We start from the raw sequence: 57,671 nt of genomic DNA on the forward strand, positions 1-57,671 counted from the left end.
ACGTGGCCACCGTGGTCGGGTGGATCCCGAGGTCCGCGCCCACCTGGGTGTTCGACAGCCCGTCAGCGCATGCGAGGACGATCCGGCACCGCAGCGCCAGAGCCTGCGCGGACGTTGCCCGCCGCGACCAGCGCACCAACGTCTCACGCTCGTCATCCGTCAGAACCACTTCGACCGTCGGCCGACCCATGCGCGCCATGAGCCCAGCATACTTCTACGGCTTTCCTAAGACTCGGGACACGAGGTTGTTGACGAGGATGTCGACCGCGGGCACGGCCTCCAGCACGGCGGCGGCGCCCCGCTCCGTCGCCAGGTCGCCCACGGCGCCAGTGACGTCGCCACCGCCCGAATCGGCCCGCACGGTGCGGACGGCCTCGGCGACGCGCTCCTCGCCGCGCCCGTTCACGGCGACGCGGGCGCCCGCGCGGGCGAGTCCCGTGGCGATGGCCTGGCCGATGCCCTGCGTGGAGCCGGTGACCAGGGCGGTGCGGCCGGAGAGATCGATCTGCATGAGGATTCCCCTCGTCGAGGTGGGGGAGTCGCCGTCGGTGTCCCAGTCCCGAAGACTCCGAGTCGCGAAGACTCCGAGTCCCGGAGCGCCCGGCCCGTCCGGCAAGGGCGGAGGGGCCGGGCGCTCCGGGCGGCCACGGCGGTCGCCTACGGGGCTTCAGGCTCCGTTACGGTCATCTCCCGTTCGTTGCCGGTCAGTTGAGGGTGTCAGGGTCCGGGCCGGTGCGCAGACCCCGGTCCAGACGAGCGAGGGCGTTCATGTCGGCGTCGGTGAGCTGGAAGCCGAAGACGTCGAGGTTCTGCCGGATGCGGTCGGGGGTGACGGACTTCGGGATCACGATGTTGCCGGTCTGCAGGTGCCAGCGCAGGACGACCTGCGCCGGGGTTACGCCATACGCCTCGGCGATTCCCACGATCGCCGCGTCACCGAGGACGGCTCCCTGGGCCAGCGGGCTCCAGGCCTCGGTGGCGATGCCGTGCTCGGCGTGGAAGGCGCGCAGCGCGGTCTGCTGGAGGCCGGGGTGCAGCTCCACCTGGTTGACCGCCGGGGTGACACCGGTGTGTTCCATGAGCCGCCGAAGGTGCGGGACCTGGAAGTTCGAGACGCCGATGGCGCGGGCACGCCCGTCGGCGAGGATCTTCTCCAACGCCTTGTAGGTCTCCACGTACAGGTCACGGGCCGGGGTCGGCCAGTGGACGAGGTAGAGGTCGACGTGGTCGAGGCCGAGCTTGTCCAGGGAGGCGTCGAAGGCGTGCAGGGTGCGGCCGCGGCCCTGGTCCGCGTTCCACAGCTTGGTCGTGACGAACAGCTCCTCGCGGGGGAGGCCGGCGGCCGCGATGGCCTTGCCGACGCCGCGCTCGTTGCCGTAGACCGCGGCGGTGTCGATGCTGCGGTAACCGGCCTCCAAGGCGTGGGTGACGGCGGCGGTGGTCTCCTCGTCGGGGACCTGGAAGACGCCGAAGCCCAGCTGCGGCATGGTCACGCCGTTGTTGAGCGTCACGTTCGGAACGGAAGTCATGAAGGGGCCTTTCTCGGGTGTTTCTGGTGGTGCGTTTTCGTGAGGTGTTCTGTCGGTGTGCTTCTGGTCGGTGTGTGTCTGGTGGTGTGTCGCGGGAGTCAGGAGCGGGCGGCGCCCGACACGGCGCCCGCGGGGGCCGCCCCACCGGCCCCGGCGCCGGACGCGACAGCCTCGCCAGGCTCCGCGGTCACGGCATTCCGGGCGGTCCCGGCAGTCCCCGCGGTGGTGGCGGCGCCCGCGGCGGTCCGCAGTTCCAGGCGGTGCGATACGACGGCCAGTGCCAGCGCGGCGGCGGCCAGGACGGCCCCTACGGCGTTGGGCGCGGCGTAGCCGAAGCCCGCCGAGATCACCAGGCCGCCGAGCCAGGCGGACAGGGCGTTGCCCAGGTTGAAGGCGCCGATGTTGGCCGCCGAGGCCAGTGTCGGCGCGCCGTGGGCGTGGTCCAGGACTCGCTTCTGCAGGGGCGGGACGGTGGCGAAGCCGAGGGCGCCGATGAGGAAGACGGCCACGACGGACGCGGTCTTGCCGGAGGCCAGGAAGGTGAACAGCAGCAGGACCAGTGCCAAGCCGCCCAGGGAGGTGTAGAGCAGGGGCATGAGCCTGCGGTCCGCGAAACGGCCGCCGACGAGGTTGCCCGTCACCATGCCCAGCCCGAACACGACCAGCAGCCAGGTGACGGAGGATTCCGCGAAGCCGCTGACCTGCGTCATCATCGGCGCGATGTAGGTGATCGCGGCGAACACGCCGCCGAAGCCGAGCACCGTCATGACCATGGCCAGAATGACCTGGGCGTTCCTGAACGCGGCGACCTCGTGCCGCAGCTGGACCCCGTCCGGCTTGGGGACGTCCGGTACGAGTCTGGCGACGCCGGCCAGTCCGAGCACGCCGAGGGCGGCGACGATGAGGAAGGTCACGCGCCAGCCGGCGCTCTGGCCGACGAGGGTGCCCAGCGGTACACCCACGACGTTGGCCACGGTCAGGCCGGTGAACATCATGGAGATGGCGCCGGCCTTCTTCTCCGGTGCCACCAGCTCGGCGGCGACGACGGAACCGATGCCGAAGAAGGCGCCGTGGGCCAGTGAGGCCACCACTCGGCCGATCAGCATGACGGCGAAGACGGGGGCGAGCGCGGAGATCAGGTTGCCGAGGATGAACAGGCCCATGAGCAGCATGAGCATGTTCTTGCGGGTGATCCTGGTGCCGAGGACGGTCATGATCGGTGCGCCGACCATGACCCCGAGGGCGTAGCCGGTGACCAGGAAACCGGCCGTCGGCACGGACACGCCGAGGTCCGCGCCGACCTGGGGCAGCAACCCCATGATGACGAATTCCGTGGTGCCGATTCCGAAGGCCCCCATGGCCAGGGCCAGGAGTGCGAGCGGCATGACGAGGGTCCTTTGCGTAGGTGAGGGGGAGGTGAGCTGGGGTGAGGGCGATGGGCGTGATCACGGCGTGGATTGCGCCAGCGCCTTACGTGCGTCGACAATAGTTGCATGCGACGGTTAATGGCAAGCGCGGGTATGATGAAGCCCGTGATGCGGCGGCAGGCGGCCCCTGCCGGCCGGTCCCACCGCTCGTACGAGCCGACCGAGGGAGTCGCCCCATGACCGCCACCGATCCGGCGCTGACCGCGCTGGCGCACAACTGGTCGGCGCTCTCGCTGCTGCACGGGCGGATCGAGGGCAGCGTCGAACGCGCGCTCCAGACCGCACACCGGTTGAGCGCACGCGAGTACTCGCTGCTGGACGTGCTGAGCCGCCAGCACGACGGCGAGGGCGGGCACCTGCAGATGCGGCAGGTCGCGGACTCGGTCGTCCTCAGCCAGAGCGCCACCACGCGGCTGGTGACCCGGCTGGAGGACCGCGGGCTGCTCTCGCGCTACCTGTGCCCCACCGACCGCCGCGGCATCTACACCGACGTCACCGACGCCGGCCTGCGCCTGCTGGAAGAGGCCAGGCCCACTCACGGCACGGCCCTGCGCAAGGCCCTCGACCGGGCCGCCGCCGATCCCGTGCTCGCGCCCTTGGTCCATGTCGTCCAGCCGTCACCACAGGCCGCTGACCTGCCGGTATGACCTACCCGTATGGCCTGCCGGTATGACATGCGGGTGTGAGCAGGCCAATGGCCTGCCGTCGCAGGCGAGGGGACGGCCGGCGCGCTCGGCGTTTCCTCTCATTGCCAAGTCCCGCGCCGCGAAACAATCATGGCCGCCATGGACCGACCGAGTCAGATCATCGAGTGCGGAGACCTCGTCCTGCGGCGCTGGCGGGGGCAGCGCGATGCCGCCCAGGCGTTCAAGTTGATCGAGGAGTCCGTGGACCACCTGCTCCCGTGGATGCCCTGGGTCGCCCGGCACAGTGAGGAGAGCACCCGGGACTTCCTGGCGAAGTCCGAGTCGAAGTGGGCGAGCGGCGAGACGTACAACTACGCCCTCGACCAGGGCGGCACGCTACGTCGGCATGTGCCAGGCCCACCGAGCGGCCGAGCCCCCGGGGTGGAGGCTGGGCTACTGACTCCACCCCGCCGCCGTCGGCCGGGGCATCGCCACGCGGGCGACGGGGGCCCTGGTGAACGAGCTGTTCGCCCTGCCGGACGTGGAGTTACGTGGAGATCACGCACGATCTGGCCAACACCAGCAGTGGTGCCGTGGCGCGCCGACTGGGGTTCACGGAGATCCGGCGCGAGCGGACACCACCGCCCGCAGCCCCCTCCGGCTGCGGCATCGACGTGGTCTGGCGGCTGAACCGACCCACACCGCCTCGCTCCGTGAGTACAGAGCCGGCGGGAGTGCCGTATGTCTCCTTGTCGTGCGGCTTCTTCGACACCCACCTGGCCGGCTGACCGGCCGCTGCGGGCCGCCCTCCGGCCGACGGCACCGGAGGGCCGACGGCATCGGAGGGCCGACGGCACCGGAGGGCCGCGGCGTCCGGTGCGCGGCGGGGTTCAGGCCGAGCGGGGGCAGATGGGCAGTGACCGGTCCGGTCCGGACCACCCGGAGCGCGCCTCGGTCAAGTCCGGGCGCGGAGCCTTTCGGCCGTCATCCCTTCGGCGCCCCGGGCGCGTTCCACAGTTCGGAGAGTTCCCCCCAGTGCGGCGCGGGGCCGGGCAGGACGCCGGGCTCGGTGGCGGCCTGGGTGCGGAGGCCGGCGAGGACCAGGTCCAGGTAACGCAGGTGCAGCGCGGTGGCGCGCTCGCCGGTGACGGGGATCCGCACGCTGAGGTGTTCGAGCAGCAGCGGTACGTCGGCGGACGTGAAATCGGTGCGCAGCACCCCGGCCCGGTGTGCGCTGCCCACCAGCTCCTCGAGCGCGGCACGCAACCGGTCCCGGGCAGCCGCGATCTCCTCCGTGGCCGGCAGCCGGCCGCCGACCAGGGGGAGGAGCGGGCCGGCACCACCCTGGGCCGACAACGCGTCCCGCAGGAAGCGGACGAAAGCCGCCCAGGGGCCCGGCTCCTCCGCGAGGGCCGTCCGCGCCTGGGCGACAAGCTGTTCCATCCCAGCGATCCGCATCCGCTGCGCCAGCAGCTCCTTGCTGGGGTAGCGGCGGTAGAGACTTCCCATGCCTATGCCGGCCCGCCGGGCGATCTCCGACACGGGGGCGTCCCAGCCGCGCTCGGCGAAGACCTCGCGTGCCGCTCGGAAGAGGCGGGCGTCGTTGCGGTCCGCCTCCCGCTGCCGGCCGCGCGGTTTGCCCGCGTGCGTGTCACCCATGACGCAGCATTCTCCCTTACGGGCGCGCCACGCCGTGCCCGCCGTCGACGGTGACGACCGAGCCGGTGATGAAGGCGGCGTCCTCCCCGACGAGCATCGCGATCGCCCGGGCCACGTCCTCCGGTTCCGCGACCCGCCCGAGCGGGGTGCCCTCCGCCAGCCGCCGCTGGAACTGGAGCGGCATGCCGGCGCTGGCCTCGGTGCGGACGAAGCCGGGCGCCACGACGTTGACGTTGACGCCGAGCGGGCCGGCCTCGTACGCGACGAAGCGGGCGAAGGTGTTCAGCGCCGCCTTGGCGGTGCCGTGCGCGGCCATGCCCACGGTGGGCGGCCCGTCGGCCACGGCACTGGACACGTACACGATCCGGCCCCCGCCCTGCGCCTCCATGATCGGCAGCGCCCGCTGGGTCAGGGTGTAGGCGGACGCCAGCTCGTCCGTCACCTTCGCGTGGAAGTCGTCCCAGGTGAGCCTGGAGATCGGGGTCGGTGTGAAGCGAGCACCGGCATTGCAGACGAGGACGTCCAGACGCCCGTCGACCGTGGCGCGCTCCAGCAGTTCCGCTGCCTGCCGGGGGTCGTGCACATCGGCCTGCACGGCCAGGGCTTCGCCGCCGTCGGCCTCGATCCGCTTGACCACCTGGTCGGCCGCCTCCCGGTTCGAGTGGTAGTTCACGGCCACGCGGTAACCGCGGACCGCCAGCTCACGAGAGGTGGCCGCGCCGATGCCCCGGCTGCCGCCGGTGACCAGCGCGGTCGGCTTGGTCGTCGCCTTCATGTGTGTCTCCTCCGTGCCGGTGAGCGGGTACGCCGTGCGGACCTTATCGGAGCGGAGCGCTCCGTTCAAAAGTGCCAGTCGTCCTGTACAACCAATGCCCGTGCGCCGTGGTCTGACGGAAGAGGCGCATGGAGCGCCTGTCCCCTGAGGAGGAACAGAACTTGCCTCACCCCCGTCCTGCCGCGCGACGGCTCGCCCTCGCCGTCACCGCCGTTCTCGCCGCCACCCTGGGCGCCACCAGCTTGACCGCCCCCGCGACCGCCGCCCCCGCGACCGCTACCCCTGCGGCCGCCGTTTCGGGGAGCGCCGCTTCGGGTGCCGAGGGCACCACGGCGGCCGGTGCGGCCGCGCAGTCCAACGTGGCTTTCCCGTCCCTCGTGGACATCGCCGGTGCCACCGCGACAGGCCTTCTGACCTGGGACAAGATGTCCCGTACCTACTCCTGGACGCGAACCTCGGACGGTTCCTCCACCAAGCTGCCGGGTATCGGTAACACGCTCGCCACCGGATCGGGTGACCTCGTGGCCCTTCAGGAGCCCGGCAAGGCCCTGCTCAGGGACATGTCCACCGGCCGGAACGTGCTGGAGGTCGACCTCGCGTCGCTCCCCGGCCACCAGTACGCGGGAGCCGCAGGCAATGCACTCTTCGTCGTCCTGGGCAACGCGGCCACAGGCCAGTCTCTCGAGATGCGTACCGAGGCCGGCGGCGCAACCGCGGTGACCGGGCTCCCGTCCGACGCCCGGGACATCACCGTCAAGGCGGGCACCCCCGTCCAGGCCCTGGTCACCTTCAGCACCGGTACTTCGGCCAGGCACTGGGGCTTCCTCGACCTCGCCACCGGCACGGTGACCGAAACCTACGACGTCCCCGCCGCCGCCGTGCACGGGGACGTCGCGGTGTCCGGAACACACCTCGCCTGGGTCGAGTACGACGATCCGCACCGTCCGGGGATCGCCGTCCGCACCCGCGGTACCGACACGATCCGGAGGTTCTCCGTGGGCGTGCCGTACACGAGCGACATCAAGGTCGGCCTGGTGGGCGACTGGCTGACGTACGGCGAAGGCCTGGACATCGGAACCGGCTCCCCTGACCCGCTGGACGCGTGGACCGCGTACAACCTGGCGGACGGGAGCACGCACAAGCTGCTCGACCACATGGTCTCGGCCGCCACCGCGCCCGACGGCACACAGTACGTCCGCGGCGGCACCGTCGCCCAGGGCGAGGGTGTCTACCGCGTCGCCCCGGGTACGAACGGAGTCCCGGCAGCGCGCATGGTGGCGAGCACCGGCGAGCCGACCAAACTCACTCTGGTCGGCCACGACATCCCCGCCGTGATCGACCTGGACCGCAACCGCGGCAGGGTGAAGATGAGTTGGCGGCTGTCCCGCAAGAACGCGGAGGTGACGGTCACCCTTCGTCACGTCCGGACGGGGAAGACCGATCGCACGTACCTCTCCTACCCGGATACGCCGGGCTTCGAGTTCGAGTGGGCGGGCGAGCTCGGCAACCGGTCCAGTGGGGGCAACGGCGACTACACGTGGGAGCTCAGCGCGCGGCCGACCAACGGCATCGGCCCGACCCTGACCGCCTCCGGCAAGTTCAAGGTCGTCCGCAAGCCCGCTCCGCACGACTACAACGACAACGGCTCCCCGGACGTCCTCGCGCGGGACTCCTCCGGTCGGCTGTGGCGCTCCGACACCTACTACGATCCGGACGTCGACGTCAGCGGCCACCTGTCGGAGCCGGAACACAAGCTGGTCGGCGGCGGCTGGAACGCCTACGACCAGATCGAGGCCGCCGGGAACGTCGGCGGCTCGACCGCCGGGGACCTCGTCGCCCGGGACACCCACGGCGTCCTGTGGCTCTACCTCGGCAAGGGCGACGGCACTTTCGCCGCCCGCACCAGGATCGGCGCCGGCTGGGGCGTCTACAACAAGATCACCGGGGGTGGAGACCTCGACAACGACGGCAAGGCCGCCCTCCTCGCCACCGACACCAGCGGCGCCCTGTGGTGGTACCGGGGCACCGGCAAGGCGGCCGCGCCCTACGCGGCACGCGTCAAGGTCGGTTCCGCCGGCTGGAACACCTACAACCAGATCACCGCCGTGGGCAACGTCGGCGGCTCGACCGCCGGGGACCTCGTCGCCCGGGACACCCACGGCGTCCTGTGGCTCTACCTCGGCAAGGGCGACGGCACCTTCGCCGCCCGCACCAGGATCGGCGGCGGCTGGGGAGCCTACGGCCAGATCGTCGGCATCGGCGACGGTGACCGGGACGGACGCCCCGACCTGTTCACGTACGGTCCCGGAAGCGAGACCTACTTCTACCCGGGCACCGGCGACTCGCACGCTCCCTTCCGAGCGCGCAGGCTCACCGGCCTGTTCTTCGCGGAACCGGGCTACAACTCCGTCGTGTGAGCGCGAGGGCGGCCGGGCGTGGAGCGGCACCATGCCCGGCCGCGCCGGGGGACTGTCAGTGGGGGCGCTTAGTCTTTCGTCGTGGCCGCGGTGCAGCGGGCCGGTCCGAACTCCCGGGAGTTTCGCGGTGCCTTGCGGGCCATCAGGGCGAGCACGGCGGGTGAGACGAGCGAGGGGCGGGACACCATGGGGTGGGTGGCGGCGGGCGACGACTACGAAATCGCCCTCGACCAAGGGCGGGTGGTGGCGCGGGCCGTGTCCGAGCCGTCCTCGGCGGCGGGGTCGCAGAGCCTGCCGGCGGAGCTACGGGACCGTCCCGAGGTGATCGAGCTGGAGCGGCTCGCCCAGTGGCTGGACCGGCACGCGGCCGACTGCGTGGCGCAGGTCGACACCTGGGTGGTGTCGTCCTTGCCGGTGCCGACCGTTCTGCTGGCTCGGGTGTGGCCCGACGAGGCATGGCGGTCGGCGCTGCGTGACCTCGTCGTGGTCGGCGGGCGTCCGGACGACGTCGGCTTCCTGCGGGACGCCGACGTCTCCGGCCACCTGCGGCTGCTGGCCCCGGACGGCGGGACCGTCGTCGTCCGCGCCCGCACCGTGACCATGCCGCACCCCATCCTCCTTTCCGACCTGGAGACCCTGCGGGCACGCGCCGGCGAACTGGGCGCCGTCCAGGGCGTCGAGCAGCTGGACCGTGCCGTGTGGCACAAGCCTGACGGGCTCGACCCCGAAGCCCGTGGCGTCACCGAGTTCGCGGGCGCCGAGTACAGCTCCTGGTTCCGCCTCTCCGCCCGTGCCACCGCCCTCGGTTACAAGGTCGCCGGGCAGTACGCCACCGACCGGATACGGGAGGCGGGGCGGGTCGTCACCGCGTCGGTCGCGATCGGCGACCCCTACACCGAGGAGCAGGCGTGGACCGGCGGCCTGGCCTGGGGCACTCGTCACGAGGACCGGATGCCGTTGGCCGACGTCGGCCCGGTGGCCTGGTCCGAGGGCATGCGCATGGCCGCCGCCCTGCACGCCGGGGGCCGTAGCGCGCCCGTGGACGACGACTCGGTGTGAACGGCGCGGCACCACGGCGCTCCCACGGACGTAACCCACCGTAGGCACGGCACGTACAGCACGCTCGGCACACACAACACGTACAGCACGCACGGAAGGCGCGTACCCATGAACGGCTCAGTCACCGAGGACGGAGCGACGGCGGAGGCGGCAGCACAGGCGCAGGCGGAGGAGCTGCTGCGGGCCGGTGCCGTACTGCCATCCGGAGCCGCCACCGCGGGCGCCCGCGCCGTGCCGATGCTCACCCAGGCCTTCCGTCATCCCGCCCTGGACGACCGGATCGTCGTACGCCTGGTCGCCGCGGAGCCCGCCGAGGACCCCGGCACCGGATTCCTCGGCCTGGAACCCGAAGGCGAGGCGGTCGAGGTCGGTCTCGGGCGGCCCCGCGCCCTCGGCTTCCCGGAATGGGTGCTGGTGCACCACCCCTCGGACGGGCACCTGGCGATGTCCGTCACCGAGGAGATGGACCGGATCGCACGGACCGCGCAGTCCAGGCCGAAGAAGGCACGCGCAGCCTACGAGGCGATCGGCGAACGCCTCGCCGGTGCGGTACCGCACTTCCTGCCGACCTTCTACGAGCAGGCGGGCCGGGTCTTCCTCGCCGCCGACGAGACGACGTACGCGTCCCTGATGTTCGTCAACGCCCGCAAGGCCGAGACGGCGTACGCGCTGCCGTTCGACGAGGAGCGCATGGACGCGGTCTTCCTGGAGTTCTCCCTGGCCGAGGCCGTGCCGACGAAGATGCTTTCCAGCTATGCCAAGGGCCTGTCGTCCCGGGTCCCGCCACAGACGGCGTTCCGGCACCTGCGCCGGCTCTTCGTCCGGCTCGCGCAACACGGGCTGGCTCCGTCGAGTCCGGGCGCGGGTGACCTGCGCCGGTTGGCGAAGGAGACCGCGGGCAAGGACGCCCTCGCCGAGGAGATCGCCCATCTGCGCGAGATGCTGGTACAGCCCGGCACACAGAAGGCGCCGCCCGGCTGGTGGAAGGCCCACCGGCGGGCGTTGCTGGAGCTGACCCGCGAGGAGCCCGCTTTCCGCGGGGTTTTGCTGGGGCTGATGCCCTCGGGCTGGGAGAGGGAGGAACTGCCCCAGTGGCTGGACTTGTTGGAGAGGTCCGGTGCCGCCGCCGGGCTGTGCGACACCGCGCTGCCCGCCGACGTGCGTCCGCCCGACGGCGCCTCCGGCTGGGTCCGCAGACTCCTGCCGCTGGTGGGGTCGCACACGCCGGCCGAGGTGCATCCCCTCATCGAGCGCATGGCCGGCGCACTGCGCACCGAACTCCGCCCCGAGCCGGGCGACGATCCGCACTCCGAACCGGGCGACGATCCGCGCTCCGAACCGGGCGTGGAGCCGGGTCCCGAACGGGGCGGGGGGTCGGGCGTCGATCCGAGCCCCGGGCCCTCCCCCTGCGCGGACCCTCTGCCGGCCGTCCATGACGTGAACCTCCTCGACCAGTTGCTGGCCCTCGGCATACCGGTGGCGGACCCCCCGCCCCGGCACTCCCTCTCCCTGGACCGGTGGGCCGTCGACGAGAACCGGCGCGACCTCCGCGCGCTGGAGACCGACCCCCGCTTCCGGCGGGCGTTCCGGCGCAGTTGCCCCGGGTACCGGGGGAAGGACGACGTACGGACCCTCACGGCGTTGGCCGAATCCCCCGGCGGACGCCCGATGCTCGCCGAATGGACGGGCGAGGTCGCCCGCAAGTACCTGCCCGTGGAACTCGCCGGGTTCGCCGCCCCGTACGACCGGCCGCTCGACCCGCTCGACTGGCTGCCGGGCGAAACCCTGGCGCTCGCCGAGGACGCGGTGCGCGAGGCACTGAGCACCGGCCTGGCCCCGGCGCTCACCCGCGCCCTGCGGTCGGGCATCATCGACGAACTGGGCTGGCCCGCCTGGGAGGAAGCCGTCGCGGCAGCCGGTGCGCCGTACCCGGCAGGCCGCATCCACGTCAGCGACGCCTGGCCCCACCTCGTCGTCCTGGCCGGCAAACAGGCCCGCGTGATCGACGCGCAGGGCACCGTGCACACGCACGAACTGCGTCTGCCGCCCGAGGTGACGGACCAGCCCTCGGTCTGGGGTCTGCGAGCCGTCGGCTGCCGCTACGTCGACGGGGAGCTGTTCGTCTGGTGGAGCCCGCCCTGGCCCGCCGACAAGCAGGGCTACTGGGAGCGCAGCGCCCCGGTGCCGTTCCCGGCCGATCCTGAAGCCGTCCGCTGCGACTCCATGCGGGAGTACGGCCGGCACCTGCCCTCCGTCGCCCTTCCGCTTCCCGAGGGCGGGGTCACCACCGGGGCGGGGGTGCTGCGCCCGGGGGACACCGTCGTTCCCGAGCAACGGCACGTGGTCAGCGACGGGACGACCTACTGGGTGCGGGCCGGCGAGTGGTACACGTACGACCCGCTCACGGGCACGCGCGGCGAACCGGGCATGCCGGACTGGTTCGCCGAGGGCCTGCGCGACGCACCGCCGCACAGCACCCTCGCGAGGAACAGCCGGCTGCTGCCCGCTCCGCACGCCGAGCCCGGCCCGCTGTGCGCGCCGGTCGGCGGCCTGATCGGCTGGCGGGTGGTGGAACAGCCCGACGGCTCCCTGCACGGCGAGGACCTGGCCGGACGCTCGGTCGTCGTGCGCCAGACGGGATCCCACCGGGTCACCCGGGAACTGTGGCACGCGCTGGAGTTCCCCGGTTCCGACCGGCCGCTGGCGGTGGTCCAGGACGGCGCCCCCATCAGCCTGTTCGACGCGGACGGCACGCTGATGGCCCAGTTCCCGGAGGGCACCCCCGCCTCGACGGAGCAGAGCCGCAGGGCAGGCTTCTCCGCGGGCACCGCGCTGCTGCCGCCCCTGCGCTACTGGCACCTGCTCCAGCCGCGCGACCCGCAGGGCTCCGCGGCGCTCCGCCGGCTCGACGAGGGCACGGCGGCGGCACTCCTGGCGGCAGCCGTGGCGGAACCGCGACCGGACGAAGCCGGGCTGGGCGACGACGCGGACCCGCGGGCGGCCGGGACGCCGGTCGGAACCGGCGGCCCCGGCCACCTGTCCGACCTGATCCGTACGTTGCTCCCGCAGGTCACCCATGAGGCACTGCGCGCGGGCATCGCCGGGGTCGTGCGGCTCGCCGCCGACTGGCAGCGCACCCTGGACGCGGTGCTCGCCCGCCTGGACACGGCTGTGGGCGGCGCCGGGGGGCAGGCCGGAACGGAAGGGGAACAGGCGGCCCCGGAGCGGACCCCGGGGGAGGAGAACGCCGGGCAGGAGCAGCCCCCCGGCCCCGCCGCCGGCCTCGGCGCCACCTCCGGCTCCGGCCCTGCCGCGTCCGCCGGTGCCACCTCCGACTCCAGCCCCACCGCCGACCCCGGAGCCAACTCCTCCCCCAGCCCCAGCCCCAGCCCCACCGCCACCGCCACCCTCGGCCCAAGCCCGAGTCCCCGCCCCGCCCCACCCGCAGCCCCCGCTCCGGGCGACGCCACGCTCGCCGCCGCGCTGGACGGCCTCGGGCTGCTGGGCACGTTCATGGGCCGCGGCGTCTACTACAACCTGCACCACCACCTCGTAGACGCCATGCGGCTGGTCGGCCGGTCACGGCGCGGCCACGGCGAGCCGGTCCCGCCCGGTCACGTGCACGTCTCCTTGCCCAGGTCGGAGCCGTTGGACCACCTGAACTGGTGGGGCCTGGCCACACTCCCCGCCACCCTCGCGCTGCGGGCCGCCTCGGCGGCCACCTCGGACAGCGACCGGACCGTGCTGGACGCCTACCTGGCGGAACTGGACGCCCAGAACCTCTCCGCACCCGACCCCCGCCAGTGGCGCCGCGCCCGGCTGCGCCTGGCCGACGACCTGTTCGAGGGCCCCGACGCCCTGCCGGCCGTCCCGTCCACGACAGCCCTGCTCGACCTGGAGGACGGCGCGTTCCTCCTCTTCCCCGGCCGGCGGTACAGCTTCCCCGACCGGCCGCCGCTGCCCGCGACGGAGGGCAGGGAGTTCGACGTGATCCACCACGATCCGCGGGGCCTGTTCCACGTGCCCGCTCCCTACACCCTCGTGCACACCGGACCGTTCAGCGCCGGACCGGCGCGTGCGCCCGGCTGGCTCGCGGCCTTCCGGGCCGAACTCGCCGAACGCGGCCCGGCGCCGTGGCGCCCGGAGGCCGCAGAGGAGTTCGCCCGGCTCACCGGCGTCACGCCGACCATGGGCCGGCTGGTGGCCGCCGGACTGCCCATGATCGACGACGAGCGCGAGCCCGTACCCACCGCCACTGTGAAGGTCATCGGCGTGAAGGCGGCCGACGCGCAGATCGCCAAGAACCTCCTGAAGGCCGTCGACGGCGACGCGCGCCGGGCGGTCGTGGCGGCACTCCTGCCCGCCGACCCCTCCCGGCTGTGGACGCACGGCCCCGACACGACCGCCGCGGCCGAGGTCTGGAACGAGCGGGTGGGCCGGCGCAGCCCCCTGCCCGAGGACGTGCTCCACGACACGGTCCGCACCGTGTCCCCCTCGTGGTGGGAGCCGTACGAGGCGCTGCACGGCTTCCTCCACCCGGAGCGCGAACCGAAGCTGACCCACGACCTGCAATGGGGCATGACCGGTTACGGCGCTCCGTCGGCCCGCGGCCGCGGCTTCGACTCCGACGCGCTCAAGGGCGCGGTGGCCCTGTCCGCCTGGCTCGCCCACCGCCTCCCCTCCGGGGACCCGCTGCGCGCCACCCTCCCCGGGGTACTGGCCGCGGTACGCGAGCGACTGGCCCACCCGGGCCTGCTCATCCGGATGCACAGGTGGAACGGCCTGGACGACCTCCGCCGCAACCTCGGCGAGCCCACGGAGACCGGCGAGAACTTCGAACGCTACGGCGCGGTCGTCCTGAGCACCCGGGTCCTGAACACGGAGACCCGGCCGGTGCACCCCGCCGTCCGTCCGGTGCTGCTCGACGAGTCCGGCGGCGACCCGCACCTGCCGCTCCTGTTCCCCGAGGAGGGCCCGACCGCCGAACAGACCGCTCTGCGCCTCGCCCATGACGAGCGGTTCGCCCTCCTGCTCGCCGACCCCGGCGAACCGGCGGCGGGCGGGCGCGACGAGGAGGGCCTGTGGTGGCCGCAGAACCCCGCCCTGTCCGTACCCGACCTGGTCACCGACGCGGCCGGACGGTACGGCATCAGTGAGGACGCGGCCGTTCTCCACCTGATGCTGCTCGCCATGCCGGACCCGACCGACCAGAACACCGCCCGCTGGACCGGATGGGCGAAGCAGCGAGGCGGGGCGGCCCGGCTCCGCGCCGCCCGCGCCGAACTCGGCGCGACCGACCTCGTGGTGCAGGGCACCCGCACCAGAGCCGGACGGTCCCTGTTCCTGCCCGGTGCCTGGCAGGCCCTCGCCAAGCCCCACACACCGCTGGAACGGTGGAAACTGCCGCTGTACGACCTCCTCCACGGGGAGCAGGCCGCGCTCGGCGTCGTCGTCCCCACCCAGCCCGTCGCGGACCTCTACCGGCAGGCCTGGCAGCGGGTCCTGGACGGGGACGGACCCCGTCTGGAGGAGATCGCCGTACCGCGCCCGCGCAGCCGCCGCTGAGCCGGGGGCGGGGCGGGGCGGCCGTCGTCCCACGAACGGCCACCTCGCCGGTCCGCCCGCCCGCCACCCCGCAGGTCCGCCCGCCCGCCCGGCCGCCGGCTCGCCGGCCGGACCTGCGGGCGGACCTGCGGGCGGGCGCGTCAGTTGAACGCGAACTGCTGACCGGGGGCCGTCGCGTCGCAGTCCCTCAGTTCGAGCCGGGTCCCGTTCACGGGAGTGGCGCCGGGGTCGGACAGGCAGCGGCCGGAGGCCACGTTCCTGACCGTGCCGTCGGCCTGCTGCTGCCAGCGCTGGGCCGGTGCGGCATCGCAGTCACCCAGTTCGATCCCGGTCCCGTTCGCCGTGCCCGAACCCTGCGGCGTCATGCACCGGCCGAGAGTGCGGAGCGAGCCGTCGCCGAGATTGCGCGTCCACTGCTGGTCACGGGCGGCGGCGCCGCCCAGCGGCAGAGTGCGGCAGTCCCAGACCTGGACGGCCGCGTGGTTGCCGCCGACGTCGTCGCCCGAGACGTCCACACACTTGCCCCCGTGGTGCAGCGGGGTCGTGGTGATGAACCGCTGCGACGCCTCGCCCCGGCACGCGGCGAGACGGAGCGCGGGCCGACGGTCATGGCCCGGCACGGTCAGGCAGCGCCCTGTGCCGACGTTGCGGACACCGCCGTCCGGCTGCGGTTTCCACTGCTGGCCGGCCGCGCCGGTGCAGTCGGCCAGTACGACGTCCTCGGCGTCCCCCGTCGCCAGGCAGCGGCCCAGCGCGGTGAACGCGGCGGTGCCGAAGTCCGACGCCACCCAGTGCTCGTCGGCCGCCATCGTGTGGCAGGTGCCCGCTCCGACCGGCGTGCCCGCCACGGCGTCGTCACGGCCCGCGGCCGCCAGGCACCGGCCCTCCGGTGTCATGATCGGTGCGCCTGTGCCCGGGCCGGTGGAATCGGCCTGGTAGTGCTGCGCGGCGATGTCTGCCTGGACGAGGGCGTCGGCGGCGGCGCCGGAGTACCCGGCCGTCATCACACCCTCGAAGAAGGAACCGATCCCGCGATTGCTGTTGTCACCGCCGGTGCCGAGCACGATGGAGCCCTCCAACCGCATCGGTGTGTACCGTGCCGAGGGCAGGGGGCCTTCGTACCAGGTGGACAGGGAGCCGCGCTGTGCGTCGGCGCCCTTCAGGGCGAACCGGTCGGTGCCGTTGTTCTTCAGCAGGGCGGTGACGAACTTGCCGGCGTCGCCCTGGTTGCCGCGGTAGGTGCCGGTGCCGCCCTGAAAGACCCCGTTCTCCAGGTCCGCCTGCACCCATGGTCCGGTGCCGGTGGCGCCGGCGCCGTTCATGTACGAGATGTTGACCGCGTCCATGTGGCCTTCACCGGTGTCCTCCGGCCTGGTCTCCACGTTGCCGAAGTCCGAGCAGCAGTCGTCGTTGACGTTGGTTCCGCTGGCGACCTCGTACATCGACTCCGGCTGCGCCCCGCGAGCCGTTCCGGTCGTGACGACGCTGGAGCGCCGGTAGCCGGTCTTCTTGGGCTGGTAGAGGCCGTAGGCCCGGTGGCCGGCGATCGAGACGGGCAGGGCGTCGGCCACCGCGCCGGAGTTCTGCGGCCCTGCCGTGCCGGGGCCCGCGACGGTCAGGTCGTTGTGGCGCGCGGTCTGGTCGTAGACGATGCTCACCGTGCAGGTGGTGCCGGCGCAGAAGGCGTCCTGGGTCGCGGCGTCGGCGTAACCCCCGCGGCTGAGCAGGCCGACGTCGTGTGTGGCGTCGTTGTCGGAGCGCTGGACCTGGTAAAGGGGACCGTCGTAGCCGCGCAACAGCGCGCGAGTGGTGCTGAACGCGGCGACGCAGGGTGTCTTCGCGTCGGCGTAGATGTCGCACGGCCCGCCGTGACCGCGGCCGCGGGCAGGGTCCGCGCCGGCCCGGCCGGCGGCCGGCACCGTCGATGCCGCCGCCAGGATCAGAAGGATCGCGAAGAGCAGGACCGGGACCGGCCGGCGTGCTCGTGAACGGGCTGGAGGAGCGGCCATGGTCGTGTCCGATCTGTGTCGTTGACTGTCTCGTCGACTGCGTTGTCGACGAGGTGGAACGGGCGAGGTGGAACGGACGAGGTGGAACGGCCGACGGGCCGGCAGCCGACGCGGCCGTCCCGGACGTGACACGCGCCCAGGTACGGCCGCCGTGTCCCGACCCCGCGCCCCCCGGGGGTGTCAGCGGGCGCGGGGCCGAGCGAGGATCTCCCGCAGTCGCGCCAGCGGGATCTTCGGCTCGCGCTCGGTGGCGGCTCAGGTGTGTGACCGGTCGGCGGCGGCTGAGGTCTGCCGCCGGTCGGCGGCGGAGCGCAGGTCCACGACGGTGGCGGCGAACGCCAGCGGTCCGGGCAGCAGAGGCAGCAGCAGCGGTATCGCCCAGGCGAGCAGGGCGGCGAGCAGTGCGGCGCCGCCCAGCAGGAGCGTGCCGCGCGGGTCGGCGGCCGAGCGGACCAGGGCCTCGCGCGCGGACAGGCCGTGCGGGGCTTCGAGGGCGGTGGCCCGCAGCCCCACGACCGCCACACCCAGGGCGAGCAGCGGCAGAGCGGGTGCCATGACGCCGGCTCCGGGCAGCGCGCTGTGCACCAGGGCGGCGTCGAGGAGCAGCACCAGGACGAGCAGGGGCGGGAGCAGACCGGCGGTCAGCGAGCCCGCGGACAGATGTGTGCGCAGGTGACGGAGGTAGGCGCCGAGCGTGGCCTGCACACCGGTGTCGATGGTTTTCCTGAGGGTCGCCGAGGCCGCCGAGAACGCGGCCGGGACGGTGACCACGGGGAGACAGGCGAGCGTGGTCAGCAGGCCGACCAGCAGCATGTCGGCGAAGAGGGAGAAGCCAGGGCCGAACACCTCTTTGGGCTCTCGGCGGTCGGTGGGCGCGGGTGTGTGGGTCACGGCGGCTCAGCCCTTCAGCCCGGAGGTGGCCATGCCCTGTACCAGGTAGCGCTGGAAGACGAAGAAGAACAGCACGATCGGCAGCACCGAGATCACGGACATCGCGAACATCGGTCCGTACGCGGAGGTGCTGGACTGGTCGACGAAGCTGCGCAGGGCCAGCGTGATGGTGAACTTCTCCGGGGCGAACAGGTAGATCATCTGCGTGAAGAAGTCGTTCCAGGTCCAGATGAACGTGAAGATGGCCGTGGTGATCAGCGCGGGCCGGCTCAGCGGCAGCGTGATCGCCCAGTACGTGCGGAACGCGCCGCAGCCGTCGATGCGCGCCGACTCCTCCAGCTCACGCGGCAGCCCGCGCATGAACTGCACGATGAGGAAGACGAAGAACGCCTCCGTGGCGAGGAACTTGGGCAGGATCAGCGGCCAGTACGTGTCCACCAGGCCCAGCCGGTTGAAGATGATGTACTGCGGGATCAGCACCACGTGGTGGGGCAGCATCAGCGTCGCCACCATGAAGGCGAACATCCCCTTGCGCATGCGGAAGCGCAGCCGGGCGAAGGCGTAGGCGGCCAGCGAGCAGGACAGGACGTTGCCGACGACGGCGCCCGCGGCGATGAGGAAGGTGTTGCCCAGCAGCCGGCTGACGGACACGCCGGACACCCCGTCCAGGGCGGTCGTGTAGTTGGACCACTGGAGGTGGCCGGGCCACAGGTCGAGGCTGGTCACCACCTCGTCGGCGGGCTTGACCGAGGTGGCGAGCAGCCAGGCCAGGGGGTACAGCAGGACGAGCAGGGCCACCGCCGCGATCGTGTGCGGCACCCAGCGCTTGCCGGAGAGGTTCATCGTCCCTCCTCGTCCGCGTAGAAGACCCAGGACCGGGAAGTCCTGAACAGGATCAGGGTGATGACACCGACGGCGATCAGCAGCAGCCACGCCATCGCCGCGGCGTAGCCCATGTGCGAGGCGGTGAAACCGCGTTCGTAGAGGTACAGCGTGTAGAAGAGGGTCGAGTCGGCCGGGCCGCCGTCGCCGCCGCTGATGGCGAAGGCGGGTGTGAACACCTGGAAGGACTGGATCATCTCCAGGACCAGGTTGAAGAAGACGACCGGGGACAGCATCGGCACGGTGACGGAGACGAACTGCCGCCACCGGCCCGCGCCGTCCAGCGCCGCCGCCTCGTAGAGTTCGGGCGAGATCTGCTGCAGCCCCGCCAGGAAGATCACCATGGGGGCGCCGAACTGCCACACCGTCAGCAGGACGACCACGTACACCGCGAGGTGGGGATCGCCGATCCAGCCGCCGGCGTGGATGCCGACCGCGTCCAGGACGTGCGGGACGGAACCGCCGTCGTTGAACAGCGCCCGCCACACCAGGGCGATCGACATGCTGGCCCCGAGCAGGGAGGGCGCGTAGAAGGCGGAGCGGTAGAAGGCGCGGCCGCGGCCGAGGTTCTTCAGCAGCATCGCCACCGCGAGGGCGAACGCCAGCTTCAGCGGTACGGCGATCACCACGTAGAGGAGTGTGGTGCCGACCGAGCGCCAGTAGCGCGGGTCCTCGGTGAGCATCTCGGTGTAGTTGCGCAGGCCCACCCAGTGCGGGGGGTCGAACAGGTTGTAGTCGGTGAACGACAGGTACAGCGACACCGCCATCGGCACCAGTGTCAGGACGACCGCGCCGATCATCCACGGGGACAGGAACACGTAGGCGGGCCACTGCTGTTCACGCCGTCGGCGGCGGCGCCCGGCGGGTGGGTGCGATGCGGTCGTCCCTCGGGGGCGCACCGGCGCCCCGGTCGTCGTCGTACTCATGACCGCAGCTCCCGGTCGGCCTCGTCGATGAGTTCGCGCGCCGCCTGCCGGGGGGTGGTCAGGCCGAACATCACGCGCTGGTAGGCGCGCCCGAAGGCGATCTGGATCGGGACGTCACCGCGCGGCGGTGCGGTCGGCGGCGCGTCCAGCCCGTACTTCTCCATCTTCTGGGCGTACTCGTAGATCTCCAGCTCCGGCCCCTTGAGGGTCTTGGCGATCCGGGCGGCGACGACCCGGTTGGGCGGGGTGGACCGGGTGAAGCCGAGGATGTCGCCGGCCCGTGTGTCGTTGAGCAGGAAGTCCACCAGCGCGATCGCCTCCTTGGGATGTCTCGTGTGGGCCCCGACGCCCAGGAGCATCGATGGTTTGAAGTACGCGCCCTGCCGCCCGCCGGTCGTGGGCACCGGCGCGAAGTGGACGTTGTCGCCGAGCAGCGCCGGATATCCGGGGAACGGCGCGTCCCAGGTGAAGTCGGCGGCCGCGAGACGGCGGCCCATGGGACTGGTCTCGGTGGTCTTGGCCTGTGCCGAGTCCTCGGCTTGGGCGATGGCGCCCTCCCTGCGGAGTGTGTCGCAGAACGTCCAGAACCCGGCGAGGTCGTCCTCGGTGAACCCGAGGTGGGTCTGGTCGGCGTAGAGACGGCCGCCGCGGCTGCGCAGCCAGTCCTCGAAGACGTCCTCGTTGCCGCCGCCGTCGTTGGCGCCCGTGAAGGGGCGCCCGTCGGGAGACGTGAGCCTCAGCGCGGCGATCCTCCTGTTGGCCTGCGCCCAGTCCTGCCAGGTCCAGCCCGGCCCGGGGGTGGGGACGCCCGCCTTGCGGTAGACGGAGGCGTCGTAGGCGTAGCCGGTGATGCCGCGCCCCATCGGCACTGCGTACTGCTCGCCCCGGTAGCTGCCGGTGCGCACGAGCCCCGGGTCCATCTCGGAGGTCCGGATCGCGCCCTTCTCGACGGCCTCGCCCAACGACAGCAGCGCTCCGCCGCCCGCGTACTGGGAGATCTGCCGGTAGTCGAGCTGGGCGACATCGGGGATGCCGCCGCCCGCCGCCTGGGTGGCCAGCTTCTGCTTGTAGGCCCCGAACTCCGCGTTCGAGGTGCGGACCGTGATCCCGGGGTGCTCCTTCTCGAAGAGCCGCACGGCCTTGTCGGTACGTGCGGCCCGGTCGTCGTTGCCCCACCAGGAGAACGTGAGGGTGACGCCGCCGCCGGTACTGCCGCTCGCGGTGGAACAACTGGAGAGGGTGGCCGTCAGCGCGGTACTGAGGCCGAGGGCGGCCGAGGCCAGGACGGCCCGGCGGCGCAGGAGTGGGCGCTCACCGCTTCGGGGCTCGGGCATGGGGGCCTTCCGGATGGGGGAGGGGGCGGTGCGGAGTACTGCCTGGCTGGGTGTGCCGTCAGATGCCGGGGTAGACGTCGAGCCGGCCGCACATGCCGAAGCGACCGCGGGCCGCGGGCCCGGTCGCGGCGACCGTGCCCCGGGTCAGATGGCTCGCGTCTCCCGCGCACAGCGCGTCGAGCTGGGCGGCGGTGGCCGCCGCGGCGGCGTGCGCACCGTCGCGCCAGCGCTCCCGCCATTCCGCCAGGCGGGGCCGCACCAGCGCGGCGGCGGCCCGCTGGAAGGCCGCGAGCGGCCCGGGGTCCCCCGCCTCCGTGGCCGTGCGCAGCTCCAGGAACCGGCGGGTCGCCAAGTCCCTCCGTGCGCGGACGACTTGCTCCTGCCGCTCCTCGGGTACGTCGGTGGGAACACGCACCGCGTCGGCGTACGTCCCGGCGTCCGCGAGGAGGTCCTGGGGCAGGGTCAGCACGGCGTCCCCCGCCTCCGGCAGGCCGCTGTTCTGCATCACGACGGTGATCTCCAGGCCCCCGTCGTTCGTCAGGCGGTGGATCGTGCCGGGGGTGAACCAGGCGACGGTGCCCGGCTCCAGGGGCGTCTCCCGGTAGCCGGAGGTGGTCAGCGTCTGGACCGTTCCCCGGCCCGCCGTCACCACGTACCCCTCGCCGCAGGTCAGGTGCAGGTGCGGGGTGCCGCCTCCAGGGCGGCCGTCGACGGTGGGCCAGTCGTACACCCGGAGCCTGGACACACCGACGGCCGCCGGGAAACCGTCGTACGCCGCGCTCACCACGCGTGTCCCCGCAGGTGTGCGGTGACCCGGTCGCGGTCCCAGGCGCCGTCGGCGACGGTCACCCGGTAGCTGCGGGCGAGGGTGTCGCCCGGGGGGAGGACGAGTTCGTCGTGGAAGGCCCAGGAGGGGGCGACCGCGGCGAACGGGTCACTGCGCACGAACCAGTGCGCGGGATGCGTCCCCTTCGCGCCCGTGTGGTCGTTGCCCGGTGCGTGTTCGAAGATCACGGTGGCATGGCCGTCGCGGCCGTCGTGCTCGCCGGCATAGGCGAGCCAGTCGGCCTGGGCGCCCATGAGGTCGCCGCCGTCGGCCTCGGCGGTGAAGGTGCGCCCGTCGCGGAAGGCCCGCGGTCCGCGCCAGAACAGGCCCGTGTAGCCGGCCGCCGGCCGGCCGTGCGTGGTGGGGCTGCCGAAGCGCAGCGGCTCGGCACGCCGGTTGGTGACGGCCGACGTCCAGGTCAGCGACCAGCTTCCCGCCTCGGCGTCGACGGCGGACGCCTCGACGCGCCGCTCCTCCTCGGCCCACAGCTCACCGTCGTACGGGTGCCAGGTCAGGCGTTCGGCGATGACGGCGCTGTCGCCCGTGGCTGAGACCTCCTCGAAGGCCGTGTGCGCCATCGAGCCGACCCTCTCGGGGAGGGCGAGATACCCCTCGCCGTGGACATATGTGTTGCCTCCCCACAGGTTCTGGCCCGACAGGTGGGAGGCGGTCAGCTGGAGTCCCTTGTGCCACCGGTGGTCGTTGGGGCGGTAGTCGGTGACCACGGCGCCGGAGAGGGTGCGGATCGGGTGCAGGTAGGGCTTGGGCGCTTCCCACGGCGCTTCGGGGCGGTACACGTAGGTGAACAGCTCGGTGCCGGTGGCCCGGTGGGTCACGGTGATGCGATCGCCGTGGGTGTGGGTCAGGGTGAGCGTCATGCGGGTGTCTTCTCCTCGCGGGAAGCGGTGGGCGCCCAGCCGGGGGCACCGCCGTGCAACTGTGTGTAGTAGGGGTCGCCGGGGCCGATGCCGCCCGCGCGGACGGTCGCGTCGGTGAACGCGGACTTGTACAGGGCGGTGACGAACTCGAGCGTCTGCCGGCCGCCGCTGCCGCTGGTGGGGTGGCGCCGGCCGGCCCGGATGTCGGCGACGAGCGCGCGCAGTTGGGCCAGGTGCGAACTGGGCACGTCGGCGCCGAAGTCGCGCCAGGCGGCCACGGTCTCCTCGGGGACGCCGGGAGCGGGGGTGATGCGCCAGTCGGCGTTGCGGTAGCCGTACAGGTGGGTCACCTCGATGGTCGCTCGCTCGCAGTCGATGCGGATCCGGCTGACCTCGTCGGGACTCAGCACACTGTTGACCACCGTGGCCAGGGCACCGCCGGCGAACCGGACCTGTGCGGTGGAGACGTCCTCGGTCTCCACGTCGTGCACGAGACGGGCTGCCATGGCGCGCACCTCGGTCCACGGGCCCATCAGGTCCAGCAGCAGGTCCGTCTGGTGGATGCCGTGCCCCATGGCGGGCCCACCGCCCTCGGTCGCCCAGCGGCCCCGCCAGGGAACGGCGTAGTAGGCGGCGTCGCGGTACCAGGTGGTCTGGCAGTGCGCGACCAGCGGCCGGCCGAACGCGCCCTCGCGCAGCAGGCGCCGCACGTGGCGCGCGCCCGAGCCGAAGCGGTGCTGGAAGACGATCGAGGCGTACGGGTCCGTGTCACCGCCCTTCTCCGCGGCCTCGATCGCGTCGTAGTCGGCCAGCGAGGGGCACGGCGGCTTCTCGCACCACACCCAGGCACCGGCCCGCAGCGCGGTCACGGCCTGCTCCCGGTGCACGGCGGGCGGCGTGCACAGCACCACGAGGTCGGGGCGTACGTCCGCCAGCATGACGTCGAGGTCCGTCGACCGGTACGGGATCGCGAAGTCGTCGGCGAAGGCACGCACCGCGTCGGCGTCGGCGTCGACCGCCGCGACCACCTCCGTCTCGTTCCGTGCGGCTGTCGTCAGCAGGGCGGGCAGATGAGCGGAGCGCGCGATCCCTCCGGTGCCGACCACTGCGGTGCGCAGGGGGATGGGCGAACGATGCGCAGACATGCGGTCCCTCTCGTGAGACGGTCAGCGGTCCATCCGGTGAAGGAAGCGACGGATCGGCAAGCGCTTGCTATCGGTTCCAACGTTGTAACAGCGGGGCATCCACAGGGTCAACCCCTCGTCAGGTAACGTCTGCGGAGCCCATGGTGGCGGCCAGGAGTGCCGACACCCCATGATCTGTGGGCAAGATGAGCGAAGGGGTACGGACGGTGGCAGCGGTGACGCTCAAGGACGTGGCGGAGCGCGCGGGGGTGTCGATCAAGACCGTTTCCAACGTTGTACGCGACGCCCCCAAGGTCTCCCCGGCGACGCGGGAGCGGGTGATGCGCGCGGTGCGCGAACTCGGCTACCGGCCCAATCCGTCGGCACGCCGGCTGCGTACGGGGCGCAGCGGCCTGATCGCGCTCGCCGTACCGGAGCTGACCATCCCCTACTTCGCGGAACTCGCCCATCACATCCGTACGGAAGCCACCGCACTGGGCCTGACCGTCCTCATCGAGGAGACCCTCAAGGACCCGGCGGAGGAACTGCGCCTGGCCACGGGCGTCGGCGCCTCACTGCTGGACGGCGTGATCCTCTCGCCGCTGCACGTCACCACCACCGAACTGGCGCCGGTCGCCGACGCGTTCCCCCTGGTCCTGCTCGGCGAGCGCAGCTACGAACGGGACCACGTCGTGTCCGACCACGTCCTCATCGACAACGTCGCCGCGGCCCGTGACGCCACCGCGCACCTGGCCGGCCTGGGACGCACCCGCCTCGCCGCCATCGGCGCGGACCGCAAGGGTTCGGCCACCAGCCGCCAGCGCCTGGAGGGCTTCCAACTGGCCCTGCACGCGGCCGGGCTGCCCTTCGACCCCCGACTCGCCCCGCCCGTCGCGGAGTTCGACCGCGGCGACGGCCTCCTGGCGATGAGGTCCCTGCTCGAACTGCCCGCCGGGCTGCGCCCCGACGCCGTCTTCTGCTTCAGCGACCTGCTGGCCATCGGCGCCCAGCGGGCCGTGCACGAGGCGGGCCTGAGCATCCCCGGTGACATCGCGCTGGCGGGCATCGACGGCTCGCAGGAGGGGCTGTACAGCACGCCGTCCCTCACGACCGTGGTCCCCGACAAGGCCGCCATCGCCTCCCTGGCAGTGCGGTGCCTCGCGGCCCGCATCCGCTCGCAGGAGCCCCTGCCGTTCGAGGTGCACGTCGCGCCGCACCGGCTGGAGGTGCGGGAGTCCACGGTCGAGCAGCGGCGGCCGTTGTCCCCGTGAGGGACGCCCACGGCAGGTCGGTGGCGCCGGGTGGGAATCCAGGAAGGCTCGCGCGCAGGGTCTCGGTAGTGCGGAACGCGGCGATCGACTGTACGGACGCCTGCGGGCCGGCCCGGTTCTGGAGCGGGGTGACCGGCAGCCCACCGCATCCGGGGGGACGAACCGGACGTTCCGCCAGGCGCGGGTGCTGCCGGCGGAAGGGCCGGCGCTGGTACTTCAGCCAGGTGTCTCGCCGACCCCGACGGCAACGAGTTCCGCACGCTGCGCGGCGCGGCCGAGCGGGCCGCTACGGGGCCCTGACGCTCCGTGACGGCCCGCTCCGACGTACGCCGTCCGCTCCGCGCGCCTGGTGTCAGCAGTTGGTGACCGACCGGACGGGGGCCCAGTCGCCGTGCGTGTCGTGGTCGCCCGGTCCCTTGTCCTGGAACACGAACTCCGCGTGCTTGCCGAACATGACGGCCCGCATCCAGGATTCGGTCTGGTCCGGCGGTCCGGAGAGCGGCTGTCCGGCCCTCGCGAGTCGTATCTGCCAGACCCCTCCGGCGATCCAGGCCCCGCCCGCCAGGGCGAGTGCCGCGACGGCACAGCGGGTGACTCCCCGAAGCGGGTGCAGGGCAGGTGGTTCCATGGCGGCTTTCACCCGGTCGTCCTGCACGACGCGGACAAGGGCGCCCCCTCCCGCCCGGCCTGCCGGCTCTCACCGGTCGGCTACCGCGCTCCCACGATGCGGTCCACCGCGGCCCTCACCAGTTGCTCACGTTCCGTCCGCGTGAAGACGTCCGGCAGGGTGAGCTCCTCGACGATCAGCCAATTCAGCGTCAGGATCAGCAACTTGACGGCCGTGGCGTCGCCGGGGAGGCCGGAGGCCTCGTGGTAGGCGACGTTGGCGTCGACGTCGGCGCGGACCCGCTCCGTGAGGATCTTGCGCAGTCCGGGGCGGCGGGTGGCCTCCAGGCGCAGTTCCAGCAGTGCGAGGTAACCGGTGCGGAAGGAGGCGATGCGGTCGACGAGTTCGCGCATCAGTTGCGTGTAGGTCTCCCGGTCGCGGCCGGCCGTCCGCTGGCGCGAGAGCGTGCTCTCGTCGGGCTGGAGCCGTTCGTAGACCCTGGCGCCGACCTGGGTGAACAGGTCGTCGCGGTTGGTGAAGTAATTGGACGCCGTGCCCACGGGAACGGCGGCCTCGCCGTCCACGGCCCGGAACGTCAGCCCGCGTGCGCCTTCCCGGGCCAGCACCTCGATCGCCGCGTCGACGAGGGCCGCGCGCCGCTCGTCGTTCCGTCTCGCCATTGCCATCACTCCTGGTGCAGTACTACGGCCGAACCACTTCAAGCAGAGTATTACGCGCGCACGCCCCCGGCCCCTCGCCGGGACGGCACCCCGGCCCGTTGTGGGGACGGCACTCGATCCTTCGCCGGGACGGCACCCCGGCCCGTCGCCGGGACGGCACCCGGCCCTCGCCGAGACGGCCCGCGCCGTCTCACGGAGCGGTCGATCAGGCACGGTGCCGTACCGAGCCGTTGACAAAGCCGATACCGAGTAGAAATCTGACACGGCGCTGCAAAAGACAGACGAATTCACTCAAGTTCTGCACGACGGCTGGCTCGACGTCATCACGGCGTCGTCCGGGCCCGCCGCACACCCGCGTCGTCCACCGGACAACGGACCCACTGGTCCCGCCCGCGGGCGCCCGGGGACGGGAACGAGAGGGCTTCATGAGACGGAGACACGGACCCCACGGCCGACGGCTGTCCGCCGGGCTGTTGACGGCGGGTCTGCTCGCGCTCGGGCTGCTGCCCGCGACGGCCCGTGCCGCCGAGGCAGCCCATGGCGCGGAGGCGGCCCATGCCGCCGAGGCGGCGAACCTGGCGCTGGGCAGGCCGGTGACGGCGAGCGGAGCACACGGCTCCTACCCGGCGGCCGGCGTCACCGACGGCAGCCAGGCGTCGTACTGGGAAGGCCCCGCGGGCTCGTTCCCGCAGTGGGTGCAGATCGACCTCGGCAGCACGGCGGACATCCACGAGGTGGTCCTGAAGCTGCCCGCCTCGTGGGAGTCGCGCACCGAGACGGTGAGCGTCCAGACCGGCACCGACGGCCAGGCCTTCGACACCGTGGTTCCGCAGGCGCCCGAGGGCTTCTCGCCCTCGTCCGGCAACACCGTGACGCTCGCGGTCACGGCCGAGGCGCGCTACGTGCGCGTGCGGGTGACCGGCAACACGGGCTGGAACGCGGCCCAGCTGTCCGAGGTGGAGGTGCGCGGCGAGGCCGGCGGGGAAAACCCCGGGAACCCGCCCGCGGGCACCAACCTCGCCCTGCGCAAGCCGATCGAGGCGTCCTCGGCCACCCAGAACTACCTCGCGGGCAACGCCGACGACGGCAGTACCGCCACCTACTGGGAGGCGAGCGGCCAGACCTCGACGCTGACCGTGAAGCTCGGCGCCGACGCCGATCTGACCGGCGTCGTCGTCAAGCTGAACCCCGACCCCGCCTGGAGCGCCCGCACCCAGAGCATCCAGGTGCTGGGGCGGGCGGCCGGGGAGTCCGGGTTCACCTCGCTGAAGGACCGGGCCGACCACACCTTCAGCCCGTCGCAGAACGAGAACACGGTGACCATCCCGGTCGCGGGCCGCGCCGCGGACGTACGCCTGCAGTTCTTCGGCAACACCGGGGCCGGCGGCGCCCAGGTCGCCGAGTTCGAGGTCATCGGCGCGGCGGCGCCCGCCCCCGACCTGACCGTCACCGAACTCACCTGGTCGCCCCGGTCCCCGTCCGAGGCGGACCCGGTCACCGTGGAGGCGACGGTCCGCAACACCGGAACGGCCGCCGCGCCCCCGACCACGGTCGACGTCAGCATCGAGGGCGCGGTCGCCGGCAGCGGCGCGGTCGGCGCGCTCGCGCCCGGCGCGTCGGCGCAGGTGCCGGTCCAGGCCGGCAAGCGGCCGATGGGCCGCTACACCGTCTCCGCCGTCGTCGACCCGACCGACACGATCGCCGAACTCGACAACACCAACAACAGCCGCAACGCCGCCTCCCAGCTGGTCGTCGCCCAGGCCCCCGGACCCGACCTGGAGGTCACCGGGATCACCACCGACCCCACCAGCCCGGCCGTCGGCGCCAAGGTCACCTTCACCGTCGCCGTGCACAACCGGGGCACGAGCCAGGTGCCCGCCGGGACGGTCACCCGGCTCACCGTCGGCGGCACCACGCTGAACGGCACGACGGACACCGTCCCCGCCGGTGACACGGCCACCGTCGCCCTCAACGGCGACTGGACCGCCACCAGCGGCGGAGCGACACTCACCGCGACCGCCGACGCCACCGGCCTCGTCACCGAGACCGACGAGGGCAACAACACCTTCGCCCGCTCCCTCGTCGTCGGACGCGGTGCCGCCGTACCGTACACCGAGTACGAGGCGGAGGACGGCCGCTACACCGGCACCCTGCTGAGGACGGACGCCAAACGCACCTTCGGGCACACCGACTTCGCCACCGAGTCCTCCGGACGCTCCTCGGTCCGGCTCGACTCCACCGGACAGTACGTGGAGTTCACCTCCACGACAGCGTCCAACTCGATCGTCGTCCGCAACTCCATCCCGGACGCGGCGGGCGGCGGCGGGCAGGAGGCCACGATCAGCCTCTACGCGAACGGCACGTTCGTGCGCAAACTCTCCCTCTCCTCCAAGCACAGCTGGCTCTACGGCACGACCGACGACCCGGAGGGGCTGACCAACCGGCCCGGCGGCGACGCCCGGCGGCTGTTCGACGAGTACCACGCCCTGCTCACCGACACCTACCCGGCGGGCACGAAGTTCCGGCTCCAGCGCGACGCCGGTGACGACGCGGCCTTCTACGTCATCGACCTCGTCGACCTGGAGCAGGTCGCCCCGCCCTCCGCCAAGCCCGCCGAGTGCGTCTCCATCACCGAGTACGGAGCCGTGCCCAACGACGGCATCGACGACGCGGACGCCATCCAGCGCGCCGTCACGGCGGACCAGACGGGGCAGATCCCGTGCGTGTGGATCCCCGCGGGCCAGTGGCGCCAGGAGAAGAAGATCCTCACCGACGACCCGCTGAACCGGGGCCCGTACAACCAGGTGGGCATCCGGGACGTCACCATCCGCGGCGCCGGCATGTGGCACTCCCAGTTGTACTCGCTGATCCAGCCGCAGGACGCGGGCGGCATCAACCACCCGCACGAGGGCAACTTCGGCTTCGACATCGACGACAACACCAAGATCTCCGACATCGCCGTCTTCGGCTCCGGCACCATCCGCGGCGGTGACGGAGGCGCCGAGGGCGGCGTCGCCCTCAACGGCCGCTTCGGCAAGAACACGAAGATCACCAACGTGTGGATCGAGCACTCCAACGTCGGTGCCTGGGTCGGCCGCGACTACTCGAACATCCCCGAACTGTGGGGACCCGGCGACGGCGTCCGGTTCACCGGTGTACGGATTCGCGACACCTACGCCGACGGGGTCAACTTCGCCAACGGCACCCGCAACTCGTCCGTCTACGACTCGTCCTTCCGCAACACCGGTGACGACGCGCTCGCCGTGTGGGCCAGCAAGTACGTGAAGGACACGTCGGTCGACATCGGCCACGACAACCACTTCCGCAACAACACGGTCCAACTGCCCTGGCGGGCCAACGGCATCGCGGTCTACGGCGGCTACGGCAACACGATCGAGGACAACCTGGTCTCCGACACCATGAGCTACCCGGGGATCATGCTGGCCACCGACCACGACCCCCTGCCCTTCTCCGGCCACACGCTCATCGCGGGCAACGGCCTGTACCGCACGGGCGGCGCGTTCTGGGGCGAGGCGCAGGAGTTCGGCGCGATCACCCTGTTCGCCCAGGGGCAGGACATCCCCGGCGTCACGATCCGCGACACGGACATCCACGACTCCACCTACGACGGAATCCAGTTCAAGACGGGCGGCGGCGCCACACCCGGCGTCCAGATCCAGCACGTCACCATCGACAGGTCCGACAACGGCTCCGGGATCCTCGCGATGGGCGGGGCGCGCGGCAGCGCCACACTGACCGACGTGACGATCACCGGCTCGGCCCAGGGCGACGTGGTCAAGGAGCCCGGCTCCCAGTTCGTGTTCGACGGCTTGGCGAACAGCGCCTCCGTACGGCGCGGCTGAGCACGTGCCCCACGGGTGCGCCGGCCGCGACCGGCGCACCCCCGCTCCCCGTACGGTCCGGCCGCCTACAGGCGGATGTCGAGTCGTACGGCCGCCTGCGAGGCACCCACCGTGACGGGTTCGGCGTGCGGGGAGTGCTCGGGCGCCGAGACGACGACGATGTGGTGCCCCGGCCGCAGGCCGAGCCGGTAGCGGCCCGCGTCGGTGTACGTGTGGGCGACCCGCTGCCCGCGTGCGTTCACGACGGTGATCTGCGCGAAGCAGCCATCGGGATGCGCGGCGCAGCGGACCGAGCCGGTCACGGACACCTCGGAGGCCGTGTCCGGCCGGGCCGCACCGCGGCCGGCGGCACCGGCCGGGATGGGCGCGGCCGGAGCGGTCGCGGTGCGCGGCGCGTGCGCCCGGGGCCGGTCCGCCGCCGAGGCGCGCGCCTGCCGCACCGGGGCAGCGGGCCGCCCGCCTTCCCGTGCGCCACCGGATTCCAGGGGCAGGCCGCACTGTTCGGCGAAGGCGGCGAGCGCCGCGTCCAGGGCGTCCAGTTCGTGCAGGGCGCTCTGCAGCCGCCGCGCGCGAGGGCCGGGGGCGGTGGGCCGCAGCTCCGCCCGGAGTTCCCGCACGAGCGGGCCGACACGGCGCCATACGCCTTGGGCGGTGCCGTTGGCGAGGTGGTGGTCGAGCGCCCTCAGCGAATCGGTGAGGGTGTGCGTGATGAGCCGGGCACGCTCGGCCAGAGGGGACGAGAGGTCGATGTCGACGTCCGCCGCCGCGGCCAGCGCCCGGGCATGAGCGGCGGCCGTGTTCAGCAGGGCCATACGGTGGTGCGGCGCCCGCCCGCGCACCCCGAGCGGCATGCGCACCAGGGGCCGGGACACCTCCGCGACCTGGAACAGCGCGGCGTCGACGACACGTGCCGCGCCACGCAGCCGTACCGGGCTGTCCGGCTCCTCCCAGCGCGCCGAGACCTGGGTGAGCAGGCTCTGGACCGCCTGGACGTACCCGTGCTCGGCCTCGCGGACCACCGACCGGGTGGACAGGGGGAAGATCAGCGCGGCACACGCCGTGGCGATCAGGACGCCCAGGCCGTTGTCCAGCAGGCGTTCCCCGAGCAGGCGGTCCATGCCGCTGTCCGGCGTGGTGAGCCCGTAGAGCTGCACCAGCGCGGCGACCAGCCCGGCGACCCACAGGGCGTAGGCCCGTTGCAGACCCCAGGAGCCGAAGGAGAGGCCGGCGACGATGACCAGGAGCGTCCAGTGGATGTGGTGGTGGCCCATCGCGTGGAGCAGCAGTACGCCGACCACCGCGCCCGCGACCGTGCCGACCATGCGGTGGCCGAACTTGCGCAGCCGTTCGTGGGTGGTGTTCGTGCCGAAGAGGGTGATCATCACGCCGACCAGGCCCCAGTAGAAACGCTGGGGATCGATGGCGTCGGCGATCGGGCAGACGATCGCGGCGGCGACCCCCGCGTGCAGCGGGGCCCGGACGAAGGGGACGGCGCGCTGCCAGCCGCTCCGCGTCCGGGCGGTGAGCACGCGCCGCATCGGGGCGGCGGAGCCGGGGATCCGGTTGTTCTCCAGCGCGACGGCGGGCTGGAAGGGCACCGCGGCGGGGGTGTCGGGTGTCCGCTCGCCGAGGGTCAGCCAGCTGACCAGGGAGTCAGCGAGGGAGTCGAGGAGTTCGGCGACCCGGCGGGCGAGGGCGGCGGACTCGGCGTCCCGCGGATCGGCCCGCGGGTCCCGCAGGATCACGTCGGCCTGCTCATGGATCGTCCGCACCGCCGGCCGCAGCCCCCCGGCCCGGGCCGGCGGGGTGTCACGGGCCAGCAGCAGCCCCACCGCCAGCGCCTGGCGCAGCGGTTCGGGCGGCGACTGGTCGGCCAGCGCCCGCACCGCCTGCCCGATGCCCCGCAGGGCCAGTTCGGCGTCGAACAGATGGCGGTGCAGCAACTCGGCCACGACGGGATCGGTGGCCGCCTCGGGCTGGGCGAGACGGCCGTCGATGGTGATCGTCACGATGTTCAGGCGGCGCAGGGAGCGGTTCATCCGGCGCTCGACCCGGGCCAGATCGGCGTCGGGGTCGAGCGCCTCGACCGTGGTGTCGGCCAGCCGGCGGGCCTCGACGACGAAGGCGCGCTGGGTGCGCAGCAGGTCCTCGCGGGGCATGGGGTGGCACAGCAGCAGCCTGGTGGCCAGCACCGCCGCGGCGGACACCAGGGCGACGAGGAACGCCTGCCCCATCATGGACATGGGGATCTTCGCGATGATGCCGACCATGAGGCCGTTGAACATCATCATGCCGGTCAGCAGGGCCAGCGGGCCGAACCTGGCCAGCAGGAACGTGAGCGCGAGCGCGGCGGCGTCGAGACCGATCTCCAGGGCGCGGTCGTCGTGCAGGGCGGCGGCGAGCCAGAGCACCGCCGTGTAGGGGAACGGCATCCACAGGATGGGCCTGGCCAGTTGGATCCAGCTGTTGCCCGCCACCGCGAAGGCGCTCATCAGGCCCATCATCCCGGCGACCATCATGCCGATCATCGTGGGAATGGCGAGGGCGTGGGCCATGCCGTAGCCGACCGCGAGGGAGGTGACCATGGCGACGAACGTCCGCCAGCCCGCCTGCAACTGACCCAGTCCGGGATCGGCGACCAGCACGCGGTCCCACCATCGGTGCGGGCCGGTGACCCGTCGTGGGGCGACATCGGCGCGCAGGCCCTTGGCGGGGCTCGCGTCCGTGCTGGGCCCCAGTGGCCGGTGGGCGGTCTTCGGGCTGGTCAAGTGGCCTCCGGTTCCATGGCTTCGGCGAGTGTGGCGACGGACTGCCGGGCGGCGCACACGGCGCGTTCGCAGTCGTCGACGGGGGTGGTGCGCAGTGCCCTCAGCAAGGCCTCGGCCATGCGCTGCCGTCCCTCGTCGAGCAACCGCCGCCCGGCGGGGGTGAGGGCGGTCTCCACCGCGCGCCGGTCGGTCGCGCACCGGTGGCGCGTGACCAGTTCCCGGCCCTCCAGCTTCTGGAGCAGCACGGTGACCCGGGGCTGCACCATTCCGGTGCGCCGGGCGAGTTCGGTGACGCGCAGAGGCGCGGCGGCCAGCGCGTCGAGCACGGACACCTCGCTCCGGGTCAGCCCGAAGTCACCGGCGCGGAACAGGGCCCGGTTCAGCCGGCCGAGGTCGTGCAGCAGGCCGTGCGCGGCGATCTCGATGCGCTGCCCCGGCGGCACGTCGCTCGGGGCGCCGAGAGGTATGTGCATATGGAAAGTATATAACTGTGTCCCCCGGGCGCTGCGGGCGCCCCGCGGCTTCGGCGACGCCTCATGCCCCGGGCCCCAGGCCGGCCTGCGTCGTCGCGGCGGAAGGCGAAGGCGGAAGGCGAAGGCGGAAGGCGAAGGCGGAAGGCGAAGGCGGAAGGCGAGAGCTAGGGGGCGAGAGCCGGGGGGCGCGCGCTGGGCACCGCGTAGGGGCCCTGTCACCACTCTGCGCCAGGAGCCGCGTGAAGAGGGCGCCGCTTCGTCCCCGCGGCCCTACCCCTGCGGATCGATCAGGATCTTCCCCGCCTGCCCGGCCGCGGGGCTCTTGAGATGGCCGGGGAGTTCGCTGAGCCCGACGCGTCGCGTGACGGCCGTACGCAGACGCCCGCGGCGCAGGTTCGCGAAGACCGGCGCGAACAGCGCGGGCAGGTGCCGACCGCCGTCCTGCTGGACGGTGTCGCGCAGACGGAACAGCTCCACGCGGGCACCCCGCCCGGTGAAGCACTCCGCCGGGAGCGGCGTTCCCGACAGCAGGCCGTAATGGACGAAGACGCCGTCGGCGGCTGTCACCGCGAACACGTCTGCGCCCACGCCGCCGCCCACGCAGTCGAAGGCCACCTCGACGCCTCGCGGCCCGGTCAGCGTCCGCAGCCGCCGGCGCCACCCGGGCTCGTCCGTCCGGATCACAGCACGCCACCGGGACGGGTCGGCCACCGTCCGCCCCGGCGTTCCCCGCACGATCCCGACGGGTGCGACACCGCGGTCGGCCAGAAGTTCCGCCAGGTGCCGGCCGATGGCCGACGTCGCCGCCGTGACCACCACGTTCCGCGCTCCCGGCGGGCAGAACCGCTCGACCATCGTCACGGCCGTCAAGGGGTTGATGTAAGCGAAGCAGGCGGCCTCGTCGGGCAGATCGTCCGGCACGGGGACGCACCAGGAGTGGTCGAGCCGCTTGTACTGCTGCCAGGCCCCCGCCGATCCCAGCGGAAGCACCCGCCGGCCCACCGCCCCGGCCGGCACCCCCGGCCCGACGGCGTCGATCACGCCCACCCCCTCGAACCCCGGGACCATGGGGAACGACGTACGCGACCCGTACGCGCCCGACACGGTGACCTCGTCGGAGGGGTTGACGGTCGACGCGACCATGCGCACCACGACCTCGCCCACGCCGCAGGCCGCGGGCCCCGCCACGTCACGTACGGCCAGCACCTCGGCGAGCCGGCCCGGTGAGTCGGCGACGGCAGCCAGCATCGACAGCCTCCCTCACCGTGCACGCGCGCCTGCGCCGCACATCCTACGGACTGGTGAAAGGAGCCGGGAAAGCGAGTCAGAAGAGACTGAGAGGTTGCTGTGCGAGGCTGGCGCGTCTTGTCGGCGCAACCCTGTCCCCCACCTGCCGGAGGAACCGTTCATGAGCCTGATCAACGGCCTGCCCGCGCACGTCCTGCTCGTGCATGTCGTCGTGGTGTTCGTCCCCCTGACCGCGCTGGCACTCGTGCTCTGCGCGGTCAGGCCCGCGGCGGCGCAGCGCATGGGCGTCGTCCTGCCGGCCCTCGCCCTGGTCACGCTCGTGAGCGTTCCCCTCACCACGGGGGCGGGGGAGTGGCTGGAGAGGCACGTCGGCAGCAACGCGCTGGTGCGCCGGCACGCCGAGCTCGGCGACGGCCTGCTGCCCTGGGCCGCCGGCCTGTTCGTCCTGGCGGTCGTCGTGTGGTGGTCGGCCCGCCGCGCCGCCGCGTCCGGACCGTCGCGCACCTCGCGCTGGACCTCCGCACCGGTGCGCGTCGCTGCCGCGGTGCTGGCACTCGTCGTGGGCGTGGGAGCCGTCGTGGACGTCTACCGCATAGGCGACTCGGGGGCGAAGGCCGCATGGCAGGACGCCGTCGCGAAGACGACGTCGGGCGGGTGAGACGGGCGGGCGAGGCGGGCGGCGAGCCGGCCCGGGAGGCGGGCCGCGCCACCGTCGGCACGGTCCGGCCGCCCGCTCACACGGTCGTCGTGTCCGGGCGCGTGGCCGGCGTGTCCGCGGCCGGTCCGGGGCCCAGCGGAATGTGCGCGATGACCGTCTTGCCGTCCCGCTCGCCCCGCACGGCGAGGACGCTCGCCACCGCCCGGACGATCTCGAGTCCGTGCCGGCCGACCCGGTGCGGATCCGGGGCCTGTGCCGTCGGGAAGACCGGGGCGCTGTCCCGCACCTCCACCTCGACCACTGCGCCGGCCAGGCGCAGGCGCAGCACGACGGGCCCGTAGGCGTACTTGCAGGCGTTGGTGACCAGTTCGCTGACCACCAGCTGGACCAGGCCCACGACACGTTCCGGCACCGTCGGGCGGTGCCGGGCGGCGCCGCCCCGAGTGAAGAAGGCGGCGGCGCAGCGGCGTGCTTCGGCGATGCACGCGCCCTCACCGGACAGGGTGATCGTCGCCTGCGCCCCTCCCGCTCCTTCTCCCGCTCCTTCTTCCGCGCCCGCTTCTCCTGCCGCCCCCGGCTCTTGCGCGTCCGCCCTGCCGTCGCGGCAGCTGCCCGCCGGCCCGTCGGTCAACCCCTTCACTTCGACCCCCGTCCCTGCGCACTGTTCACCCGGCTCGGTGAAGTGACACGCATGCCAAGCATGCACCCTCGACGTGCGTGCCCGGGCCGGGTTGCCCCCACTGTGTGCGATCTGCCCCCTCTTCTTCGTGGGTGGCGCCGGGCACGGCGGATGCCCGCCACGGCAGCGGCGGGCATCCGGCAGGTGCGGACGGCTCGTGTCAGCCGGTGGCGAGCATGCCCGCCCGGAGCCGGGCCAGGCAGCGCGAGAGCAGTCTGGAGACGTGCATCTGGGAGACCCCCAGGCGTTCGCCGATCTGCGCCTGGGTGCACTCCTCCACGAACCTCATGTGAAGGAGCTGCCGGTCCCGCTCGCCGAGTTGGGCGATCAGGGGGGCGAGGGCGTGGAAGTCCTCCACCAGTTCCAGGGCGGTGTCCTCGGTGCCGATGAAGTCCTGGAGCACGGACTCGTCGTCCTCGCCGCCGTTGAGGCCGGCGTCCAGGGACGAGGAGTTGTAGCCGTTGGCCGCCAGGCGTGCCTCACGGACCTCGTCCTCGGACAGACTCATCAGCTCCGCCAGTTCCCGCACCGTGGGGTTGCGGCCCAGGCGGCTGTGCAACTCCTCCGTGGCACGGGCGAGCTGGACACGGGCCTCCTGGAGCCGCCGCGGGACGTGCACGGCCCACGTGGTGTCCCGGAAGAACCGCTTGATCTCGCCGACGATGTAGGGGATGGCGAAGGACGTGAACTCCGCCTCCCGGGACAGCTCGAACCGGTCGATCGCCTTGATCAGGCCGATCATGCCGACCTGGACGATGTCCTCCCGCTCCTCCGGCCCCCGGCTGCGGAAGCGCCCCGCCGCGTACCGGACCAGGGACATGTTCATCTCGATCAGCGTGTTGCGGGCGTAGCTGTACTCGGGCGTGCCCTCTTCCCGCACCGCCAACTGCTCGAAGAACAGGCGGGAGAGCTCCCGCGCATCCTTGGGCGCCACCCGCGAGGGATCGGCGATCTCCGGCAGCCCGGCCGTCCGGGCGTCCACCCCGTCCGTCCGCGCGTCCGCTGCCGTCGCGCACGTCGCGTGCATTGCGCTCATGGGCCCCATGATGTCGATTCCCCTCCCGTGATCGGTCCGGTCGCTCCTGCGCTCCGGACGGCCGACGCCGCCGCACTTGTACCCCCGGACGACGCGTCCACACCCCCCGGCTCCACATCGCGGCCGTGCACCGCCGCGATGTGGAGCGATCGTGAACCGCCCGCGGGGCCCGCCGGGCCGGATGCGAGGATGACCGGCATGGACATCTGCCGCAGGAACAATGTGACGGTCACGGGCCCCCTCGACGGGCCGGTCGTGGTGCTGGCGCACGGGTTCGGCTGCGATCAGAACATGTGGCGCTCGCTCGTGCCCGCACTGGCCGAGCGGCACCGGGTGGTGTTGTTCGACTACGTGGGGTCCGGTGGTTCGGACCTGTCGGCGTGGAGCCCGGAGCGGTACTCCTCGCTGCACGGCTACGCCCACGACGTGGTGGAGGTCTGCCAGGAACTGGACCTGGAGCGGGCGGTGTTCGTCGGGCACTCGGTCAGTGCCATGATCGGCGTGCTGGCGGCACAGGCGGCCCCGGAGCGGATCGGAGCGCTGGTGATGGTGGCCCCGTCACCCTGCTACATCGACGACGCCGGCTATCGCGGCGGCTTCACGGCGGACGACATCGACGAACTGCTCGCCTCCCTGGAGGCGAACTACCTGGGCTGGTCCTCCGCCATGGCGCCCGTGATCATGGGCAATCCGGACCGCCCCGAGCTGGGACAGGAGCTGACCAACAGCTTCTGCGCCACCAACCCCGACATCGCCCGGGTCTTCGCCCGCACCACCTTCCTGTCCGACAGCCGTGAGGACCTGAAGGGCGTGAACGTGCCGACGCTGGTGCTGGAGTGCTCCCAGGACGTCATCGCGCCCCGCGAGGTCGGCGCCTTCGTGCACGCCGCGGTCCCCGGCTCCCGCCTGGTCACGCTGGACGCCACCGGACACTGCCCCCAGCTGAGCGCTCCGGAGGCCACCTCGGAAGCGATCCTGGACTTCCTGAGGGAGTTGCTGTGATGTGCCGCACGGGCGAGCAGCCTGACCCCCCGGAGACGGGTGGCAGCGTCACCGACGCCGCCTTCACCGCGCTGCTGGAGGACAGCGCCGAGGACCTGTACGAGACGGCGCCCTGCGGCTACCTCTCCACGCTGATGGACGGCACGATCGCCCGGATCAACACCACGCTGCTGGACTGGCTCGGCCTCGACCGCGCGGACCTGGTCGGGCGCCGGCACTTCACCGACCTGCTCAGCGTGGGCGGCAGGCTGTACCACGAGACGCACTTCGCGCCCCTGCTGCGGATGCAGGGCGAACTGCGCGGCATCGCCCTGGAGATGAAGACCGCCGGCGGCGGCCGGCTGCCGGTCCTGGTCTCCTCCCAGATCAAGTACGGCGGCGAAGGCGAGCCGTTGCTGATCCGCACCACGGTCGTCGACGCCTCCGACCGGCGCGCCTACGAGGAGGAACTGCTGCGCCGCCGCCAGGACTCCGAAAGGGCCCGCGAGGAAGCGGAAAAGGCCCGCGAGGAAGCGGAAAAGGCCCGGGCGGAAGCCGAGAAGGCCCGGGCGGAAGCCGAGAAGGCCCGGGCGGAAGCCGAGAAGGCCCGGACGGAAGCCGAGAAGGCACGCGTGGAGGCCGAAGCGGCCCGCCGGGAGGCCGAGGCCGACCGGGCGAGGCTGGCCCACGCGCTGGCCGTGCTGCAAAGGTCGCTGCTGCCCGACTCCCTGCCCGCGGTACCCGGGCTGGAGACGTCCGTGTACTACCACACCGCCTCGCCGCACCGCCTCGGCGGCGACTTCTACGACCTCTTCCAGATCGACGGGAAACGCTGGGCGTTCTTCCTCGGCGACGTGTGCGGCAAGGGCCCCGAAGCGGCGGCCCTGACCTCCCTGACCCGCTACACCCTGCGGGCCGCGGCGCTGCACGACCCGGAGCCCGGTGCCGCGCTGACCACGCTGAACACCGTGCTCTACGAGCGGTACGCCGCCGGCGGGGACCCCCGCTACTGCACCGTGGTCCACGGCCTCGTCGAACCCGGCGACGAACCCGGGCACATGACCGTGCGCCTCGCCTCCGGGGGCCACCCCTCGGCCCTCGTCCTGCGCGCCGACGGCCACGCCGAGTACCTGCCCACCCCCGGCGGACTGCTCGTCGGTGTCCTGCCCACCGCCCCGGTCGGCACGGCCGAGACCACCCTCGCCCCCGGTGACACCCTCCTGCTCTACACGGACGGCCTCACCGAGGCGCGCACCGGCCCCGCCCGGGACGACCTGTACGGTGAAGACGCCCTGCACGCCTTCGCCGGCGGCCTCGCGCCCGCGACACCGCGCGAGACGATAGGCGCCCTGGGCGAGCTGCTGGACAATTTCGGTGACGGCCTCGACGACGACACCGCGCTCCTGGCACTCGGCGTCCCGCCGCGCCCCCTTCCCACCCGCCCGGCAACGAATCACCTGCGATGAGCCCGCTGAACATCACCCGAAGCGACACCCCCACCGGCCCCGTCCTGCACGTGGCGGGCGAACTCGACTACGCCCAGGCAGCCGCCCTGCGGGAACAGGTCGGCGGCCTCGTCCTGGGCGCGGCGCAGTGCCTGGTGATCGACCTGTCCGGCCTGGAGTTCTGCGACTCCACCGGCATCACCGCCCTCCTCGCCGCCCGCCAGCACGCCCAGACCGCCGGGGCCGACGTCGTGCTGAGCGGCGTCCCCTCCAACACCCTGCGCATCCTGACGATCGTCGGGCTCGACCAGGTCTTCACCATCCGGCGGGACTGACCGGAGCCGAGCCGGTCGGAGCCGAGCCGGTCGGAACCGAGTCGGTCGGAACCGAGTCGGTCGGAACCGAGTCGGTCGGGCCGGCCGGGAGAGGGTGCGCGTCCGGATCGCCCGGTCACCGCTCCGCCGTACTCCCGGCGGAGTCGCGTGAACCGTCCTCTCGCGCCACCGCCCTGGCGGCCCGGGGCCAGTGGGCCCTCAGACGGCGGAGGTAGGACCGTGCCATCGGACCCGGCGGCACGCCCCGGGCGAAAGCCCGCATGTTGCGTTCCCCCGCGTTGTAGCCGAGGGCGAGGAGTTCGTCCCGGCGGTAGCGGCGTGCGCACCGCTCGGGCAGAACGCGGTCGAGGTCCTTCAGGTGCAGGGCCGCCACCTGGACGGCGAACGCCGGATCGTCGCGCAGGTCCTGCCAGCGTCCTGTCAGCGCGTGCGCCCGCCGCACCCTCTCGAACGTCGCCCGGTGCATGTTGGCGACACCGAACGAGGCGTCCCGCTTCCACCACTGCCAGACCCGTTCGAGCAGCGGATGGTGCGGTTTGTACGCCTCGTTGTGGAGCACGGCCATCAGCAGCACCGGCGAGACACCCGCATCCCGGGCGCTGCGCACCACGGTCGCGGTGTAGTCAGCCGGGTCGTAGCCGCCGGGCCGCAGGGGCGGGGTGCGTGCGGTGTCCCGGCCGCCAGGCCCCGCCGTCCGCCCTCGCGTCGGTCGCAGTCCCTCACTCATCCTCGTCCCGTTCTCCCTCGCCGTGGCGAAAGGCCGCCAAAGCGGCCGACGTGTGGAGGAGCACGTGCCCCGGCCCCCGCACCTCAATCCGACGGCGCCCGCTCCGGCCCGGTACCTTTCACGGCCCGCCGCGGTCCAGCACGTCCGTTGTCAGTGCGGTGCGCTTCACTGTCCGCCATGGAACTCACGCAAGCGACCGTCGACGACCTGCTGGCCCGGCTCGGCCCGGGGGACGGCTGGACGTACCTGCCCGGTGACCTGGACCCGCAGGCCCTGACCGACCTGCTCGCCGACAGGTACGGCGCCCCGCGCACCCTCGTCCTCGACGGTTTCGCCGACCCGACGGCCGACGAGTCCAGGGGCGCAGCCCTCCTCGTCCCCTTCCGGGACCGGGCCGTGAGGATACGGGCGTGGGCGTACGGGGACCAGTGGGTCGGCACGGGTACGGCGCGGGACGCCCGAGGGGTCGAACGGCCGGTTCTGGCGGTCGCCCGCAGGGAGGTGCCGGGACCCGCGGTGATCGCTTCGGACGCGGGCGGGGAGCAGGACGTCGACTGGACGGAGCGGCTCGTACGGATCACCGGTTGGACGCATCCCGCGCAGCGGCCGGACGTGAACTGGGCGCAGGTGGAGTCGCGCCTGGGGACCGCGCTCCCGCGTGACTACAAGCGGATGGTCGAGACGTTCGGCGTGGGCGCCTTCGACGGATACCTGGACCTGAACCAGGAGCCGTGGACACACCTCAGGGAGGAGGGGCTGCTCATCTGGGCGGGCACGGAGCATGAGGACCTGTACTGCTGGAGGGCCGACGGCGACGACCCCGACCGCTGGCCCGTCGTCGTCCGGTCCTTCGACGGCGAGGACGTCCCCTTCGACTGCCAGGCCACCGAGTTCGTCTGCCGCATCCTCGTCGATCCGCACCACCGGTTCACGATGGCCCGCTACTTCGACACCCACTGGTTCATGACCTACCGGAGCGGTTCATGAACTACCGGAACCGTTCATGACCTACCGGGGCGGTGCGTGAACTACCTGAACGGTGCACGAACTACCGGACCGGTCCATGAGCTACCGGGAGACGGACTGCGACCTGCCCGGCCGGGTCCGGCGAGTGTTCACCGCCGTGGCTCCGTGGGGGCCGCCAGCAGCAGCGCCGCCCACAGCGTGGTCTGGACCGCGAGGCCCAGTACGGTGCGCACGCCGGCCCCCGTGGCGACGGCGGAAGCCAGGAGGGCGACGGAGAGCACCAGGAAGACGAGGTAGGCCACCTGGGCCGAGCGGAGGAGCGCGGCCGTCAAGGCCGAGGACCGTGAGAGATGCCGGTTCTGATGCGCTGTCATACAACCGCCTGAATGGTCATCGGCGTCACCGTCCCGAGGGAGCGAGGGAGCCCCCTCGGGACGGTCACGAGGGTTCCCCGCCCGGCCGGCGGGGTCCTGATGCTCTACGGGTGCCCCGGCCGGCGAGGCGGACACCCGCCGGCCGTCGCACGGGCGGTCGCCGGCCGGGCCGGACTTCCGGCGGGTCGGCCGGTCACCCACCGGCTCGGTCTTCCGGCGGCGGCGCGCGACGGCCGCGTCTCGGCTGCCGAAACCGGGGTAGCCGCGAGGGCGGACCGTTGTCACCGAGGAGTGAGGAGTCACCGTGCCGTCCACGGACGTCGTCGAGCTCATCCTGCAGGACCACCGCCGCATGGAGGATCTCTTCCGCACCATGCGCAACGCCGAGGCCGACCGGGCCGCCGCGCTCGGGGAGTTCGCCCAGCTCCTCATCGCCCACGCCTCGGCCGAGGAGGACGAGGTCTATCCGGCACTGCGGCGCTACAAGAACGTGGAGGGCGACGACGTCGATCACAGTGTGCACGAGCACCACGAGGCGAACGAGGCCCTCCTCGCCCTCCTGGAGGTCGAGGACACCGGATCCGAGGAGTGGGACGAGAAGCTGGAGGACCTCGTCACCGCGGTCAACCACCACGCGGACGAGGAGGAGCGGACCCTGCTCAACGACGCCCGCGAGAACGTCGCCGACGACCGCCGGGCCCAGCTCGGCGAGGCGTTCCGGGCGGCCCGCGCGAAGTACCTGGAGGACAGGTGCGGCGACGTGGAAAAGGTGCGAGCGCTGGTCGCCTCCGCAGGCAAGTGATCCGGCTGCCCTGTCGCGGGCCCCGCCCGTCGCCGCCCCCGGGCCGCCGGACCCGCGACCTGCCGGGTGGAGCGTTCCCGACCGCGGGCGACCGGCGGGGACCCACCGGAACCAGGAGCACCACGTAAACAGGAGCACCACCGCCAACAGGAGTACTACCGGAACCAGGAGCACCACCGAGGCAGTGACCTGACGGCCCGTCACGTGCGCCGGTGCGGAACCGGAGCGCTCCGGCGCGACGGTCGGCGAGGTTTAGGCGGTTGTTCGCCTCGGCCCTCCGCCCTCCGCCCTCGGCCCTCCGCCCTCCGCCCTCCGCCCTCCGCCCGCGGCCCGCGGCCCGCGGCCCTCCGCCCTCGGCCCGCGGCCCGGGCGGGCCGGAGCGCCCTCGGCAGCACTCTCGCGGAGACCCCCCCTGCCTCTGCCCCTGCCCGTGCCGCCCTGGCGAGGGGCGGTGTCCTCCTGGTCCCGCGCACGGGCACGGCCCGCGTGCCCCCTGTCACCACGACGCGACCGTGGCGCGGCACCGCTCCCCGGCCTCCGGCCCCGACCGGTCGTCTACAGTGAAGTAGACCGTCTACTCAGCTGTAGTCGATCACCCACGGGTGCCGGGAATGCCTACGGAGGAGCATGCGCCCCAAGATCCTGGTCGTCGAGGACGACCACGCACTGCGGGACGTGCTGCGCCGGGGACTGCTCGACGAGGACTTCGAGCCCGTCCTCGCCGCCGACGGCGCCACCGCCCTGCGGCTGGCCGCCGCCGACATCGCGGCGGCCGTGGTGGACGTCGGCCTGCCCGACGCGGACGGCCGGGACGTGTGCCAGGCGATGCGCGCCAACGGCTTCCCCGCCCCCGTGATCTTCCTGACCGCCCGGCACCGGCTCACCGACCGGCTCTCCGGCTTCTCGGCCGGAGGCGACGACTACCTGCCCAAGCCCTTCCACCTCGCCGAACTCGCCGCCCGGCTGCGAGCCGTCATCAGGCGGACCGCCGTCGCCGCCGTGACCTCGGCCGGTGACCTGCTCCTGGACGCGGTGGACCACACCATGACCGTGCACAGGACCCGCATCCCGCTGTCGCCCACCGAATTCCGGCTGCTGGCCATGCTCGTCGCCGCGGACGGCACGCTCGTGCGCCGCCGCGACCTGGTGCGGGCCGGCTGGCCCGAGGGCGCGCAGGTCAGTGACAACACCCTGGACCAGTACCTGAGCCGCCTGCGCCGCAAGCTCCGCGACGCGGCCAGCGGCCGCACGATCAGTACGGCCCGGGGGATCGGACACCGCCTGTCGTGAACCGCGCCCCACGCCTCCTGCGCCGGCTCGCCCCGCGCACCCTGCGCGGTCGGCTCGCCCTCGTGGCGCTGACCACCGCCGCCCTGCTCATGACGATCCTGACCGTGGTGTTCAACGCCGTCATGGACCACCACCTGCGGCACCAGGCGGACGACGAACTGCGCGCCCGGGCGGCAGCGGTGGCCACGACCGTCGACACCGGCGGTGACCGGGTCCGCGTGCTGGAAACCGTCAACGACCGCCTCCTGGACACCAACGTGTGGATCTACGCCGGCACACACCTGCTGGAGAAACCGCCCTCGACCGCGGACGGCAGCCCCCTGGCCCTGGCCGCCGGCCGGCTGGCCGTACAGCACCGGCACGCCTGCACGACCGTCCAGGCCCCCGGTCACCCGCCCGTCCGGGTCTGCTCCCAACCCGTACCCGGCGGCCGGCACCCCGCGACCGTCGTCACGGCCCTGGACCTCGCGCCGTACCGCAGCTCGGCCGGCACCCTGCTCCTCGGATCGCTGATCCTCGACGCCGTGATGCTCGGCTGCACCTACGTGCTCACCCGCCTGTCCGTCGGCCGGGCCCTGCGCCCCGTGCGGACGATGACCGACCAGGCCACCCGGTGGAGCGCCATAGCCTCCGCCGAGCGCTTCGGCACTGAGGACCACCCCGCCGAACTGGCCCGCCTGGGAACGTCGCTGGACCAGCTCCTGGACCGCATCCGCACCGTGCTCCGCCACGAACAGCAACTGACGGGCGAGCTGTCGCACGAACTGCGCACCCCGCTCACCCGGATCATCATGGAACTCGACTGGTGGCGAGGCCGCCCCCGCACGGACGCCGAGACGCATGCCGCCCACCGGGCGATCGCCGACGCCGCCCAGTCCATGCGCGTCATCTGCGACACCCTCCTGAACGAGGCGCGCGAGAACGGACGCGGCCCGGCCACAGCCGCCGGCACAACCGATGTCGTCCCCCTGGTGCACCGCCTCCTCGACCACCTCGGCACACCCGGCGACGTGAAGACCGCGGTGGAGACGCAAGCACCTGTGCTGGAGGCCGGAATCGCCCCCGCCCTGCTCGAACGCATCCTCAGCCCCCTGCTCGCCAACGCCGCCCGCTACGCCCGCTCACACGTGACCGTGTCCGCGCGCCGCGCCCCCGGCGCCGTCCGGATCGACGTCGTGGACGACGGTCCGGGGGTGCCCGAGGCGTTCGCGGACGAGCTGTTCCAGCCCGGCCGGCGGGCCGACCGCGCCGACGGGCACGACGGCGCGGGCCTCGGACTGCCGCTCGCGCGACGCCTGGCCCGCGCCGCCGGCGGGGAGGTGTCCTACGACCCCGGGCACGCGCCCGGAGCCAGGTTCACGGTCAGCCTGCCCGCCGGGTGACCGGTCCCGCCCCCTTTGCCGCCGCCGGGCGGCCGGTGCTCCGGCGCTCGCGCACCTGGGCGTAGGCCATGAGAGCGAACAGGACGGCGAGCAGGACGGCGGACGACCCCGCGGTGCCGAGATCGAGGCCGCCCTTGGCGACCGGCTTGGTGAGGAAGTCGCCCGCGGTGGCACCGAGCGGCCGGGTGAGGACGAAGGCGATCCAGAACAGCAGCACGTTCGGCACCGCGGGCACCTTCATCAGCGCGGCGAGCACGGCGAGCCCCCCGGTCACGAGCAGCGCCCCGCCGGCGTAACCGAGTCCGGAGCTGTCGGAGAGGAAGTCACCCATGGAGGTGCCGAGCGTGTTGGACACGAGGATCGCCGACCAGAACAGTGCCTCGCCCCTGAAGGTGACGATGTCGCGGATCCGGAACGTCATCCCGCTCACCTTCCAGACCAGGAAGATCGCCAGGAGGACCGAGAGGAGGACGGCCGCTCCGGCGGGATAGCCGAGGCCCAGGCCCTGCGGGCCCCAGCCCAGCTTCGTGGCGCCGTTCGAAAGGTACTCGGCGCCGGCGTCGCGGTTCATGAAGTCGGACATCGTGGTGCCGGCCATGCTGGTCGAGAGGATCACGGTCCAGTAGGACAACGGGTTGTAGCGGCTGGAGCGCAGCTGGACCACCAGCGTCACCACGAAGGCCAGGAACAGCGCGATCGTGGTGAGGAAGTAACCCACCTTCAGCGTCTGCGCGAAGAGGTCGCCCGCCGTCTCGCCCAGGGTTGTCGCCGCGATCTTCATGATCCAGAACGCCAGGGTGACCTCGGGCAGCTTCTTCATCACCGACTTGGCCGTACTCGACGTACCCGCCATGTCGAGGTCGGTGAGGACCTCCGATTTCTCCAACTCAACGACTCCTGTCCGGTCGAACGACAGGGCGCTCGCCCCGCAGCGGGACGAACGCCCTGGGAGATGAGCCGGCCGCCCGCGGCGGCCGCGATCACCGACCGTGGCACAGAAAGCCTGAACACGTCCTGAACACTGCGCGATCAGCAGGTCACTCAGCGTGTCGAGGGGTCCGCTCCGGTCCGGCGACGTCCTTGCGCGTCACGCTCAGGTACACGACCAGAGCGAGGATGACCGCGAGGAACAGCCCGCTGGTCACCACGGTGCCCAGGCCGACGCCGCCGTCCGCCGTCGGCTGGGAGAGGTAGTCGCCGATCGACGCGCCCAGCGGCCGGGTGAGGACGTAGGCGATCCAGAAGCTCCACACCGCGTTCAGGCCCAGGGCGAAGTGCGCGAGGGCCACCGCGGCGATGGCGGCCGCGAACAGGACGGCCGACAGCCAGTACCCGAGGTCCATGCGCTCGGACACCAGGTCACCCGCGGCGGTGCCCAGGGCGAAGGTGAACAGCACCGCCAGCCAGTAGAAGGACTCGCGGGAGGTGGTGTCGATGTGGTGGATGGACAGCGTCCGCTCACGCCGGTACCAGACGACGAACACCACCGCGAGGACCACCGCGAACACCGTCGTACTCGTCTCCAGCGGCACCCCCATGTTGTCGGTGAGGTTGTCACTGATCAGGGTGCCCACGACGCTGATCAGGGCCACGGCCAGCCAGTAGACACCGGGCCGGTAGGCGCTCGTACGGAACTGCACCACCAGCGCCACGGCCAGCAGCGCGCTCATCAGCACGGACACACCGGTCAGGCCGAGCCCGGCCTTCTCGTTCAGCAGGTCGGCCGCGGTCTCGCCGACCGTGGTGCACAGCACCTTGATGATCCAGAAGTAGACGGTGACCTCGGGCACCTTGTTCCAGCCCAGGCGGTTCCCCACTGCGGCGGCAGGCGCCCCGGTCTGCGGCTTCGCGGACGTTTCGGATGTCTCGTACGTCATGGACAGCGACCCTGCCACCGGACACCTGAACGCATCCTGACCGCCCGCGCGGCACCGTCCGCCCCACCCCGCCCGCGGCGGGAGCATGAGCCCATGAGAACCCCTGCGGCCCACCGCATACATGTCCCCCTTCCCCTCCCCGCCCCCCTGGCGGACGACATGCACGACGTACGGCACGCACGCACGCCCGACGACCCACGTGACGACGGAAGAAGGCCTCCATGCGCACCCGGACCGCCGCCCCGCCGCCGCTGACCGAGCGGGCCACGACCTGGCTGCGCCACCGGCTCGGCCGCGCGGTGGCCCTGGCCTACACCGCCGCACTGCTCCTTCCCGGCCCGGGTCTGTGGCTGCGCCGAACCCATGCGCTGCCGCTCGGTGCGGCGAGCGCGCTGCCCGTCTCCACCGTGCGGCTCCTGCTGGCCCTGGTGCTCTTCTCCGCCGGACTCCAGGTGCCGTTACGCGCGCTGGCAGGTCTGCTGCGCCGGCCGAGAGCCCTGCTGGCCGGACTCCTTCTGCACCTGTCGATCCCCCTGCTCGTCATCCCCGCGGTCGCCTTCCTGCTGCGCCGGACGCCCGACACCGACGGCGGCAGCGGGCTGGTCACCGCGATGATCCTCATCGTGGCGATGCCCGTCGCGGCGGGAGCCACCGTCTGGACCGGCAAGGGCGACGGCGACCAGCCCACCATGGTCGGGCTCGTCCTCGCCTCGACCCTCCTGAGCCCCCTCACCGTCCCACTGGTCATCCACGCCCTGCTGCCCCTGCTCAGCGGCGGCTACGCGGACACCCTCACCAGAGCCGGACACACCACCCAAGGCGCATTCGCGCTCGTCGACGTGGTCCTGCCCTGCGCGGCCGGCATCGTGTTCCGGCCGGCCCTGCCCGCGCCCTGGCTCGGACCCGTCCAGGGGCTCATCGTGCCGGTCGCCCTGGCCGGCTCACTCCTCCTCACCTACGTCAACGCCAGCGGCGCCCTCGGCTCCTTCCTGGCCGGTCCGCGCCCGCTGTTGTTCGCCGCCGCGCTGACCGTGGCGACGCTGGTCTGCCTGCTGTCCTTCACCCTCGGCCGCGGCGCCGCGCGCCTGCTGAGACTGGACCCTTGCACGGCGTCGTCCCTCACGCTCGCGTGCGGCATGAACAACAGCAGCGCCGGCGCCGTCCTGATCACCACCGCACTGCCCGACAAACCCCACCTGCTCCTCCCTGTCCTCGCCTACGGGATCCTGCAGAAGACGGCGGCGAACCGAGTCGTACGCCGGAGGCACCCGTGACGGGCCGGGGGAGAAGAGCCCAGCGTGCTCCGCGCCGTCCCGGCCCGGCTCCCGGGGCGCTGCACGAAGGGCACCGGGACGTCTGAGGCCGCCTCATGCGAAGCCCCGGGACAAGTGCCCCGGGGCTTCGAACCTGCTCGACACCGACCCCCTGATCGGCGCCGGGCTGTCCTCGACGACGCTCAGCTCGCGGCGGGGGCGCTCACCGGAACGGCGCTCTCGAAGTCGGTGAGTGTGAGCGTGTTCTGCAGGTCCGGGTCGGACGCGAAGTGGAGGACCTGGCGTACGCGTACGACTCGGCCCTCGTTGTCGATCCATACGTCGGAGTCGATCGCGGTGGCGGGGCGCAGATTGCGCCCGACGGCCCTGTCGACCGATTCGATGTCTGCCGGGGTGAGACGGGCCGACACACGGACGCTTTCGCCGCCTTGGTGCACGGAGCCGTTGTGATCGAGTACGAGACGCACGTACTGCGGGAGCCGGTCCGTGGGAATACCGCCCTTGGCAGCCGACGGAGGGAATCGCTGCCACTTCCCGTGGGAGCCGCCGGCGCGCCGGTACACACTCTGCCGGGTGATCACGACGTCTTCGGTGTACTGCTCGGTCTTGTCCGTCGCGCGTCCCGTCAACGGCGCGTTGAGGTTGATCCGTCCGACCATGACTTGCAGCCGTTCGGAGCCGGACTGCGTGATGGCTTCCATCGCAGCCGAGTAGGGGGTGCTGTCGGCTCCGGCCAGCCGGTCGAGGACCACCTGCCGGCCTGCCTCCGGGCGGGTGGGCGAGCCCGAGGCACATGCTGAGAGCAGCAGCCCCGAGAGCGCCAGGATCAGGGTTGCCGTCCGGTGGTGGGTCAAGGATGAATCCTCTGAGTACGCGGCCCGGACGGAAAGCGCCCCGGGCTGTGGGGTGGATGCGGGACTCATTCTTTCCTGCCGCGGCGGGGCGGGCGCCATCCCGTGGCGGGCCTCGCAGTCCGGGCTGCGGGGCCAGCGGCGTCGGCGCGGGCGTGCGCCGGCGGATCGGCGCGTGTTCCGGCGGCCTGCGGCCGGTCCTTGCCGGCCGGCGCGGACAGCGGAACGTTCCCGGAGCAGGTCAGGTGATCAGGGGGAGGAAGATGGTGTCGACGACCTCCTGGATGTCCGAGGAGGACATCGGCTTCAGGTTCATGAGCACCTCGTGCCGGAGCAGGTCGTAGGGCAACCGCGCGATGCGCGGGGTGAGTTTCGCGCCGTCGACCTCTCCCCGGGCGGCAGCGCGGCGCATCACGGACTCGATCAGTGACCATCTCCGATCGACCACCGACGCGCGGAGTTCGGCGGGTGTCGTGCCCGTTTCCTCATAATAGGCGGCCAGTTGTGCGGTCATGACCGCGGCGAACATCGTGAACGCCTCATTGAGCTGTTCGAGCAGCGCCACGGTGTCGTCGCGCAGGGAACCGGTGTCGGGATCGACGAGTGAGAACCGGTCGCCGGCGCGGCTGATGGCGTCGCGTACGAGGGCCTCCTTGGAGGGCCAGTGACGGTTGACGACCGGGCGAGAGGTGCCGGCGCGCTGCGCGACCGCGGCGAAGGTGAGCGCCGCGTACCCGCGCTCCGTCAACTCGTCCCACGCGGCGTCGAGCAGCGCCGCCTCCAGGGCGGCACCGTGCCGTCGGCGGCTGGGACCGGGCTCCGGCCTTGCAAGATGCATGTGTGCATCTTACGGTTGTGTCGCCGCCCCGGGCAAGCAGAGCGCATGCCTGTGAAGGCGGTATCTACTGCTTTGTCCGTCACGTGCTGGAGGAGACACCATGAGTAGCCGTACCGACACGCGCCCGTCCGACTCCGTGACAGTCGAGGTGCACACCATGGGCCGGACGTTCGACGAGCCGACCCTGGACCGGTGGGAGCTGGAAGCCGCACGGCGGGCTCTGAAGAACCTGAAGTCCACCCTCGGCGCGCACACGATGATGGACTCCCTCGCCGGGCAGATAGCGGCCGGCGATCGCTTCCACAAGGAGCTGATCGAGAGGTCGAACGGCACCCACCGCGGATCGCACGCCGAGTTCACCGTGCGCGGACTCAGCGGCAGCGACCTGGCTGCCTGGTTCCGGTCGCAGGCCGCCACCGGGCGCTTCCGGGACAAGGAACTGCTCCTCAACGCCCACCCCGAGCACTACGTCGAGCCCCCGGAGTACACGGGCGGCATGGTGGAGACGATCGGCGGCCACCTGACCCGGTTCAAGGTGTCGGTCGCCCGCGAACTGCCCCCGGCCATCGCCGCGTACCGCGACGCGACCTACCCGGTGACGCTGATGAACGCCCTGCTCAGCCTGGACGACGGCACACCCTTCGCGTACTGCCTGCACCAGGCGCGTGACACTGCCACCGGCGCGGACGTGGTGGTGCGCGTCGTCTACCCGTCCACCGCCCCGGACTCGATGATCGAGGGGCACTGCCGGCACCTGGCGATCGAGTTCCGCAGCTGGATCCGGAACGCGGCCGCCGCATCACGACAGCCTTCCTGACAGGCGTCGGCGTGCTCGTGGCGGCGGTGGTGACCTCGTCGCCCTCCTGGTTCACCTACCTGTCATCGAGGCGCCGGCCGGCCGTGTTCCCGGGTGCCGCCCTCGGCGAGGACTGATTCGACCTGAGCCAGCGAGCGGATGCGTGGTATCGGCGAGGGAAGCAGCCAGAGCAGTGACAGGGCTCCTCCGACCGCGGCGTCGCCGCCCAGGCCGCCGGCGCGGACACCAGCGTCCACCGCCGTTCGCGCACCGGGAGGGGTGACCGGGGCCTGTCCCCCCTGAGAGCTACGCGCAGGTGTCCACTGTGAGGTGACGATTCCCGATCACCGTTTCCCTAGCGTTCTGTTCAGCCGCGGCACCCCGGCCGCGCACCGGAAAACGAACCGGAAACGGAACCGAAGAAAGAGTCGTCATGAAACTGGTGTGGCAGATCCTGGCCGTGGTCCTGGTCGGTGCGATCGGCGGTCAGAGCGTCACCGCGGTGCAGGACAACCCGTGGCTCTCGCTCCTCCTGGGCGGCCTGGCATTCGTGCTCTCGGTGGTGGTCTACCGGTGGGTCGTGGGGCGCACCGAGCGGCGCCCGGTGACGGAGCTGGCCAGTGAGGGAGCGTCGGGGTCCCTCCTCCGGGGTCTGGTCCTCGGTGTCGTCTGGTTCGGGTGCGTCATCGCGAACATCTACTTCCTCGGCGACTACCACGTGCACGGCTTCGGCTCGACGACCGGAGCGATCGGGCTGGTCGGCTTCATGGCCGGTGCCGCGGTCACGGAGGAACTGATGTTCCGCGGTCTGCTCTTCCGGCTCGTGGAGCGCGGGCTGGGCACCTACCTCGCGCTGGCGCTGTCCGGTGTGGTGTTCGGCGCGTCCCATCTGCTCAACAAGGACGCCACCCTGCTGGGCGCCGTCGCCATCGCGCTCGAGGCCGGCGGCACGCTCGCCGCCGCGTACGCCGCCACCCGTTCCCTGTGGCTCCCGATCGGCCTGCACTTCGGCTGGAACTTCGCCGAGTCCGGCATCTTCGGCACCGAGGTGTCGGGCAACGGCGCCACGCACGGACTGCTGGACGCCTCGACGTCGGGAGCCGAGCTGCTCACCGGGGGCGAGTTCGGGCCGGAGGCCAGTGTGTACGCGATGCTGTCCGGCGCGCTGCTCACGGTCGTCTTCCTGTGGCTGGCCCGCCGACGCGGCCACATCGTCCCCCGGCAGCGTGCCGAGCGCGTCGAGGCCCTCGCTACACTCGCCCGGTGATGAGCCTCCAGGGGGCCGGTCAGGTGTGGCGCCGCCTCCCCGTCACCGTCCGCGACCTGCCGCTCGGGATACTGTTCCTGGTCATGTCGTTCCTGCCGGGACTGCGCGGCCACGGCACGGAGGTCGGGGACCTGCCGACCCGCCCCCTCGACGCGCTCGGCGTCGTCGCCCTCGCGCTCGAATGCCTTCCCCTGGTGGTGCGGCGGCGGTGGCCGGCCGTCTGCCTCGCCCTGGTGGCGTGCGGCTTCGCCCTCGACCAACTGCGCGGCTACCACTCGGTCGCCGGCACCGCGCTGCCCGTCGTGCTGATCAGTACGGGTTCCCATCTGGAGCACCGCCGGCGCACCACCGTGGTCCTGCTCTCCGTGGCGTACGTGCCGCTGGCGGTGGCGCTGGCCCGGCTGGGTTCGGGCGGCGAGACGCCGACGGAGTTCGTGACGTTCTACCTGGTCCTCGCCCTCGCCTGGGGGGCCGGGGCGTGGCTGCGGTCCACGCGGGCCGCCGAGGCCGAACGCCGCGAACGCGTCGCGGCCGAGACCCGCACCGCCGAACGCACCCGCATCGCCCGAGAGTTGCACGACGTGGTGACCCACCACGTGACCGCGATGGTCGTACAGGCCGAAGCCGCCCGCTACCTGACCGCCGCACCCGAGCGGCTGGACCGGTCCCTGACCGCGGTCGGCGAAACCGGGCGCCGCGCCATCACCGACCTGCGCCACCTGCTCGACCTGCTCAACCCCGACCACGGCACCGGCACCGACCACGGCACCGACCACGGCACCGGCCACGGCACCGGCACCGGCCACGACACCGGCACCTCCGCCGCCCGTGCCGGCGCGGCCAAGGCCGTGGAACCCAGGACACCGGCCGTCGGCAGGGTCCTCACTCTCGTCGAGCAGACCCGCCGGGCCGGACAACCGGTGGACTTCACCGAGCACGGCACACCGCCGGCCTCCACCGGCAGCGCCGACCTCGTCGCCTACCGGGTGGTGCAGGAGGCACTGACCAACGCCCTCAAGTACGCTCACGGCAGCCGGACTTCGGTCCAGGTACGGCACGGCGAGAGGGAGATCACCGTGGAGGTCAGCACGGACGGAACCGGCTCACGCGCCGCCGTCCCCGCCGGCAGCGGACGGGGACTGGCAGGCCTGCGCGAACGCGTCGACGTGCTGGGCGGCGACTTCAGCGCCGGCGGCAGCGCGGACGGCGGCTTCACCGTACGGGCACGCATCCCCGCCGGCGGCACCTCGTGAGCGCACCGATCCGGGTCCTGGTCTGCGACGACCAGATGCTGGTCCGCACCGGCCTGGTCACCATCATCGACGCCCAGCCCGACATGGAGGTGGCGGGCGAGTGCGGGGACGGGCGGACCGGGGTCGACCTCGCCCGCGAGGTGCGGCCCGACGTCGTCGTGATGGACATCCGCATGCCGGTCCTCGACGGCCTGGAGGCCACCCGCCTGCTGGCCGGCGCCGGAGTGCCGCACCCCGTCAAAGTCCTCGTGGTGACCACGTTCAACCTGGACGAATACGTGTACGAGGCACTGCGTGCCGGCGCCAGCGGCTTCCTCCTCAAGGACGCCCCTCCGGACCGGCTGCTCCACGGCATCCGGACCGTGGCCACCGGCGCGGCCCTCCTGGACCCCGACGTGACACGCAAGCTCGTCGGGCGCTACGCCGCCCGCATCCGGCCCACCGAGAACAATGCCCGCGACACCCCGCTCACACCTCGCGAACTGGAAGTCCTCCGTCTCATCGCGGACGGCCTCTCCAACAGCGAGATCGCCGCGGCCCTCGTGATCAGCCAGGAGACCGTCAAGACCTTCGTCTCCCGCATCCTCGCCAAACTCCAGCTCCGCGACCGCGTCCAGGCCGTCGTCTACGCCTACCGCCACGGCCTGGCGACCTGACACGGCCGTACTCCCGGAGGTCCGAGGCCGTACTCCCGGACGTCCGAGGCCCTGCTCCCGTACGTCCGGCGCGCGGCGAGAAGCGGCCACGGCGTAAACCCGCCGCGCACCAGATCACTTCACCGCTCCCCGTTCTGCCAAGGTGACGCCACGGCAGCACCGACAACTTCCGGCACACCTCTGCCCGTTCACCGGTGTCCGGTCCTCACTCAGGGAGAGCGATGCGTCCGATATCGCGTACGGCACTGGGAGCGGCCACAGCCGCCGTCCTGGCCGTCACCGCGATCGCACCGTCCGCGGCAGCGCCGCAGGACGGTCCGACCGCGACGAGACCACTGACCGGCAGCACGGCCACCGCCACGGCCGGGCAACCGGTCACCCTCACCCTGGTCACCGGCGACAAGGTCCTGGTGCGCACGGACGGTTCGGGGGCCGCGTCGGTCACCGCGCTGCCCCGCCAGGACGGCTCCGTGCCCCTCCTGCAGACCCGGCAGTCGGGCAAGGACCTCTACGTCTACCCCGACAGCGCCGCGCGGGCGCTGGCCGCGGGCAAGGTCGACGAGGAACTCTTCAACGTCACCGGACTCATCCGGCAGGGCTACGACGACGCGCACACCAGCGCGCTGCCGCTGATCGCCGTCTACGGTCAGGCCGCGTCCCGCACCGCGACCGCCACCCCCCGCGGCGCCAAGCGCGGCCTCGTCCTCGACGCCATCGACGGCGTCGCGCTCAAGGCGGACAAGGCGAAGGCCGCCGACTTCTGGGCCGACGTCACCGACACCCGCTCCTTCTCCGCCTCCGGCCTGAAGAAGCTCTGGCTCGACCGCAAGGTCCAGGCCACCCTCGCCCAGTCCACCCGGCAGATCGGCGCCGATCGCGCCTGGGCCGCCGGATACACCGGCAAGGGCACCAAGGTCGCGGTCCTCGACACCGGTGCCGACGCGGAACACCCCGACCTCTTGGGCCGGATCTCGGCCGCGGAGAACTTCACCGACTCCAGCACCACCGACGACCACCAGGGCCACGGCACCCATACCATCTCCACCGTCGGCGGCTCCGGTGCCGCGAGCGACGGCAAGGAGAAGGGAGTCGCCCCCGGCACCGACCTGCTCAACGGCAAGGTGCTCAACGATTCCGGCTCCGGCGCCGAATCCTGGATCATCGCCGGGATGCAGTGGGCCGTGGACCAGAAGGCCGACGTCGTCTCCATGAGCCTCGGCAGCCCGGAGCCGACCGACTGCACCGACCCGATGAGCGTCGCCGCCGAGAAACTCGCCCAGAGCAAGGACACGTTGTTCGTCGTCGCGGCAGGCAACTCCGGCCCGGCGCTCAACACCGTCTCCTCGCCCGGCTGCGCCCCCGGCGTGCTGACCGTCGGCGCCGTCGACCACGACGACTCCACCGCCCCGTTCTCCAGCCGCGGACCCGTGATCGGCGCGCACACCCTCAAACCGGAGATCGCCGCCCCCGGCGTCGACATCTCCGCCGCGGCCGCGGGTGGCCGGGGCATCTACGCCTACCGGTCGATGTCCGGTACGTCGATGGCCACCCCGCACGTCGCGGGCGCCGCAGCCCTCGTGAAGCAGCGCCACCCCGACTGGACCGCCCAGCAGGTCAAGGCCGCCCTGGTGTCGTCCGCGAAGAGCGACATCTCCGGCGACGTACGGGAGACCGGCGCCGGCCGGCTCGACGTGAAGGCCGCCATCGACACCACCGTCGTCGGCGCCCCCGCCGTCCAGGCCGGCACCTTCGCCTGGCCGCAGGACCGGAGCGACCGCACCACCGTCACCCTCCCCTACACCAACTCCGGCACCAAGCCGGTGAAGCTCTCGCTGAGGGTCCAGGGCGTCACCGGGAACGACGGCTCCCCGGTCGGCTCCCCCGTCGCCGGACTCGACGCGCAGACCGTCACCGTCCCGGCCGGGACCACCGTGAAGGTCCCGCTGCGCATCGACCCGACCGCGCACCTGAAGGCCGCCCAGTACGGCGACGTCACCGGCCGGGTGCTGGCCACCGCGTCCGGCGGCGTGAAGGTCTCCACCCCGTTCTCCCTCTACGTCGAGCCGCAGACCGTCACCCTGCGCGTGAAGCTGATCGACCGCACCGGCGCGCCCGCCACGGGCTCCTCCTCGCTGGACGTGATCGGCACCGACACCGCCGGCGGTGAACGCCGCTTCAACGACGGCGCCGCCGACCAGGTCTACCGGCTGCGCCCCGGCGCGTACTTCCTCTCCGGCTTCGTCATCACACCGGACGCCGCGGACGCCACGGGCAGCATGGCCGAGTCCGTCGCCTACCTCGCCCGGCCCCAGATCGACGTCACCGAGGACACCACCTTGGTGCTCGACGCCCGCAAGGCGCACCGGCTCCGGATCAAGACCGGGGACCACACCTCCGAGAGCCGCTCCACGACCCTGGCCTTCGGCCGTACCTGGGGCGGGACCTGGCTGCACTCCGGTTCCCTCACCGGCACCGGGAGCGTCCGGAACTACCTGGCGGACGTGCGGGGCAAGGCACACGACGGCGACTTCGAGTTCACCAGTTTCTGGCGTGCGTACGCCCCGCAGATCCAGAAGCTGTCGGTCGTCGGCGGCGCGGACCTGCACCCGAGGACGGCGAGCACCGGTTCCGTCAACCTCGACGGAACCGGCGAGGCCGCGCTCGTCGACGCGGGCACCGGCACCCCCGACGAACTGCGGGCCGCGGGCGTCGCCGGGAAGATCGCGCTGGTCGAGGCCGGCGACGACGGCTTCCTGGGCACCCTGGCGCGTGACGCGAAGGCCGCGGGCGCGAAGGCGGTCCTCGCCCACCGTCCCGCCGCCGGCCCCTGGCAGCCGTCCGTCGGCCTCGGCCGGGCGCCGCTGCCCTCGCTCGGCATCGAGGCGGACGAGGCCGCCGCGCTGAAGGCGGCCCTGGCCAAGGGCTCGGTGAAGCTGCGCTGGCAGGCCACCGCCGACAGCCCGTTCGTCTACAACCTCGCCTTCCCCGAGACCGGCCCGCTCACCTCGGACCGCACCTACCAGGTCCGGGACAAGAAGCTCGCCTCGGTCACCGCGACCTACGAGGCGATGGGCGTCGCGGCGGACTACGTCGACACGATGGTCATGGCCCGGCCCTACGGCGGGGTGTTCTCCGCCGCCACCGACTCCGTCGCCGTCCCCGGCAAGCGCACCGAGTACTACTCGGCGGGCGACACCGCCTGGACGCGCTACCTCTCCTCCAGCTTCCCCTGGGGCGAGGCCATGGCCGACCAGGCACGCACCTACACCGCGGGATCGAAGCGGACCGAGAACTGGTACCGGGGCATCCCGGCCCCGGCCGCCCCGCGCGACGCCGCCGGCAAGCTC

Annotated in this window: 47 protein-coding genes and 1 pseudogene (1 of these 48 running past the window's edge); 21 read left to right on the top strand and 27 right to left on the bottom strand. The window is 72.5% G+C overall.

The features are described from left to right. The 4 genes and pseudogenes from ACFC02_RS03490 to ACFC02_RS03505 all read right to left on the bottom strand — a co-directional run. On the bottom strand, positions 1-199 hold a 199-nt coding region (locus tag ACFC02_RS03490), incomplete at its 3' end, for a helix-turn-helix domain-containing protein (RefSeq protein ID WP_376351518.1). 42 nt (positions 200-241) lie between these two features. After that, a pseudogene (locus tag ACFC02_RS03495) lies at positions 242-511 on the bottom strand (SDR family NAD(P)-dependent oxidoreductase); the annotation flags it as partial. 193 nt (positions 512-704) lie between these two features. Next, complete coding sequence (locus ACFC02_RS03500) at positions 705-1,529, bottom strand: aldo/keto reductase (protein WP_376351521.1); 825 nt, start codon at positions 1,527-1,529, stop codon at positions 705-707. A gap of 98 nt (positions 1,530-1,627) precedes the next feature. Further along, positions 1,628-2,914: an MFS transporter gene (locus ACFC02_RS03505; protein WP_376351524.1), complete on the bottom strand. Its 1,287-nt coding sequence runs from the start codon at positions 2,912-2,914 to the stop codon at positions 1,628-1,630. A gap of 218 nt (positions 2,915-3,132) precedes the next feature. On the opposite strand from ACFC02_RS03505, the gene ACFC02_RS03510 reads away from it, so the two are divergent. Together ACFC02_RS03510 and ACFC02_RS03515 are read left to right on the top strand one after the other, a co-directional pair. Then, entirely contained in the window at positions 3,133-3,603 is a 471-nt protein-coding gene (locus ACFC02_RS03510; RefSeq protein WP_376351527.1) for a MarR family winged helix-turn-helix transcriptional regulator, read from the top strand. Positions 3,604-4,133: 530 nt separating this feature from the next. Continuing rightward, on the top strand, positions 4,134-4,370 hold the full coding sequence (locus ACFC02_RS03515; protein ID WP_376351530.1) for a hypothetical protein: 237 nt from the start codon (positions 4,134-4,136) through the stop codon (positions 4,368-4,370). 196 nt (positions 4,371-4,566) lie between these two features. Here the strand turns inward: ACFC02_RS03515 and ACFC02_RS03520 are convergent, their stop codons facing one another. Continuing rightward, positions 4,567-5,241 carry a TetR/AcrR family transcriptional regulator gene (locus tag ACFC02_RS03520; protein ID WP_376351532.1) on the bottom strand — a complete coding sequence of 225 codons (675 nt, stop codon included), beginning with the start codon at positions 5,239-5,241 and terminating at the stop codon, positions 4,567-4,569. 16 nt (positions 5,242-5,257) lie between these two features. Then, positions 5,258-6,016, bottom strand: a complete 759-nt coding sequence (locus tag ACFC02_RS03525; RefSeq protein ID WP_376351534.1) for an SDR family oxidoreductase — start codon at positions 6,014-6,016, stop codon at positions 5,258-5,260. A gap of 161 nt (positions 6,017-6,177) precedes the next feature. Here ACFC02_RS03525 and ACFC02_RS03530 point away from each other — a divergent pair, with 161 nt between their 5' ends. From ACFC02_RS03530 to ACFC02_RS03540, 3 genes are all read left to right on the top strand, one after another. Further along, positions 6,178-8,433: an FG-GAP repeat domain-containing protein gene (locus ACFC02_RS03530; protein ID WP_376351537.1), complete on the top strand. Its 2,256-nt coding sequence runs from the start codon at positions 6,178-6,180 to the stop codon at positions 8,431-8,433. A 186-nt stretch (positions 8,434-8,619) separates the two neighbouring features. Continuing rightward, positions 8,620-9,492, top strand: a complete 873-nt coding sequence (locus ACFC02_RS03535; RefSeq protein ID WP_376351798.1) for a DUF4132 domain-containing protein — start codon at positions 8,620-8,622, stop codon at positions 9,490-9,492. 108 nt (positions 9,493-9,600) lie between these two features. After that, positions 9,601-15,057, top strand: a complete 5,457-nt coding sequence (locus ACFC02_RS03540; protein ID WP_376351539.1) for a DNA-binding protein — start codon at positions 9,601-9,603, stop codon at positions 15,055-15,057. 140 nt (positions 15,058-15,197) lie between these two features. Here the strand turns inward: ACFC02_RS03540 and ACFC02_RS03545 are convergent, their stop codons facing one another. The 8 genes from ACFC02_RS03545 to ACFC02_RS03580 form a co-directional block, all read right to left on the bottom strand. Beyond that, a complete protein-coding gene (locus tag ACFC02_RS03545; protein WP_376351542.1) occupies positions 15,198-17,066 on the bottom strand; it encodes an arabinofuranosidase catalytic domain-containing protein in 1,869 nt (622 codons plus the stop codon). A gap of 255 nt (positions 17,067-17,321) precedes the next feature. Beyond that, positions 17,322-17,957 carry a hypothetical protein gene (locus ACFC02_RS03550; RefSeq protein WP_376351545.1) on the bottom strand — a complete coding sequence of 212 codons (636 nt, stop codon included), beginning with the start codon at positions 17,955-17,957 and terminating at the stop codon, positions 17,322-17,324. Positions 17,958-17,963: 6 nt separating this feature from the next. Continuing rightward, the gene (locus tag ACFC02_RS03555; protein WP_376351547.1) at positions 17,964-18,800 is read right to left on the bottom strand and encodes a carbohydrate ABC transporter permease; all 837 of its coding nucleotides are present in this window, start codon (positions 18,798-18,800) and stop codon (positions 17,964-17,966) included. Continuing rightward, entirely contained in the window at positions 18,797-19,765 is a 969-nt protein-coding gene (locus tag ACFC02_RS03560; protein ID WP_376351550.1) for a carbohydrate ABC transporter permease, read from the bottom strand. The genes ACFC02_RS03555 and ACFC02_RS03560 overlap by 4 nt, the downstream gene beginning before the upstream one ends. Then, a complete protein-coding gene (locus ACFC02_RS03565) occupies positions 19,762-21,099 on the bottom strand; it encodes an ABC transporter substrate-binding protein (RefSeq protein ID WP_376351552.1) in 1,338 nt (445 codons plus the stop codon). The genes ACFC02_RS03560 and ACFC02_RS03565 overlap by 4 nt, the downstream gene beginning before the upstream one ends. 58 nt (positions 21,100-21,157) lie before the next feature. After that, positions 21,158-21,883: a cupin domain-containing protein gene (locus ACFC02_RS03570; RefSeq protein ID WP_376351554.1), complete on the bottom strand. Its 726-nt coding sequence runs from the start codon at positions 21,881-21,883 to the stop codon at positions 21,158-21,160. Beyond that, complete coding sequence (locus tag ACFC02_RS03575; RefSeq protein WP_376351557.1) at positions 21,880-22,803, bottom strand: PmoA family protein; 924 nt, start codon at positions 22,801-22,803, stop codon at positions 21,880-21,882. The genes ACFC02_RS03570 and ACFC02_RS03575 overlap by 4 nt, the downstream gene beginning before the upstream one ends. After that, positions 22,800-23,948 carry a Gfo/Idh/MocA family protein gene (locus tag ACFC02_RS03580; protein ID WP_376351559.1) on the bottom strand — a complete coding sequence of 383 codons (1,149 nt, stop codon included), beginning with the start codon at positions 23,946-23,948 and terminating at the stop codon, positions 22,800-22,802. The genes ACFC02_RS03575 and ACFC02_RS03580 overlap by 4 nt, the downstream gene beginning before the upstream one ends. Before the next feature lie 206 nt (positions 23,949-24,154). On the opposite strand from ACFC02_RS03580, the gene ACFC02_RS03585 reads away from it, so the two are divergent. Continuing rightward, on the top strand, positions 24,155-25,198 hold the full coding sequence (locus tag ACFC02_RS03585) for a LacI family DNA-binding transcriptional regulator (protein WP_376351562.1): 1,044 nt from the start codon (positions 24,155-24,157) through the stop codon (positions 25,196-25,198). 352 nt (positions 25,199-25,550) lie between these two features. Here ACFC02_RS03585 and ACFC02_RS03590 read toward each other — a convergent pair whose 3' ends face one another. Both ACFC02_RS03590 and ACFC02_RS03595 read right to left on the bottom strand, forming a co-directional pair. Then, positions 25,551-25,826, bottom strand: a complete 276-nt coding sequence (locus ACFC02_RS03590) for a hypothetical protein (RefSeq protein WP_376351565.1) — start codon at positions 25,824-25,826, stop codon at positions 25,551-25,553. Positions 25,827-25,906: 80 nt separating this feature from the next. Beyond that, positions 25,907-26,485, bottom strand: coding sequence for a TetR/AcrR family transcriptional regulator (locus ACFC02_RS03595; protein ID WP_376351568.1), 579 nt, complete (start codon positions 26,483-26,485; stop codon positions 25,907-25,909). 425 nt (positions 26,486-26,910) lie between these two features. Between ACFC02_RS03595 and ACFC02_RS03600 the strand changes: the two genes are divergently transcribed. Continuing rightward, positions 26,911-30,348, top strand: coding sequence for a CARDB domain-containing protein (locus ACFC02_RS03600; RefSeq protein ID WP_376351571.1), 3,438 nt, complete (start codon positions 26,911-26,913; stop codon positions 30,346-30,348). A 65-nt stretch (positions 30,349-30,413) separates the two neighbouring features. On the opposite strand, the gene ACFC02_RS03605 is transcribed toward ACFC02_RS03600, so the two are convergent. The 3 genes from ACFC02_RS03605 to ACFC02_RS03615 form a co-directional block, all read right to left on the bottom strand. Continuing rightward, positions 30,414-33,116, bottom strand: coding sequence for an FUSC family protein (locus tag ACFC02_RS03605; protein ID WP_376351574.1), 2,703 nt, complete (start codon positions 33,114-33,116; stop codon positions 30,414-30,416). Further along, positions 33,113-33,589: a MarR family winged helix-turn-helix transcriptional regulator gene (locus tag ACFC02_RS03610; protein WP_376351577.1), complete on the bottom strand. Its 477-nt coding sequence runs from the start codon at positions 33,587-33,589 to the stop codon at positions 33,113-33,115. Before ACFC02_RS03610 ends, ACFC02_RS03605 begins: the two co-directional genes overlap by 4 nt. Positions 33,590-33,859: 270 nt before the next feature. Next, positions 33,860-34,837: a zinc-dependent alcohol dehydrogenase family protein gene (locus ACFC02_RS03615; RefSeq protein WP_376351580.1), complete on the bottom strand. Its 978-nt coding sequence runs from the start codon at positions 34,835-34,837 to the stop codon at positions 33,860-33,862. A gap of 160 nt (positions 34,838-34,997) precedes the next feature. On the opposite strand from ACFC02_RS03615, the gene ACFC02_RS03620 reads away from it, so the two are divergent. Continuing rightward, positions 34,998-35,495, top strand: a complete 498-nt coding sequence (locus ACFC02_RS03620; protein WP_360969832.1) for a DUF2231 domain-containing protein — start codon at positions 34,998-35,000, stop codon at positions 35,493-35,495. A gap of 76 nt (positions 35,496-35,571) precedes the next feature. Here the strand turns inward: ACFC02_RS03620 and ACFC02_RS03625 are convergent, their stop codons facing one another. Together ACFC02_RS03625 and ACFC02_RS03630 are read right to left on the bottom strand one after the other, a co-directional pair. Then, positions 35,572-36,135 carry an ATP-binding protein gene (locus tag ACFC02_RS03625; protein WP_376351584.1) on the bottom strand — a complete coding sequence of 188 codons (564 nt, stop codon included), beginning with the start codon at positions 36,133-36,135 and terminating at the stop codon, positions 35,572-35,574. Between the two features lie 199 nt (positions 36,136-36,334). Next, the gene (locus ACFC02_RS03630; protein ID WP_376351801.1) at positions 36,335-37,201 is read right to left on the bottom strand and encodes an RNA polymerase sigma factor SigF; all 867 of its coding nucleotides are present in this window, start codon (positions 37,199-37,201) and stop codon (positions 36,335-36,337) included. Positions 37,202-37,408: 207 nt separating this feature from the next. On the opposite strand from ACFC02_RS03630, the gene ACFC02_RS03635 reads away from it, so the two are divergent. The 3 genes from ACFC02_RS03635 to ACFC02_RS03645 are packed head-to-tail and all read left to right on the top strand — an operon-like array spanning position 37,409 to position 39,971. Beyond that, complete coding sequence (locus tag ACFC02_RS03635; RefSeq protein WP_376351587.1) at positions 37,409-38,212, top strand: alpha/beta fold hydrolase; 804 nt, start codon at positions 37,409-37,411, stop codon at positions 38,210-38,212. Beyond that, positions 38,212-39,657, top strand: a complete 1,446-nt coding sequence (locus tag ACFC02_RS03640) for a SpoIIE family protein phosphatase (protein ID WP_376351590.1) — start codon at positions 38,212-38,214, stop codon at positions 39,655-39,657. Before ACFC02_RS03635 ends, ACFC02_RS03640 begins: the two co-directional genes overlap by 1 nt. Beyond that, entirely contained in the window at positions 39,654-39,971 is a 318-nt protein-coding gene (locus ACFC02_RS03645; RefSeq protein WP_376351593.1) for an STAS domain-containing protein, read from the top strand. Before ACFC02_RS03640 ends, ACFC02_RS03645 begins: the two co-directional genes overlap by 4 nt. A gap of 115 nt (positions 39,972-40,086) precedes the next feature. Here ACFC02_RS03645 and ACFC02_RS03650 read toward each other — a convergent pair whose 3' ends face one another. Then, the gene (locus tag ACFC02_RS03650; RefSeq protein ID WP_376351596.1) at positions 40,087-40,698 is read right to left on the bottom strand and encodes a lytic transglycosylase domain-containing protein; all 612 of its coding nucleotides are present in this window, start codon (positions 40,696-40,698) and stop codon (positions 40,087-40,089) included. Positions 40,699-40,875: 177 nt separating this feature from the next. Here ACFC02_RS03650 and ACFC02_RS03655 point away from each other — a divergent pair, with 177 nt between their 5' ends. Then, the gene (locus ACFC02_RS03655; RefSeq protein WP_376351599.1) at positions 40,876-41,685 is read left to right on the top strand and encodes a hypothetical protein; all 810 of its coding nucleotides are present in this window, start codon (positions 40,876-40,878) and stop codon (positions 41,683-41,685) included. Between the two features lie 128 nt (positions 41,686-41,813). Here the strand turns inward: ACFC02_RS03655 and ACFC02_RS03660 are convergent, their stop codons facing one another. Further along, positions 41,814-41,996 carry a hypothetical protein gene (locus ACFC02_RS03660; RefSeq protein WP_360969848.1) on the bottom strand — a complete coding sequence of 61 codons (183 nt, stop codon included), beginning with the start codon at positions 41,994-41,996 and terminating at the stop codon, positions 41,814-41,816. A gap of 346 nt (positions 41,997-42,342) precedes the next feature. Between ACFC02_RS03660 and ACFC02_RS03665 the strand changes: the two genes are divergently transcribed. The 3 genes from ACFC02_RS03665 (at position 42,343) to ACFC02_RS03675 (ending at position 45,512) form a co-directional block, all read left to right on the top strand. Further along, positions 42,343-42,840 (top strand): hemerythrin domain-containing protein, encoded by a 498-nt coding sequence (locus ACFC02_RS03665; protein ID WP_376351603.1) that lies wholly within the window; start codon positions 42,343-42,345, stop codon positions 42,838-42,840. Positions 42,841-43,467: 627 nt separating this feature from the next. Next, positions 43,468-44,130 (top strand): response regulator transcription factor, encoded by a 663-nt coding sequence (locus ACFC02_RS03670; protein WP_376351606.1) that lies wholly within the window; start codon positions 43,468-43,470, stop codon positions 44,128-44,130. Next, a complete protein-coding gene (locus tag ACFC02_RS03675) occupies positions 44,127-45,512 on the top strand; it encodes a sensor histidine kinase (protein WP_376351609.1) in 1,386 nt (461 codons plus the stop codon). The genes ACFC02_RS03670 and ACFC02_RS03675 overlap by 4 nt, the downstream gene beginning before the upstream one ends. Here the strand turns inward: ACFC02_RS03675 and ACFC02_RS03680 are convergent. Continuing rightward, complete coding sequence (locus tag ACFC02_RS03680; RefSeq protein ID WP_376351612.1) at positions 45,493-46,398, bottom strand: hypothetical protein; 906 nt, start codon at positions 46,396-46,398, stop codon at positions 45,493-45,495. The two genes, ACFC02_RS03675 and ACFC02_RS03680, sit on opposite strands and share 20 nt — an antisense overlap. A gap of 151 nt (positions 46,399-46,549) precedes the next feature. Continuing rightward, entirely contained in the window at positions 46,550-47,389 is an 840-nt protein-coding gene (locus ACFC02_RS03685; RefSeq protein ID WP_376351615.1) for a hypothetical protein, read from the bottom strand. Between the two features lie 221 nt (positions 47,390-47,610). On the opposite strand from ACFC02_RS03685, the gene ACFC02_RS03690 reads away from it, so the two are divergent. Continuing rightward, positions 47,611-48,663 (top strand): sodium-dependent transporter, encoded by a 1,053-nt coding sequence (locus ACFC02_RS03690; protein WP_376351618.1) that lies wholly within the window; start codon positions 47,611-47,613, stop codon positions 48,661-48,663. Between the two features lie 182 nt (positions 48,664-48,845). On the opposite strand, the gene ACFC02_RS03695 is transcribed toward ACFC02_RS03690, so the two are convergent. Both ACFC02_RS03695 and ACFC02_RS03700 read right to left on the bottom strand, forming a co-directional pair. Beyond that, on the bottom strand, positions 48,846-49,517 hold the full coding sequence (locus ACFC02_RS03695) for a hypothetical protein (RefSeq protein ID WP_376351621.1): 672 nt from the start codon (positions 49,515-49,517) through the stop codon (positions 48,846-48,848). A gap of 238 nt (positions 49,518-49,755) precedes the next feature. Next, complete coding sequence (locus ACFC02_RS03700) at positions 49,756-50,352, bottom strand: TetR/AcrR family transcriptional regulator (RefSeq protein WP_376351623.1); 597 nt, start codon at positions 50,350-50,352, stop codon at positions 49,756-49,758. A 100-nt stretch (positions 50,353-50,452) separates the two neighbouring features. On the opposite strand from ACFC02_RS03700, the gene ACFC02_RS03705 reads away from it, so the two are divergent. The 5 genes from ACFC02_RS03705 to ACFC02_RS03725 all read left to right on the top strand — a co-directional run. Continuing rightward, positions 50,453-51,169: a hypothetical protein gene (locus ACFC02_RS03705; RefSeq protein ID WP_376351626.1), complete on the top strand. Its 717-nt coding sequence runs from the start codon at positions 50,453-50,455 to the stop codon at positions 51,167-51,169. A gap of 412 nt (positions 51,170-51,581) precedes the next feature. After that, complete coding sequence (locus tag ACFC02_RS03710) at positions 51,582-52,415, top strand: lysostaphin resistance A-like protein (protein WP_376351629.1); 834 nt, start codon at positions 51,582-51,584, stop codon at positions 52,413-52,415. After that, entirely contained in the window at positions 52,415-53,668 is a 1,254-nt protein-coding gene (locus ACFC02_RS03715) for a sensor histidine kinase (protein ID WP_376351632.1), read from the top strand. The genes ACFC02_RS03710 and ACFC02_RS03715 overlap by 1 nt, the downstream gene beginning before the upstream one ends. Next, entirely contained in the window at positions 53,665-54,324 is a 660-nt protein-coding gene (locus tag ACFC02_RS03720) for a response regulator (RefSeq protein ID WP_376351635.1), read from the top strand. Before ACFC02_RS03715 ends, ACFC02_RS03720 begins: the two co-directional genes overlap by 4 nt. Positions 54,325-54,545: 221 nt before the next feature. Next, a protein-coding gene (locus ACFC02_RS03725) for a S8 family serine peptidase (RefSeq protein WP_376351638.1) crosses the window boundary here: on the top strand, positions 54,546-57,671 show its 5' portion. It continues 636 nt past the right edge of the window; the window shows 3,126 of its 3,762 coding nt (coding positions 1-3,126); it begins with the start codon at positions 54,546-54,548; its stop codon lies beyond the right edge, outside the window.

The organism is Streptomyces sp. NPDC056160, from assembly GCF_042268205.1.
In the GTDB taxonomy this organism is placed as follows: domain Bacteria; phylum Actinomycetota; class Actinomycetes; order Streptomycetales; family Streptomycetaceae; genus Streptomyces.

Coding starts and splice junctions, on each gene's coding strand:
- ACFC02_RS03635 (WP_376351587.1), top strand. CDS start 37,409: ATGGACATCTGCCGCAGGAACAATGTGACGGTCACGGGCCCCCTCGAC.
- ACFC02_RS03525 (WP_376351534.1), bottom strand. CDS start 6,016: ATGAAGGCGACGACCAAGCCGACCGCGCTGGTCACCGGCGGCAGCCGG.
- ACFC02_RS03555 (WP_376351547.1), bottom strand. CDS start 18,800: ATGAACCTCTCCGGCAAGCGCTGGGTGCCGCACACGATCGCGGCGGTG.
- ACFC02_RS03655 (WP_376351599.1), top strand. CDS start 40,876: ATGGAACTCACGCAAGCGACCGTCGACGACCTGCTGGCCCGGCTCGGC.
- ACFC02_RS03705 (WP_376351626.1), top strand. CDS start 50,453: ATGAGTAGCCGTACCGACACGCGCCCGTCCGACTCCGTGACAGTCGAG.
- ACFC02_RS03535 (WP_376351798.1), top strand. CDS start 8,620: ATGGGGTGGGTGGCGGCGGGCGACGACTACGAAATCGCCCTCGACCAA.
- ACFC02_RS03615 (WP_376351580.1), bottom strand. CDS start 34,837: ATGCTGGCTGCCGTCGCCGACTCACCGGGCCGGCTCGCCGAGGTGCTG.
- ACFC02_RS03700 (WP_376351623.1), bottom strand. CDS start 50,352: ATGCATCTTGCAAGGCCGGAGCCCGGTCCCAGCCGCCGACGGCACGGT.
- ACFC02_RS03545 (WP_376351542.1), bottom strand. CDS start 17,066: ATGGCCGCTCCTCCAGCCCGTTCACGAGCACGCCGGCCGGTCCCGGTC.
- ACFC02_RS03715 (WP_376351632.1), top strand. CDS start 52,415: ATGAGCCTCCAGGGGGCCGGTCAGGTGTGGCGCCGCCTCCCCGTCACC.
- ACFC02_RS03595 (WP_376351568.1), bottom strand. CDS start 26,485: ATGGCGAGACGGAACGACGAGCGGCGCGCGGCCCTCGTCGACGCGGCG.
- ACFC02_RS03510 (WP_376351527.1), top strand. CDS start 3,133: ATGACCGCCACCGATCCGGCGCTGACCGCGCTGGCGCACAACTGGTCG.
- ACFC02_RS03690 (WP_376351618.1), top strand. CDS start 47,611: ATGCGCACCCGGACCGCCGCCCCGCCGCCGCTGACCGAGCGGGCCACG.
- ACFC02_RS03620 (WP_360969832.1), top strand. CDS start 34,998: ATGAGCCTGATCAACGGCCTGCCCGCGCACGTCCTGCTCGTGCATGTC.
- ACFC02_RS03575 (WP_376351557.1), bottom strand. CDS start 22,803: ATGACGCTCACCCTGACCCACACCCACGGCGATCGCATCACCGTGACC.
- ACFC02_RS03600 (WP_376351571.1), top strand. CDS start 26,911: ATGAGACGGAGACACGGACCCCACGGCCGACGGCTGTCCGCCGGGCTG.
- ACFC02_RS03580 (WP_376351559.1), bottom strand. CDS start 23,948: ATGTCTGCGCATCGTTCGCCCATCCCCCTGCGCACCGCAGTGGTCGGC.
- ACFC02_RS03540 (WP_376351539.1), top strand. CDS start 9,601: ATGAACGGCTCAGTCACCGAGGACGGAGCGACGGCGGAGGCGGCAGCA.
- ACFC02_RS03565 (WP_376351552.1), bottom strand. CDS start 21,099: ATGCCCGAGCCCCGAAGCGGTGAGCGCCCACTCCTGCGCCGCCGGGCC.
- ACFC02_RS03505 (WP_376351524.1), bottom strand. CDS start 2,914: ATGCCGCTCGCACTCCTGGCCCTGGCCATGGGGGCCTTCGGAATCGGC.
- ACFC02_RS03630 (WP_376351801.1), bottom strand. CDS start 37,201: ATGCACGCGACGTGCGCGACGGCAGCGGACGCGCGGACGGACGGGGTG.
- ACFC02_RS03560 (WP_376351550.1), bottom strand. CDS start 19,765: ATGAGTACGACGACGACCGGGGCGCCGGTGCGCCCCCGAGGGACGACC.
- ACFC02_RS03645 (WP_376351593.1), top strand. CDS start 39,654: ATGAGCCCGCTGAACATCACCCGAAGCGACACCCCCACCGGCCCCGTC.
- ACFC02_RS03520 (WP_376351532.1), bottom strand. CDS start 5,241: ATGGGTGACACGCACGCGGGCAAACCGCGCGGCCGGCAGCGGGAGGCG.
- ACFC02_RS03650 (WP_376351596.1), bottom strand. CDS start 40,698: ATGAGTGAGGGACTGCGACCGACGCGAGGGCGGACGGCGGGGCCTGGC.
- ACFC02_RS03710 (WP_376351629.1), top strand. CDS start 51,582: ATGAAACTGGTGTGGCAGATCCTGGCCGTGGTCCTGGTCGGTGCGATC.
- ACFC02_RS03590 (WP_376351565.1), bottom strand. CDS start 25,826: ATGGAACCACCTGCCCTGCACCCGCTTCGGGGAGTCACCCGCTGTGCC.
- ACFC02_RS03640 (WP_376351590.1), top strand. CDS start 38,212: ATGTGCCGCACGGGCGAGCAGCCTGACCCCCCGGAGACGGGTGGCAGC.
- ACFC02_RS03610 (WP_376351577.1), bottom strand. CDS start 33,589: ATGCACATACCTCTCGGCGCCCCGAGCGACGTGCCGCCGGGGCAGCGC.
- ACFC02_RS03685 (WP_376351615.1), bottom strand. CDS start 47,389: ATGACGTACGAGACATCCGAAACGTCCGCGAAGCCGCAGACCGGGGCG.
- ACFC02_RS03670 (WP_376351606.1), top strand. CDS start 43,468: ATGCGCCCCAAGATCCTGGTCGTCGAGGACGACCACGCACTGCGGGAC.
- ACFC02_RS03500 (WP_376351521.1), bottom strand. CDS start 1,529: ATGACTTCCGTTCCGAACGTGACGCTCAACAACGGCGTGACCATGCCG.